The 57,450-nt window shown below is 66.3% G+C and carries 52 protein-coding genes and 2 tRNA genes (2 of these 54 only partly in view); 28 read left to right on the top strand and 26 right to left on the bottom strand.

All coding sequences use genetic code 11. The annotated features are described in order from the left end of the window. On the bottom strand, nt 1-550 hold the 5' end (the start) of the coding sequence (locus L8F97_RS06290; protein WP_242147637.1) for an amidase. It extends 1,025 nt beyond the left edge of the window; 550 of the gene's 1,575 nt are visible here — the first part of the coding sequence; its start codon is at nt 548-550; the stop codon falls past the left edge of the window. A gap of 176 nt (nt 551-726) precedes the next feature. Between L8F97_RS06290 and L8F97_RS06285 the strand changes: the two genes are divergently transcribed. Continuing rightward, nucleotides 727-1,440, top strand: coding sequence for a ferritin-like domain-containing protein (locus L8F97_RS06285; protein WP_242147636.1), 714 nt, complete (start codon nt 727-729; stop codon nt 1,438-1,440). 28 nt (nt 1,441-1,468) lie between these two features. Here L8F97_RS06285 and L8F97_RS06280 read toward each other — a convergent pair whose 3' ends face one another. The 4 genes from L8F97_RS06280 to L8F97_RS06265 form a co-directional block, all read right to left on the bottom strand. Continuing rightward, nucleotides 1,469-2,791, bottom strand: a complete 1,323-nt coding sequence (locus tag L8F97_RS06280; protein ID WP_242147634.1) for a glycosyltransferase — start codon at nt 2,789-2,791, stop codon at nt 1,469-1,471. A 520-nt stretch (nt 2,792-3,311) separates the two neighbouring features. Then, entirely contained in the window at nt 3,312-4,334 is a 1,023-nt protein-coding gene (locus tag L8F97_RS06275; RefSeq protein WP_242147632.1) for a hypothetical protein, read from the bottom strand. 125 nt (nt 4,335-4,459) lie between these two features. After that, nucleotides 4,460-5,158: a hypothetical protein gene (locus L8F97_RS06270; RefSeq protein WP_242147630.1), complete on the bottom strand. Its 699-nt coding sequence runs from the start codon at nt 5,156-5,158 to the stop codon at nt 4,460-4,462. A gap of 1 nt (nt 5,159) precedes the next feature. Further along, nucleotides 5,160-6,359, bottom strand: a complete 1,200-nt coding sequence (locus tag L8F97_RS06265) for a toxic anion resistance protein (RefSeq protein ID WP_242147628.1) — start codon at nt 6,357-6,359, stop codon at nt 5,160-5,162. Between the two features lie 178 nt (nt 6,360-6,537). Between L8F97_RS06265 and L8F97_RS06260 the strand changes: the two genes are divergently transcribed. The 3 genes from L8F97_RS06260 (at nt 6,538) to L8F97_RS06250 (ending at nt 9,053) form a co-directional block, all read left to right on the top strand. Beyond that, nucleotides 6,538-7,644: a sensor histidine kinase gene (locus tag L8F97_RS06260; protein WP_242147626.1), complete on the top strand. Its 1,107-nt coding sequence runs from the start codon at nt 6,538-6,540 to the stop codon at nt 7,642-7,644. Next, nucleotides 7,641-8,441, top strand: coding sequence for a LytR/AlgR family response regulator transcription factor (locus L8F97_RS06255; protein WP_242147625.1), 801 nt, complete (start codon nt 7,641-7,643; stop codon nt 8,439-8,441). Before L8F97_RS06260 ends, L8F97_RS06255 begins: the two co-directional genes overlap by 4 nt. A 147-nt stretch (nt 8,442-8,588) precedes the next feature. Next, a complete protein-coding gene (locus L8F97_RS06250) occupies nt 8,589-9,053 on the top strand; it encodes a hypothetical protein (protein WP_242147623.1) in 465 nt (154 codons plus the stop codon). Nucleotides 9,054-9,065: 12 nt separating this feature from the next. Here the strand turns inward: L8F97_RS06250 and L8F97_RS06245 are convergent, their stop codons facing one another. Together L8F97_RS06245 and L8F97_RS06240 are read right to left on the bottom strand one after the other, a co-directional pair. Further along, nucleotides 9,066-9,338: a DUF3297 family protein gene (locus L8F97_RS06245; RefSeq protein ID WP_242147621.1), complete on the bottom strand. Its 273-nt coding sequence runs from the start codon at nt 9,336-9,338 to the stop codon at nt 9,066-9,068. Nucleotides 9,339-9,434: 96 nt separating this feature from the next. Then, on the bottom strand, nt 9,435-9,812 hold the full coding sequence (locus tag L8F97_RS06240; RefSeq protein ID WP_242147619.1) for a hypothetical protein: 378 nt from the start codon (nt 9,810-9,812) through the stop codon (nt 9,435-9,437). 393 nt (nt 9,813-10,205) lie between these two features. Between L8F97_RS06240 and L8F97_RS06235 the strand changes: the two genes are divergently transcribed. After that, a complete protein-coding gene (locus tag L8F97_RS06235) occupies nt 10,206-11,147 on the top strand; it encodes a phosphatase PAP2 family protein (protein ID WP_242147617.1) in 942 nt (313 codons plus the stop codon). 70 nt (nt 11,148-11,217) lie between these two features. Then, nucleotides 11,218-11,496, top strand: a complete 279-nt coding sequence (locus L8F97_RS06230) for a hypothetical protein (protein ID WP_242147615.1) — start codon at nt 11,218-11,220, stop codon at nt 11,494-11,496. 155 nt (nt 11,497-11,651) lie between these two features. Here L8F97_RS06230 and L8F97_RS06225 read toward each other — a convergent pair whose 3' ends face one another. Both L8F97_RS06225 and L8F97_RS06220 read right to left on the bottom strand, forming a co-directional pair. Next, nucleotides 11,652-13,139, bottom strand: coding sequence for a S41 family peptidase (locus L8F97_RS06225; RefSeq protein ID WP_242147613.1), 1,488 nt, complete (start codon nt 13,137-13,139; stop codon nt 11,652-11,654). Nucleotides 13,140-13,210: 71 nt separating this feature from the next. Further along, nucleotides 13,211-13,651, bottom strand: a complete 441-nt coding sequence (locus L8F97_RS06220) for a winged helix-turn-helix transcriptional regulator (RefSeq protein WP_242147611.1) — start codon at nt 13,649-13,651, stop codon at nt 13,211-13,213. Nucleotides 13,652-13,721: 70 nt separating this feature from the next. On the opposite strand from L8F97_RS06220, the gene L8F97_RS06215 reads away from it, so the two are divergent. Further along, entirely contained in the window at nt 13,722-14,549 is an 828-nt protein-coding gene (locus L8F97_RS06215) for an SDR family NAD(P)-dependent oxidoreductase (RefSeq protein WP_242147609.1), read from the top strand. Between the two features lie 197 nt (nt 14,550-14,746). Here the strand turns inward: L8F97_RS06215 and typA are convergent, their stop codons facing one another. The 5 genes from typA to L8F97_RS06190 form a co-directional block, all read right to left on the bottom strand. Further along, the gene (gene typA / locus L8F97_RS06210; protein ID WP_242147607.1) at nt 14,747-16,582 is read right to left on the bottom strand and encodes a translational GTPase TypA; all 1,836 of its coding nucleotides are present in this window, start codon (nt 16,580-16,582) and stop codon (nt 14,747-14,749) included. A 155-nt stretch (nt 16,583-16,737) separates the two neighbouring features. Then, nucleotides 16,738-19,323 carry a TonB-dependent receptor gene (locus tag L8F97_RS06205; protein ID WP_242147605.1) on the bottom strand — a complete coding sequence of 862 codons (2,586 nt, stop codon included), beginning with the start codon at nt 19,321-19,323 and terminating at the stop codon, nt 16,738-16,740. 194 nt (nt 19,324-19,517) lie between these two features. Next, nucleotides 19,518-21,647 (bottom strand): NAD-dependent DNA ligase LigA, encoded by a 2,130-nt coding sequence (gene ligA / locus L8F97_RS06200; RefSeq protein WP_242147603.1) that lies wholly within the window; start codon nt 21,645-21,647, stop codon nt 19,518-19,520. Between the two features lie 144 nt (nt 21,648-21,791). Further along, nucleotides 21,792-21,998: a hypothetical protein gene (locus L8F97_RS06195; protein ID WP_242147601.1), complete on the bottom strand. Its 207-nt coding sequence runs from the start codon at nt 21,996-21,998 to the stop codon at nt 21,792-21,794. A gap of 61 nt (nt 21,999-22,059) precedes the next feature. Then, nucleotides 22,060-22,266: a cold-shock protein gene (locus tag L8F97_RS06190; RefSeq protein WP_242147599.1), complete on the bottom strand. Its 207-nt coding sequence runs from the start codon at nt 22,264-22,266 to the stop codon at nt 22,060-22,062. Between the two features lie 351 nt (nt 22,267-22,617). Between L8F97_RS06190 and L8F97_RS06185 the strand changes: the two genes are divergently transcribed. Then, complete coding sequence (locus L8F97_RS06185; RefSeq protein WP_242147597.1) at nt 22,618-22,932, top strand: hypothetical protein; 315 nt, start codon at nt 22,618-22,620, stop codon at nt 22,930-22,932. Between the two features lie 16 nt (nt 22,933-22,948). Here L8F97_RS06185 and recN read toward each other — a convergent pair whose 3' ends face one another. Both recN and L8F97_RS06175 read right to left on the bottom strand, forming a co-directional pair. Continuing rightward, nucleotides 22,949-24,613: a DNA repair protein RecN gene (gene recN, locus L8F97_RS06180; protein WP_242147595.1), complete on the bottom strand. Its 1,665-nt coding sequence runs from the start codon at nt 24,611-24,613 to the stop codon at nt 22,949-22,951. A 22-nt stretch (nt 24,614-24,635) separates the two neighbouring features. After that, the gene (locus L8F97_RS06175; protein WP_242147593.1) at nt 24,636-25,436 is read right to left on the bottom strand and encodes an outer membrane protein assembly factor BamD; all 801 of its coding nucleotides are present in this window, start codon (nt 25,434-25,436) and stop codon (nt 24,636-24,638) included. A 144-nt stretch (nt 25,437-25,580) separates the two neighbouring features. Between L8F97_RS06175 and L8F97_RS06170 the strand changes: the two genes are divergently transcribed. The 11 genes from L8F97_RS06170 to L8F97_RS06120 all read left to right on the top strand — a co-directional run bounded on the left by L8F97_RS06170 (nt 25,581) and on the right by L8F97_RS06120 (nt 39,108). Next, nucleotides 25,581-26,417, top strand: coding sequence for a class I mannose-6-phosphate isomerase (locus L8F97_RS06170; RefSeq protein WP_242147591.1), 837 nt, complete (start codon nt 25,581-25,583; stop codon nt 26,415-26,417). Nucleotides 26,418-26,472: 55 nt separating this feature from the next. Beyond that, entirely contained in the window at nt 26,473-27,639 is a 1,167-nt protein-coding gene (locus L8F97_RS06165) for a glycosyltransferase (protein ID WP_242147589.1), read from the top strand. Between the two features lie 68 nt (nt 27,640-27,707). Next, a complete protein-coding gene (locus tag L8F97_RS06160) occupies nt 27,708-28,577 on the top strand; it encodes a Ku protein (RefSeq protein ID WP_242147587.1) in 870 nt (289 codons plus the stop codon). Between the two features lie 11 nt (nt 28,578-28,588). Beyond that, entirely contained in the window at nt 28,589-31,096 is a 2,508-nt protein-coding gene (ligD, locus tag L8F97_RS06155) for a DNA ligase D (protein ID WP_242147586.1), read from the top strand. A 94-nt stretch (nt 31,097-31,190) separates the two neighbouring features. Beyond that, nucleotides 31,191-33,671: a circularly permuted type 2 ATP-grasp protein gene (locus L8F97_RS06150; protein ID WP_242147584.1), complete on the top strand. Its 2,481-nt coding sequence runs from the start codon at nt 31,191-31,193 to the stop codon at nt 33,669-33,671. A 1-nt stretch (nt 33,672) separates the two neighbouring features. Continuing rightward, entirely contained in the window at nt 33,673-34,563 is an 891-nt protein-coding gene (locus L8F97_RS06145) for a transglutaminase family protein (RefSeq protein WP_242148261.1), read from the top strand. A gap of 66 nt (nt 34,564-34,629) precedes the next feature. Next, the gene (locus L8F97_RS06140) at nt 34,630-35,571 is read left to right on the top strand and encodes a DnaJ C-terminal domain-containing protein (RefSeq protein ID WP_242147582.1); all 942 of its coding nucleotides are present in this window, start codon (nt 34,630-34,632) and stop codon (nt 35,569-35,571) included. 6 nt (nt 35,572-35,577) lie between these two features. Next, nucleotides 35,578-36,549, top strand: coding sequence for a YihY/virulence factor BrkB family protein (locus L8F97_RS06135; RefSeq protein WP_242147579.1), 972 nt, complete (start codon nt 35,578-35,580; stop codon nt 36,547-36,549). 2 nt (nt 36,550-36,551) lie between these two features. Next, nucleotides 36,552-37,355, top strand: a complete 804-nt coding sequence (gene fabI / locus L8F97_RS06130; RefSeq protein WP_313931910.1) for an enoyl-ACP reductase FabI — start codon at nt 36,552-36,554, stop codon at nt 37,353-37,355. Nucleotides 37,356-37,447: 92 nt separating this feature from the next. After that, nucleotides 37,448-38,515: a chorismate synthase gene (aroC, locus tag L8F97_RS06125; RefSeq protein WP_242147577.1), complete on the top strand. Its 1,068-nt coding sequence runs from the start codon at nt 37,448-37,450 to the stop codon at nt 38,513-38,515. 287 nt (nt 38,516-38,802) lie between these two features. Continuing rightward, on the top strand, nt 38,803-39,108 hold the full coding sequence (locus tag L8F97_RS06120) for a hypothetical protein (RefSeq protein ID WP_242147574.1): 306 nt from the start codon (nt 38,803-38,805) through the stop codon (nt 39,106-39,108). Nucleotides 39,109-39,150: 42 nt separating this feature from the next. Here L8F97_RS06120 and L8F97_RS06115 read toward each other — a convergent pair whose 3' ends face one another. From L8F97_RS06115 to yajC, 5 genes are all read right to left on the bottom strand, one after another. Beyond that, nucleotides 39,151-40,440: an adenylosuccinate synthase gene (locus tag L8F97_RS06115; RefSeq protein WP_242147573.1), complete on the bottom strand. Its 1,290-nt coding sequence runs from the start codon at nt 40,438-40,440 to the stop codon at nt 39,151-39,153. A gap of 77 nt (nt 40,441-40,517) precedes the next feature. After that, entirely contained in the window at nt 40,518-40,892 is a 375-nt protein-coding gene (locus tag L8F97_RS06110; protein WP_242147571.1) for an Mth938-like domain-containing protein, read from the bottom strand. Continuing rightward, on the bottom strand, nt 40,892-41,863 hold the full coding sequence (gene secF / locus L8F97_RS06105; RefSeq protein WP_242147569.1) for a protein translocase subunit SecF: 972 nt from the start codon (nt 41,861-41,863) through the stop codon (nt 40,892-40,894). Before secF ends, L8F97_RS06110 begins: the two co-directional genes overlap by 1 nt. Before the next feature lie 72 nt (nt 41,864-41,935). Continuing rightward, nucleotides 41,936-43,534, bottom strand: coding sequence for a protein translocase subunit SecD (gene secD, locus L8F97_RS06100; RefSeq protein ID WP_242147567.1), 1,599 nt, complete (start codon nt 43,532-43,534; stop codon nt 41,936-41,938). 4 nt (nt 43,535-43,538) lie between these two features. Beyond that, a complete protein-coding gene (gene yajC / locus L8F97_RS06095; protein ID WP_242147565.1) occupies nt 43,539-43,883 on the bottom strand; it encodes a preprotein translocase subunit YajC in 345 nt (114 codons plus the stop codon). A gap of 183 nt (nt 43,884-44,066) precedes the next feature. On the opposite strand from yajC, the gene L8F97_RS06090 reads away from it, so the two are divergent. After that, nucleotides 44,067-44,143 (top strand) — tRNA-Pro (locus tag L8F97_RS06090). 152 nt (nt 44,144-44,295) lie between these two features. On the opposite strand, the gene L8F97_RS06085 is transcribed toward L8F97_RS06090, so the two are convergent. Next, nucleotides 44,296-44,371, bottom strand: a tRNA-Val gene (locus L8F97_RS06085). Between the two features lie 60 nt (nt 44,372-44,431). Continuing rightward, nucleotides 44,432-45,517 carry an acyltransferase family protein gene (locus tag L8F97_RS06080; RefSeq protein ID WP_242147563.1) on the bottom strand — a complete coding sequence of 362 codons (1,086 nt, stop codon included), beginning with the start codon at nt 45,515-45,517 and terminating at the stop codon, nt 44,432-44,434. A gap of 162 nt (nt 45,518-45,679) precedes the next feature. Here L8F97_RS06080 and L8F97_RS06075 point away from each other — a divergent pair, with 162 nt between their 5' ends. The 5 genes from L8F97_RS06075 (at nt 45,680) to L8F97_RS06055 (ending at nt 50,793) form a co-directional block, all read left to right on the top strand. Further along, nucleotides 45,680-46,171, top strand: coding sequence for a MarR family winged helix-turn-helix transcriptional regulator (locus tag L8F97_RS06075; RefSeq protein ID WP_242147561.1), 492 nt, complete (start codon nt 45,680-45,682; stop codon nt 46,169-46,171). Further along, complete coding sequence (locus L8F97_RS06070; RefSeq protein ID WP_242147559.1) at nt 46,168-47,604, top strand: efflux transporter outer membrane subunit; 1,437 nt, start codon at nt 46,168-46,170, stop codon at nt 47,602-47,604. Before L8F97_RS06075 ends, L8F97_RS06070 begins: the two co-directional genes overlap by 4 nt. After that, nucleotides 47,601-48,854: an efflux RND transporter periplasmic adaptor subunit gene (locus tag L8F97_RS06065; RefSeq protein WP_409929010.1), complete on the top strand. Its 1,254-nt coding sequence runs from the start codon at nt 47,601-47,603 to the stop codon at nt 48,852-48,854. Before L8F97_RS06070 ends, L8F97_RS06065 begins: the two co-directional genes overlap by 4 nt. Next, on the top strand, nt 48,851-50,398 hold the full coding sequence (locus L8F97_RS06060; protein ID WP_313931909.1) for a DHA2 family efflux MFS transporter permease subunit: 1,548 nt from the start codon (nt 48,851-48,853) through the stop codon (nt 50,396-50,398). Before L8F97_RS06065 ends, L8F97_RS06060 begins: the two co-directional genes overlap by 4 nt. 83 nt (nt 50,399-50,481) lie before the next feature. After that, nucleotides 50,482-50,793 (top strand): hypothetical protein, encoded by a 312-nt coding sequence (locus tag L8F97_RS06055; RefSeq protein ID WP_242147557.1) that lies wholly within the window; start codon nt 50,482-50,484, stop codon nt 50,791-50,793. Here L8F97_RS06055 and L8F97_RS06050 read toward each other — a convergent pair. Continuing rightward, nucleotides 50,790-52,001, bottom strand: a complete 1,212-nt coding sequence (locus L8F97_RS06050; RefSeq protein ID WP_242147554.1) for a RimK family alpha-L-glutamate ligase — start codon at nt 51,999-52,001, stop codon at nt 50,790-50,792. The genes L8F97_RS06055 and L8F97_RS06050 overlap by 4 nt on opposite strands. Nucleotides 52,002-52,010: 9 nt before the next feature. Beyond that, nucleotides 52,011-53,492 carry a pyridoxal phosphate-dependent decarboxylase family protein gene (locus L8F97_RS06045; protein WP_242147552.1) on the bottom strand — a complete coding sequence of 494 codons (1,482 nt, stop codon included), beginning with the start codon at nt 53,490-53,492 and terminating at the stop codon, nt 52,011-52,013. Between the two features lie 225 nt (nt 53,493-53,717). On the opposite strand from L8F97_RS06045, the gene L8F97_RS06040 reads away from it, so the two are divergent. Genes L8F97_RS06040 through L8F97_RS06030 form a run of 3 tightly spaced genes read left to right on the top strand, consistent with a single transcriptional unit; the run spans nt 53,718 to nt 56,231 of the window. Further along, nucleotides 53,718-54,275, top strand: a complete 558-nt coding sequence (locus L8F97_RS06040) for a hypothetical protein (protein WP_242147550.1) — start codon at nt 53,718-53,720, stop codon at nt 54,273-54,275. Beyond that, nucleotides 54,275-55,993, top strand: coding sequence for a hypothetical protein (locus tag L8F97_RS06035; protein ID WP_242147549.1), 1,719 nt, complete (start codon nt 54,275-54,277; stop codon nt 55,991-55,993). Before L8F97_RS06040 ends, L8F97_RS06035 begins: the two co-directional genes overlap by 1 nt. A gap of 16 nt (nt 55,994-56,009) precedes the next feature. Continuing rightward, a complete protein-coding gene (locus L8F97_RS06030; RefSeq protein WP_242147547.1) occupies nt 56,010-56,231 on the top strand; it encodes a hypothetical protein in 222 nt (73 codons plus the stop codon). Nucleotides 56,232-56,261: 30 nt separating this feature from the next. On the opposite strand, the gene L8F97_RS06025 is transcribed toward L8F97_RS06030, so the two are convergent. Next, nucleotides 56,262-57,450, bottom strand: the 3' portion of a protein-coding gene (locus L8F97_RS06025) for a carbohydrate porin (RefSeq protein WP_242147545.1). 365 nt of this gene lie beyond the right edge of the window; the window shows 1,189 of its 1,554 coding nt (coding positions 366-1,554); its start codon lies off the right edge, out of view — the gene reads right to left on this strand; its stop codon occupies nt 56,262-56,264.

Genomic DNA, 57,450 nt, shown 5'->3' with positions numbered 1-57,450 from the left:
TCGACGACCCGCATGCGGTCCGGTCGAGCGCATAGGGGTTGCGCACCAGCCCGCCGACACCGCTCCATCCGCTCATTGAATGGTCGGAGCGGATGTTCGCCCATTCCGACAGGTTGGTCTTGCCGAGGATCACCGCGCCGGCCGCGCGCAGCCGCGCCACCAGCGGTGCATCGCGGTGGGTGACGTTGTCCTTCAGCGCGAGGCTGCCGGCGGTCGTTGCGATCGGGTCACGCGTTTCGATATTGTCCTTCACCAGCACCGGTATGCCATCAAGCGGGCCGATCGCCTTGCCCGCCTTGCGTCGCGCGTCGCTTGCCCGCGCCGCCGCCAGCGCATCGGGGTTGAGCGCGATGATCGCGCGCAGCGTCGGCCCGGTGCGATCCATCGCTGCGATCCGCGCGAGGTAAGCGCGGGTGATCCCCTCGCTCGTCGCTCCGCCGTTCGCCAGCATCGCGTCGAGCCGCTCGACCGGGACTTCCTCGACCGCCACGGTTTGCGCCGTCGCCGGCGCGGCGCCGGCCAGTGCCGCCAGCAGAAGGATGTTCCGCATAGTTCCCCCGTACTCCTGTTCGTGTGCGATGATGCGCAAGGCCGCACGCGCCCGCAAGTGCCCGCGCAATATCATTAGGCAATCCCGCGCGCGGTGCTACCATGAGGAAAGCCCGAAACAGGGCAGACCGGAGAGGCGGGCCGCATGCGGCCCAAATGGGGGTTAATAACCGGACGATGTTCGACGCCTTCAGACGCCGGTATCTCGATGTGCTCGGCTCCATCTACATCTACAACGAACATCGCGGGTATACGAGCATCGACCGTGTGCTGGAGGCGGTGCTGGCGCACTGCCCGGATGACGCTGGCTTTATCGCGGCGATCCGCAAGCACCGCGCTGACGAGCGCAAGCATTACGTGATGTTCCGCCGCTGGTTCGAATTGCGCGGACACATGCCGCTCTCGGTCGATCGGGCGTGCGGGCATATCGATCGTTTCGTCGAAATCGCGTTCGGCTCGACCATCGACGATCTCGACACTCAGGCGGTGATCGCCAGCGAAGCGCTGTTCGAGCGGTTGTGCCGTGTCATCATGCTGACCGAGATGCGCGGCATGAAGCAGGTCGACACGTTGCTGAAATCAGCGCTGGTGCGGTCCGATCCGGTGCTGGTGAAGATCTTCCGCATCGTCGAGCGCGACGAGCCAAGCCACTGGCAACCCTATCGCGACTGGCTGGTCCGCACCGGCCGCCCGCAGGCGAAACGGCGCGAGCGGTTGATCGACTTCTGGATTCATCGCGAGCTGCTATTCCTGAAACTGCCGCTGCTGTTCCTCAACCCCTGGCTGCCGCGTGCCACCGGATGGGCGGATGCGAAGGAGGGGGAGGCAAGCCGCCCAGTGATTGCCGCTCCCCCGGCTGGTGGCGATATGCTTCTGGAGCGCGTGCGCTAACAGATCGTCGCGCGCCGCCCGGGGAGGCTCAGGCTATCACGCTCGGCAATACCGGTGCGGCATTGCTCTGCACGGGCCCGAGCGCGTGCGCGATCGCGGCCGCCGCAGCGTCGGCGCCGTGTTCACGTGAGACCTGCCGGCCGATGCGTTCGGCCGTGGCAACGTAACTGGTGTCGTCGAGCAATCGCCCGATCAACCCGGCTGCGCGCGTCGCGGTAAAGCGGTGCGCCTTCATCGACAGACCGACACCAAGTTGCTCGATCCGCTGGCCGTGATCATATTGGTCGCCCATGTGCGGCACGACCAACTGCGGTTTTCCCGCGCGCAGCGCCTGCCCGGTCGTCCCGACACCGCCGTGATGCACCACCGCCGCCGCCGCCGGAAACAGCAGTGAGTGGGGCGCATAGGCGCAGCGGAACACGTCGTCCTCGTCACACGGTGCATCGCGCCCGCCGGTCAGCAGCACCGCGCGCCGGCCGATCGCGCGCGCAGCAGTGGCAGCCGCCGCGTAGAAGTTGCCGGGGCAGTGTACTGCGAAACTGCCCAAGGTGAACACGATAGGCGCATCGCCCCGCGCAAGAAAGGCGGACAGCGCGGGGTCGAGTATCTCCTCCGCACCGCTCTGACTGTCGAAGATGGGAAAGCCGACTAGTCGCGTGTTTCCGGCGACGTCGTGCGGCAGCGGCATGAAGTGGCGCGAGTAAATGCCCAGCGTCAGCATCGATCGGTCGCTCGCCTCCAGCAGCCGGCGTGCGCTCTTGCGGGGCAGATGGTGGCGTGCACGAGCGCGGGCGAGCGCCGGGCCGCATTTGATCTGCACCGCCCGCCGCATCGTTGCGTACACGATGCGGTTCCACGCGCGCCCGATCGCGCCGTTGGGCGCGTGGCGCATCATCCAGAAATCGGGCGTGCGCGGCGGATCGTAGGCGGACAGCATCGCCATCGGCTGCAACACAACCGAGACCAGCGGGACGCCGGTCTTCTCGGCGACGATCGGCGCTGCGAACACGAAGATCGACGCGACGATCGCCTCTGCGTCATGTGCCACCGCCTCGAGCTTTTCGATGCATTCCGGCAGGGCGGGGAGCAGCACCTGTTCGAGCATCTCGATCTGGTTGCTCATGATGCGCTTGACAGCGGCGTTCTCGCTCAACCCCATGCGGCGCTGCACCGTGTCGAAGCCTGGCAGCACCGCCACGGCCTGGATCCCCGCCGCGCGGCATTTATCGAGCTGGTCCTCCGCGACCGCCAGCACCGGCGTGAAGCCGTGGCGATCCAGCGCCTGGGCGATGGCGATAAAGGGATGAAGATCACCAAGCGTACCAATGGTGGAGAGGACGATCTTGCGCATGCCCTCGCCCCCCTGTGAAATCGCGCAGGCGGCGTCAATCACAGGATCATCGCGGCCGGGAAAATGCGACCGGTGGCAGGGAAACAGCCGATTTCTGTGCTGCGGCTCTTGCTAGATGAAGCAGAGATTGCGCGGCGATGACGACCCCCTCGCCGTCGGATATGAAAAGAGGCTGCCGGGGCCTTTCGGCACCCGGCAACCTCCTGACATGGTCAGCGGCCGGAAGCTCCAGCTTGGGAGACCATGCGGACCGCGAAGCTTTGATGGGCGGCGACGTTGTCTGGGGGAGGATACCCCCCGTCACGCCCGGCAAGCTTTAGCGGTGCGTCCCCCGAACGAACTGAACCGACCCCATTGCTGAACCATGAGACATCGGATCACCTCCTTTCGCTTAGTTAACACGGCGTACCCAGGCCTGGGCACGCCACATGTTTGCGCAACATTTTCGCGCGAAACAAGCCTTGTATTGTGCCGGAGATTGGACGATTCTCTTCGCCCCGAGCGGGAAGGCTCGCCGGTCTCAATCGACCGCGCCGAACTCCTCGTCCGCCATGTTACGGGCCTGGCCTCTGGCCACGCCGCTGGCGATCAACGTTGCGTAATAGCGCTGCCATTTCGAACGCGTTTCAGCATCCACGCCCGGCGTCTGCATCGCGCCCGTTGGGGCGAATGCGACCGGCCTTGCCACGGCGCGCAGCGTCGTCGCGGCAGGCGGCGCGACGATCGCCGGGCGCATCGCCATCGCCGGCGGCGCGACCGTAGTGGCCAGCACCACCGGCGCGGCGGCAAGCCGGTAGCTCGGCAGCGGCGCGCCGGCGGGCGCAAAGCGGAACGCCACCGTCAGCGTTTCATCGCCGACCTGCACGCTCAGCCGGACCTGATCGTTCGGCGCATGTTTGAAACGCGACAGGAAGATGCGGCCGCCATACGACTGACCGGGGAACACCGTCGTCAGCTGCAACATCTGTTCGCCGAGTTGCCGGCGCGTCTCGTCGAGCCGGTATTGGATCTGGTCGAGCGTGGAGCCGGTCTGCGCTATCGTCTCGCTCGCGGCGATCTGACAACCGCCGCAGGCGGTGCTGGCGTTTACCGCGGCGAAGCTGCGCGGCGTGGCGGCGACGGCAGTATAGTGATTGCGTTGGGTTGCCTGCGCCGCTGCCGCCAGCCCGCCGCCGACGATCATCAGCGCCTTCGCCCAGCCGGCGCGGTTCGCCGCCATGTGTTCCATCTGCGCGCGGGTGAGCACGCTGACCGGTTCGGCGATGCCATCGACGCGGATGTTGCCGACATCGATGTTGATCGCTTCCGCGCCAGTGTTCATCACCGCCACCACGAACGAGAGGTGGCCGTGGTCGCTCGGCATCGCCCGAATCTGCACTGCCGCACGGCGGCCGGGATGATCGACGATGTAATCACCGCGATCGAACCGCACGCTTTCCACGCCGGCCTGAACCGGCTGCAGCACGTCCGCAGGTGCGGCCTGTGCGGCGATCGGCATGGCAAGGGCGACGATCGCGACCGCGCCGCGCAAGTTCCTGTACATCCTATACTCCCCCAAGCAGTAGACGCCGGCTTAGGGAGATACGTTAAACAGCGAATTGAGCAGAATGGTTACCGAATACCGACCGCACGGTGACCAAGCCGTTACGACGCAGTATTTTGCAAATCTTACGTCGCTTTATCGTCGCGATATTTGATCTCCAGAAAGCGACCGCGCGTGGCGAAACTGTCGAGATCGCCCTGCGCCAGTTGCGCGCTCATCTCGCGGATCTCGTCGTCGATCAGCTTCAGGTTGTCGGTCAGTTGCGCATCGGGCGATCGGCCGTTGCGCGCTTGGGCACGCAGCGGCTCCGGCACGCGCGCATAGCCACGGATCAACTCGGGCAACTGTTCGCCGAGCAGCTTGCGCACCTCGGCAGCGGCGGGCTGTTGTTCGTCGAGCGTCGCCAACTGCGGGCTGAGCATGTCGAGCCGCGTGCCGATCCCGTCGAGCAGCATCTGCGCGGGCGCGGGCAAGGCGGGGCGCTGTGTTTCCAGCCATTGTTCGGTCTTGGCGGGCAGCGCCTTCAGCGGCACCTGCGCAAGCCGTTCGGGTGCGACCGGCGTCGACAGCCGTGCGAACGCGAGGATCAGCGTCACCGCCACCAGCAACGCGCCGGCGAGCAGCGCACCGCCCATCCCGATCGGCACGATCCAGCCGACCACAATCGTCGCTACGATAATGGCGAGATCGGCGCCGGCGATCAGTCCGGCGCGTTTGGCGAGGCTGGTGCCGCCGCGCGCCCGACGCCGCTGCGCCAGCGTCCGCTCGCGCGTGCGGTCGAGCAGGTCGGTGGTGCGCGCGATCTGGCGGTCGACGTCGGTCATGTCACACCGCCTCCAGCTTGAACGTGTCGGCCGGCCCGGACAGCGTGTTCTGCGTCGCCCCTTCGGCCCGCGCGATATAGCCCTTCGATTTCTCGACTTCGTTCGACAGCGTGGTGACGGTCGACTTCATCGAATCGAGCGCCTTCAGCTTGAACGTGTCGATCGCGTCCATTGTGTCGTAGATGTTCTGGAACGCGCGTTGCAGCGTCTCGACCGGGATGGTCGATGCGGCAGCCTGTTCGTGGATGCGCGCGGTCTGGCTCTTGAGCAGCTTGCCCGTCGAATCGATGATGTTGGCGGTGGTGGTGTTGAGCGCGGTGATCTGGTCGAGCACCAGTTTCTGGTTGGCCAGCGCCTGCGCAACGGTGACGGCGGTGCGGAGCGCCGAGACGGTGGTGGTGGAGGCGCGATCAACGCCTTTCACCAGCTCGACATTGTTCTTCTTGACGAGATCAAGCGCGAGATAACCCTGCACCGTCACCGCCATTTGGGTCAGAAGGTCTTGGGTGCGCTGGCGGACATAGAACAATGCCGTCTCGCGGATCGCCTTCGCCTTGGCGGGGTCGCTGTGATCGAGCTCGTTCGCCTTGTCCTCGAGGCTCGAATCCATTTCCTTGGACAGTACGATCATCTGTTCGAGCCGGCCCATCGCCGCCCACAGATTGGAACGTTCCGTATCGATCGCGGCATTGTCCATCAGCAGCTCGTCCTTGCCGCTGGCCAGCGCCTTGAGGATCGCGTTGATGTGCGTCTGCGAAGACCGGTATTTATCGAAATAGCTGGTGACGCCACCGCCAAAGATCTTGCCGAGCAATCCGCCCTTGCCCGAGATCAGGCTGCTGTTGGCGGCGGGATCGAGCTTTTCGATCGTGCGGCGCAGCGCGGTGAGATCTGCGCCGACGCCGCTTTCACCATCCATCGCCTTGACCGGGCGGTCGAGGAAGCGGTTGGACTGACCCGCCGCCTCGCGGATTTCCTTCTGCCCCATCGCCGCGATCTGATCGACGCGCTTGCCGAACTCCGGCGAGTTGACATCCTGCGCGACGAGATCGCTCACGAACCCCGCCACCCGCGTCTGCAACTGCGTGCGGACCGTGTCGTCGACCGGCACCAGCCCCGCCGCCTTCTCCGGCGCGAGGACGGGCACCGGGTCGGGCGGGGTCAGCACCAGGCTCTGCTCGGTGGTCTGCGTATCGGCCATGCTCTCATCCTTTGCGGGATCGCCCGCGGTCTGACTGTGGTATGTAGATAACACGCTGGGTTTTGCAATCACTGGCTGCGTGCACTCTAGCCGGCTTCGCGGTCGGGTTGAAGCGCCAGCGGGTGCGCGATGGGCATGACTTTGCTCTCGCGGTACGACCGGGCTAGGGTGTGGCACTATGGCGCTGTTTTCCCTTCCCGCGATTTTCTCGCGGCCGTTCTTCGAGGATAAGGCACGCGCCTTCTGGCGGCTGCAATCCGCCGGGTGGTCGGGCTATCTGATCCTGCGCAGTGTCTCCAGCCTGTCCAACGGGCAGGATATTTCGGGCGTGGTGCCGGTGATCGTCGAGTCGATCGTCGGCTATTGCATCACATTGCTGCTCGCCACGCTGTACCATTATTATCGCAGGCGGCGCCGGCTCACCTCAGCGATCCTGTCGATCATCACGCTGGCGGTCGCGACGGTGCTGTACTCGGTGCTCGACGCGTTCTCGTTCTCGTTCATCAAGCTGGCCGATCCGGGGCTAAACCTCAGCCTGGTGCTCGGCACGATCTTCCTCAACTTTACCGTGCTGGCGGGCTGGTCCGCGCTGTATTTTGGGATCAACTTCTACCTGATCGTCGAGCAGCAGATGGACCAGATGGCCGCGCTGGAAAACACCGCCAGTTCCGCGCAACTGGCAATGCTGCGTTATCAGCTCAACCCGCATTTTCTGTTCAACACGCTTAATTCGATCTCGACGTTGGTGCTGCTCAAGCAGACCGAGCGGGCCAACGCGATGCTCAGCCGGCTGTCGTCGTTCCTGCGCTACACGCTCGCCAACGAGCCGACCGCGCACGTCACGATTCAGCAGGAGGTCGAGACGCTCAAGCTGTACCTCGAAATCGAGAAGATGCGCTTCGAGGATCGGTTGCGGCCGAGCTTCGATGTCGATCCGCGAGTCTCGCAGGCGCGGCTGCCGTCGTTGCTGCTTCAGCCGTTGGTCGAAAACGCGATCAAATATGCGGTGACGCCCAAGGAGGACGGGGCCGAAATCAACGTCGTCGCGCGGTTGAGCGGGGATCGGGTGCAGATCGGCGTATCGGACACCGGGCCGGGCTTGCATGAAATGAAAGCGCGGGCAAGCGCTTCAACTGGCGTGGGGCTCGCCAATATAAAGGAGCGGCTGGCGCAGGCTTACGGGCCTGACCACCGCTTCGAGACGCGTTCGATCCCGGGGGGCGGATACGGGATCGAGATTGAAATACCGTTCCAGTTAGAGGAACCGAAGAGAGAGGCCGCATGACGATCCGTACCATTTTGGTCGACGACGAAACCCTTGCTATTCAAGGGCTTGAGTTGAGACTGCAAGCGCATGACGATGTCGAAATCATCGAGAAGTGCGCCAACGGCCGTGAGGCGATTCGCGCAATCAAGACGCACAAGCCCGATCTCGTCTTCCTCGATATCCAGATGCCCGGCTTCGACGGCTTCTCGGTGGTGCAGGGGCTGATGGAGGTCGAGCCGCCGCTGTTCGTGTTCGTGACCGCCTATTCCGACCACGCGCTGAAGGCATTCGAGGCGCAGGCGACCGATTACCTGATGAAGCCGGTCGACGAATCACGCCTCGCCGATACGCTCGACCGCGTCCGCCAGCGCCTTGCCGAGAAGCGCGGCGTCGAGGAGGTCGACCGGTTGCGCGAGGTGCTTGCCGAAGTCGCGCCCGATTCGGTCGAGGATATCACCGACGGCGGCGATCAGGTGTCCGCCAACCGGTTCGAGAAGCTCATCAACATCAAGGATCGCGGCCAGATCTTCCGCGTCGATGTCGACACGATCGAGCGGATCGACGCGGCCGGCGATTACATGTGCATCTACACCGGCGACAACACGCTGATCCTGCGCGAGACGATGAAGGATCTGGAAAAGCGGCTCGATCCGCGCCGGTTCCAGCGCGTCCACCGTTCGACCATCGTCAACCTCGATCTGGTGAAAGAGGTGAAGCCGCACACCAACGGCGAGTGCTTCCTGGTGCTGGGATCAGGCGCGCAGGTGAAGGTGAGCCGCAGCTACCGCGACGTGGTCGCGCGGTTCGTGCACTGAGGCACGACTCCACACCCAGCGTTCGTCGCGAGTGACGTCGAGGGACCACTCGACGTGCCGGTGTCTCGACACGAACGCTGGAAGCATTGCCGGAGACCTAGGATCAAACCGACCGCTGCAGTCCTGATCGCACCCGCGCTCCTTTTGGTGTCACCCGCCGCGCAGGCGCCTGCCGCGCCGGTTCGGTCACAGGTGGTGGGTCTCTGCACCGTCGACGAGCGTCCGATCTTCTCGTGCAGCACTGGTCGTCAGACCGTGTCGGTATGCGCAGGTGCGGGTGGCGTACAGTATCGCGCCGGTAGGCCGGGTGCGGTAGCGCTCGCCTCGCCGGCGAACTCGGCAGACCTGTCCTATGCTAACACTGCCTATTCAGGCGGCGGCGAAAGTCAGGTGCGGTTCGTGCGCGGCGACTATGCCTACACCGTCTGGAGCGGTGTGTACCGGACCGGCTTCAAAACCACCAACAATCCCGAATTCCGGTCGGGTGTGATCGTCAGCAAAAACGGAAAGCCGTTCTCGACGCGCACATGCGTGGCACCAAGCGACGCGGTTCTAGACCTCGGCCTGGCCGAGCAGACCTTGCCGGCGGGCAGCTTCGTCGATCACGACTGAGGGTAGGTGGGCTTACGCCTCGTCGGCAGGTACCGCTTCATCGTCAGCCGGGCGCTCGAACCACGCCTCGACCTCGCCCGACAGCTTCAGCGTCAGCGGCTGGCCCTTGCGATCGACCTTCTTGCCGAGCGCGACGCGGATCCACCCTTCCGAGCGGCAATATTCCTCGACGTCGGTGCGCTGCTTGCCGTTGAAGCGGATGCCGATCCCGCGTGACAGCTTGGCCTCGTCGAAGAACGGGCTGCGCGGGTTGGACGAAAGGCGATCGGGGGGCGTGTCGGTCATGATGGCGGGCCTCTTGGCGCAAAACGGTGCCGAACGCCAGATACGAAAACGGCGCGGGGAGTACCCGCGCCGTCTCGTCGTCCAGATCGCGTCGGATCAGTTGCAGACGCGAACCGGGATGTTCTCGCCGTAATACGGGTCCCAGCGATACGACGTCCAGCAACGCGGGCCACGGTAATAGCCGTCGTAGTAGGCGACCGGCGGTCCCGCGTAATAGCCGCGATATCCACGGTCGTAATAGCCGTCGCGGTAATAGCCGCGATTGTTGCTCGCGATCGCCGCGCCGACGCCAAGCCCGATCACACCGCCGAGAAGCGCCGCGCCGGCTGCGTTGCCGCCACGATAGCCGTGGTAGCCGCCATGATAGCCACCGCGATACCCGCCACGCCACTGCGCCTCGGCAGGAACGGCCGCAGTCAATGCGGTCGCGGCGAGGGCAACACCTAGACCGGCCTTCTTCAACAACGAGTTCATGTTCGTTCTCCTTGCATCCCAAAGCCCTTCCGCCTGCGGCAACTATAACGCCTCGGTGGACCAGCTTGTTGCAACCACCTGAACGAGTCGCGCTGAACGGGCCCGGAATGCGATGTTAAGCCGGCGTTTATTTACCGATCTCGCAGCCGAGGCTCCCAGGGTGTTGCCGCTGGGATTGCGCTCCGTCAGGCGCGGCCGGCCTGACACGCCGGCTGATCCGCGACGCAAAGAGGGCGTACCGTCCGACAGCATGACGAGAATGTCACACGCGGGTCAGCAACGCGACGCGGGGGATCGTCCATAGCTGTCATTTCCCTGTAACGCGCGGTAGCAAGCGCGACCGTCCGGCATCGCTCCCGTGCCGCCCGGTAAAACTGGAGCGTCAGTCAGCCTGTGTTCGCCACCCTGTCCCTCCCCGCCAAATGGATCGCCGCGGGTCTAGCGCTGTCACTTGTCATGCTTGTGCTGCTGATGCGTAGCGCCGGCCTGTCGATCGATCCGTGGAGCCCGAGCAACCTGCCCTTTGCCGCAGCCGCGGGTATTGCGCTCGCGCTGCGCGTTGCGGCGCTGCGTCACCCGGTGCCGTGGCTGGTGCTCGTCGCGCGAATCGCGGGCTATTACGCGGTGCTCACCGCGATCGTGCTGATCGGCGCGGTATCGACCTATCCGCTGGCGGCGCTGTCGCACGGCTTCAGTGATGCGGCGCTTCAGCGGGCCGACCGGATGCTCGGGTTCAACTGGGTCGGGCTCTACGAGACGGTGGCGGCACACCGCAGCCTGCAGCTGCTCGGCACCGCCGCGTATCGCAGCATCTACCTTACCCCGGCGGTGATCCTGGCGTGGTTCGCCTGGGAGGGTCGCAGTGACGAGGTGTACCGGTTCCTGGCGACGTTTTGGCTGGCGGCCTTCCTGACGCTGGCGCTCTACCCGCTGATGCCCGCGATCGGCCCGCTGTCCTACCTCTGGCATGGCGCGCTGCCCTATCTTCCCGAAAGTGAGATCTGGCAGCAGGGGCTGATCCCCGCGCTTCGTTCGGGCAGCGACCGCGTCGTCGACCTGGGGCAGTTGCGCGGGATTGTCTCCGCGCCGAGCTTCCACACCGCCTCTGCCTTCGTCTACATCGCGGCGGGATGGCAGATCGTGCGGTTGCGCTGGGCGGTGGTGGCGATCGACGTCGCGATGTTGTTGTCGACGCCAATCGAGGGCACGCATTACCTTTCCGACATGATCCTCGGCATGCTGGTCGCGCTGGTCGCCATCGCGGTGGTCGGCTTCATCGCCGCCGAACGCCGCCGCCCTGCCGCCCCGCATGGGCTGCGACCGAGCCGGGTCTGACGCTTCGCTCTGGAGCGCGTTCGATTCACCTCTTCGCTTCGGGCGAAAAGCGGAAGGGAGCGGCACGAATGTGGCGGCGCCGCGTTTGGCACGTTCAGCCTTGGGAGTTAGAACGATGCATCACAACCCGCCGATGCCAAAGGAGTCCATCTCTCCGTTTCCGCTGAAGGCAGCGCAATCGGCGGAGCTTCAGGACACGCGGCACGATCTGGCAAAACAGGCTGCGGCCAACCTGAAAGCGGCAAAGCCGGTGACGCAACCCGAAGGTAGCAGCCGCTTGATCATGAGCCTTGCCGCCGGCGCGGCGGCGGTCGCTGCCGCGATGCTGTACTTCAACCGTTCGCGCTAAAGCGGGGTAACCGCCCGAAAGCATCAGCGCTACGCCCGCTCGGGTCGAGCACATGGCCAGAAACCGGACGTTCGATCGCATTGCGATGTCCTCCCCCGCGAGCCCGAACTGCCTACGGCGCGGGTTCGCGGGGGTAAACATGGCGCGTGGTCCGCTTAGAACAGCCCCGGCACGGCGCGTTGTGCCGGGCTGGGCCGGTTGGGTGCAACCAGCGTTTGCACCGGCGCATCCGCCGTGGTGAAGCGGATCGCAGTGTCGTGGACAGACGCGCTCGCGGTGCTTGCGGTGGTGCCGATCGCGGTGCAGCTCTTGCCCTCGATGTAGTCGAGCGACTGGCGGATCGAAGCCTCCTGCGGGTCGCCGAGCTTGTGGGTGAGGTCGTCGCCCGCCTGACAGGTCTTCTCCATCGTCGCGGCGAGGCCGTTAAAGTAGTTCGCATTGTGCGCCGCGTTCTGGAGCGCGAACGAGATTACGCGCAGCCGGTCGTCGCACGCCGCCTTGTCGAGCGCGATCTGGCCGACCGGCTTGCCATAGGTGTTGGTGCCGATCAGAGCGGCATTGGCGTGCAGGTACGGCGGGAAGGCGTTGATGACGAGTTCGCTCGCCGATGCCGTGCCGCCCATGCCGATAAAGGCGATCTTCGTGGGCGAGATCGACTGGGCTTGCGGGGCGAACAGGTCGGTCTCGTTCTCCGACGCCTTTTCCGGCCGGAACGTCTGATAGGCGAAGACGTCCGAGGTCGAGCGGTTGCCGCCAAGCAGATTGCCGAGCACCTGCGCGGTCGAGAGCAAACCACCGCCGTTGTAGCGCAGATCGACGATCACCTCGGTGATCCCGGCCGCGCGGAACGTGGCGAAGGCGTCCCGCATCGCGCCTTCCGCCGGCGTGATGAACGTGCGCAGGTTGATGTAGCCGACCTTGTGCCCGGCATCGTTGATCACGCTCGCGCCGTAGCGGGTCGATACCGGCGCGACATCGTAGGTGGTCTTGGTGAGCGTCACCGTGCGGGTGCCGGCGGCATCGCCAACGCTCAGCACGCGCGTCGTGCCATTGGTGTCGGGGCCGAGCGCATCGACCAGCCCCTGCGTCCCGCTCGCAGCCATGATGCTCGACACGCTCTGGAGGTTCGCGGCGCTCGTGCCGATCGCGAGGATCTCGGTGCCCCGGTCGATCCCGGCGGCGAGCGCGGGCGCACCCTCGAACGCTTCGGCGATGAACAGCCGGCGCGCATTGGTGTCGGCGGTCAGCCGTACGCCCAGACCGGCGCTCGATCCGGATGCGTAATAGGCATTCTCCGCCGAGATCGACGTGACATAGGTGAAATAGCGGTCGCGTCCCTGTGCGCGCGCGGTGGCGGTAAGACCGTCAACATAGTCGGACAGCGTCGAATACGGCGTCGGGTCTAGGCTGGCGGGCAGCGTCTCGGGGAACAGATACCACTCGTTGAGCTGCGCTGCCGCCCAGCTCTGCCGCTCCCGCAAGCTGCAGCCGGCGGCGGCGGTGGGGGTAGGGGTCGCGGTCGGGCTGGGCGTAGGGGTCGGCGTGCTGGCACTTGGCCCGGAGCCGCTACCGCCATCGCCGCCGCTGCACGACGACAGCATTGCGAGAACCAGCAAAGACGAAACGATGCGCCCACCAACCATGACATACTCCCCCTGTTGCGAGCAGCTTAGCCGATCATGTTGCGAAGGGAAGATGGCACGCACGCGCCGGATCAGCGCGTCGGCATTTCCAGCCCAATATCCATGTCGGTGAGCGGCATGCCGGTTTCCGCATCTACCACCACCGGGTGAATCGTGCGGCCGGTTGCTCGGTCGATCGGTCGGCTCGTCCCTTCGTCGCCAAAATGCGTCCGCGCCCAGCCGCCGAGCATCAGCAGGATCGACACATAGTCGCGCCCCGCTGCCGTCAGCACATATTCATCGCGCGGCGGCCGCTCGCTATAGCGCCGCCGTTCGAACAGCCCGGCCTTGACCAGCGCCGAGAGCCGGCGGGTGAGGATATTGGGAGCGATGCCCAGGCTCTTCTGGAACCCATCGAAGCGTGTCTGGCCGAGCCCGGCATCGCGCAGCACCAGCATGCTCCAAGCGTCGCCGACCCGCGCGATGCTGCGTCCGATCGCACACTGCCCACCGGAAAGTTTCTCTACGTCCATTGCAAAGAGATAGTCAGTACCTATTAAAACGCAAGTCACCTGGCGTCGTGCTGGGTGTCGAGGAGATTCCATGGCCAACGTTCTCAACGAAACCGCACTCGTCACCGGCGCATCCGCAGGCATCGGCGCGGTCTATGCCGACCGGCTTGCCGCCCGCGGTTACGATCTTATCCTCGTCGCGCGTGATACCGCCCGGTTGGAGGCGCTCGCCCGGCGGCTGCGTGACGAGACCGGCCGGACCGTTACCGTGCTGCGCGCCGACCTTACCGACTCTGCCGATGTCGCCACCGTCGCCGCGCGGCTTGCCGATGATGCGGGGATCACGCTGCTCGTCAACAATGCCGGCATGGCGCTCGACGGCGATCTTTTCACCGCGTCGGCCGCCGATGTCGCGCGGATCATCGCGCTCAACATCACCGCGCCGACCCTGCTCGCGCGTGCGGCCGGCAAGGCGTTCGTGGCGCGCGCGGCCGCCGGTCAGGCAGGCGGCGCCATCGTCAACATCGCGTCGGTGCTGGCACTGATGGCGGAGACGTTCGATGGCGTCTATTCGGGCAGCAAGGCCTATCTGCTCAACCTCAGCCAGAGCCTGGCCGCGCACTATGGCGACAAGGGGCCGTACGTGCAGGCGGTACTGCCCGGCGCGACGCGCACCGAAATATGGGAACGGTCGGGCAAGGATGTCGAAGCAATGCCGGCGGAGATGGTGATGGCGGTCGGCGATCTCGTCGACGCGGCGCTTGCCGGTTTCGATGCGCGTGAAACCGTGACGATCCCGCCGCTCGCCGATGCGGAGCTGCCGCGCTGGCAGGCGCTTGATACCGAGCGCCAGAACCTCGCCACGGTGCTGAGCCGCCGTGAGCCGGCCGCGCGCTACCGCAGTCCGGCGCAAGCCTAAATATGTTGAGGCCCGCCGCACTGTGGTGCCGCGGGCCTCGTCATCATTATGTTCGTTTTAGCTACATGCCGGTCATGACCAACATCGCACGGATGGTGTCGGGCCGCCGCGGCAAAGCCGCGTCGTCGGACGCCGCTTGAGCGACGCCGGCCGGGCCGCCTGAGCGGCCCGCGCCGTAGCTTGCGCTACGGCGACGGTCAGGCGGCCTTCGAGCGGCTCTGGCGCTTGCGCTCGTTCGGATCGAGATAGCGCTTGCGCAGGCGGATGTTCTTCGGCGTCACTTCGACCATCTCGTCGTCGTCGATATAGGCGATCGCCTGTTCCAGCGTCATCTTCTTCGGCGGGGTGAGGCGGATCGCATCGTCCTTGCCGCCGGAAGCGCGGAAGTTGGTGAGCTGCTTCGCCTTCATCGGGTTGACTTCGAGATCGCCGGTCTTGGCGTTCTCACCGATGATCATGCCCTCGTACAGCGCCTCGCCGTGGCCGACGAACAACACGCCGCGCTCTTCGAGCGGACCCAGCGCATAACCCTGTGCTTCGCCAAGGCCATTCGAGATCAGCACGCCGTTCTTGCGGCCCTCGATGGTGCCCTTGTGCGGGCCGTACTTCTCGAACAGCCGGTTCATGATGCCGGTGCCGCGCGTGTCCGACAGGAACTCGCCGTGATAGCCGATCATGCCGCGCGACGGCGCGGAGAAGGTAATGCGGGTCTTGCCACCACCGCTCGGGCGCATGTCGGTCATCTCGGCCTTGCGCAGGTTCATCTTCTCGACGACCGTGCCCGAATATTCCTCGTCCACGTCGATGATGACGACTTCGTAGGGCTCGGTCTTCTTGCCGGCCTCATCCTCGCCGAACAGCACGCGCGGGCGGCTGATGCCGAGCTCGAAACCTTCGCGGCGCATCGTCTCGATCAGCACGCCGAGCTGAAGCTCGCCGCGACCGGCGACTTCGAAGCTGTCCTTGTCCTCGCTCTCGGTCACCTTGATGGCAACGTTCGACTCGGCTTCGCGAGCGAGGCGGTCGCGGATCATGCGGCTCGTCACCTTGCTGCCCTCGCGGCCCGCCATCGGCGAATCGTTGACCGCAAAGCGCATCGACAGCGTCGGCGGATCGATCGGCTGGGCGTGGAGCGGCTCGCTCACGGCGGGGTCGCAGATCGTGTTCGAGACGGTCGCGGTGGTCAGGCCCGCGATCGAGATGATGTCGCCCGCGTTCGCCTCGTCGGTCGGCACGCGATCAAGGCCGCGGAAGGTCAGGATCTTGGAGGCGCGGCCGGTCTCGACCACGTTGCCGTCGTTGTCGAGCGCATGGATCGGCATGTTGGTCTTGACCGAACCCGAATAGACCATGCCGGTAAGGATACGGCCGAGGAAGTTGTCACGGTCGAGCAGCGTCACGAGGAACTTGAACGGGCCATCCGGATCGGCCGAGGGCGGCGGCACGTGATCGACGATCTTCTGGAACAGCGGGGTCAGCGTGCCTTCGCGGCGCGCGGGGTCCTCGCTCGCATAGCCGTTGCGGCCCGAAGCATAGAGCACCGGGAAGTCGAGCTGCTCGTCGGTCGCGTCGAGCGAGACGAACAGGTCGAACACTTCGTCAAGCACCTCCTGGATACGTTCGTCGGGGCGATCGACCTTGTTGACGACCACGATCGGCTTGAGGCCGAGCGCGAGCGCCTTGCCGGTCACGAACTTGGTCTGCGGCATCGCGCCTTCCGACGAATCGACCAGCAGGACGACGCCGTCGACCATCGACAGGATCCGCTCGACCTCGCCGCCGAAGTCGGCGTGGCCGGGGGTGTCGACGATGTTGATGCGGGTCAGCGTGCCGCTGCCGTCATCCCATTCGATCGAGGTCGGCTTGGCGAGAATGGTGATGCCACGCTCTTTTTCGAGGTCGTTCGAATCCATCGCGCGCTCTTCGATGCGCTGGTTTTCGCGGAACGTGCCGGACTGGCGGAACAACTGGTCGACGAGGGTGGTCTTGCCGTGATCGACGTGCGCGATGATCGCAATATTGCGAAGGCTCATGAAAATGCCCGATGCTTTGAGAGAGAAGAGATTGCGGGCGCCGATAGCTTAATTGGCGCCGGACGGGAAGGGGGCTGTCATAAAGCCTCCAAAACGAAACCGCCGCTCCCTTTCGGGAACGGCGGCCGGATCGCGTGTCCTGATGCGTCGGGCGATCAGAATTCGACGTTAAGCGAACCACTGATCGTGCGCGGCGAGCCGAGGTAGGTGAACGGCACGCTCGTGTAAGAGGAGTTCGAGTTCCCCAGGTTGCCGACGTAATATTCGTTGAACAGGTTGGTGACGTTCAACTGGAAGTAGGTGCGATCGTTAAGACCGGCCCAGCCCAGCGAGACGCGCGCGTCTAGATCAACGACCGTATACGCAGGCGCCTTGCTGCCGTAATACTGTGTCGTCGTCGGGTTGCGGATGTCGACGTTGCTGTACACCGGCAGATTCTGGTCGTTGATGTAGCGTGGTCCGGTACGCTTCGCTTGAATGCCGACGCTGAACGGTGCGACATCCACTTCGGCGCGACCACCGAACGTGTAGGTCGGCGCACCGGCTTCGCGCTTGCCCTTCGTGGCAAGGTAATAGTCCGCGCCGAGCGTGGTGCAGCCGAACGTGCCGTAGGTCACGTTTGTAGCGCCGCAGGTGCCGCCCAAGACGTTATCCTGAATTTCCGACTTCAGGTACGACCCGAACGCGTAGAGCGAGAGCGCCTTTACCGGCTGATACGAAATGCTGCCGTCGACGCCGTACTTCTTGACCTTGCCGAGGTTGCGGTAGGTCGTCTGGTCGAGCAGCGGATCGTACGACGAGGCAAGACGGTTGGTGAAAAGCGAGTACCACGGGCCGACCTGCGCCTGGATCTTGCTGGTGGTGTAGCGGATACCGGCATCGAAGTTGTCGGTCACTTCCGGCACCGGCGACTGGACGCCGACCGGGTAATAGAACGACTGGTACAGGTTATCCGTACCCGGAACCTGCAGGCCCTTCGAGTAGCTGCCGTACACCTGGAAGGCGCCCGCGAACTTGTACTGGATGCCCGCGCTCGGCAACGCCTTGTTGTAGGTGAACTGGCGGAACTGAGGGGGGGCAAAGCCGGTCGGAACCGCATTGCCGGCAGCGTTCTGGGTGAAGTTGTACGGGCCGGTCGCGCCGTAGGCCGCTACCGTAGCAGCATCGCCGGCGATACATGAGACGTTGCCGCTAACCGAGGTGGTGTAGCAATAGTTCTTCAGGTTGCGCTTGAACCACGGCACGCGCACGCCGGCAGTCAGCGACAGCGCGTCGTCGAAGAACTTGCCGCGATATTCGGCCGAAGCTTGATCGAGCACCGCGTAGGAGATGCGATTACGCTTTTGGACGGCGATGCCGTTCGAGGCGAGCAGAGGGCTGTTGAGCGGGAAGACGTCCTGCGGTTGGCCGTTCAGCAGCAGGTTGATGCCTTCGCCGCTCTGCCGGTGACGGCCGTAATCGTGCGAATAGGCGACGCGAACCGTCTGCGTGTCGGTGATGTCATAGCGCAGCGAGGCATTTATCGTCCAACGGTGCGTCACGGTCTGGCTAGTCTGATCGAGTTCGACCTTGTCTAGACGATCACCATCACCGTTCAGATCGCGACCGTAATAATAGTTGCCCGCGACGTAGCCGAGGTATCCGCCCGGGCCAGCCGTCTCGTTCGCGCTGACGCCATACGATCCGCCGTTTGCCTTGGTGTACTGGAAGTTCGGATCAACCGTGAGAACGAGGCCCTGCGCCAGAGTGAAGCGCGAGTTGATACGTACTGATCCCGTGTTCGATGGGTTTACGTTCTGTTCGTACAGCGTGCCGCAGGTGTTCGGGACATCGGCAACGCCGGCCTGCGGAACGTCGGTGGTGCAACGCGGGCTGTTGAATGCGAACGCTTCGGCGAGGCTGGACGGAATGCGGCCGCTCGACGTGCCGTTGACCGGCAGTGCCGGATTGTTGACGAGCCGGAAATCGGGCGTGTTGTTATTGCGATTGACGTTGTAACTGCCGGCTATCGAGATGAAGTCTCCGTTGGAGCCGATCGGCTGATAGATCTTGGCGTCGTATTCGTCCTTCTTGATCTTGCCGAAGTTCGAGAAGATCACGTCGTTGATGGCATTGTTGGCAGAGAACCAAGCCTTGGTGCCCCACGGGGTAAACACGCCGGTGTTGACCAGGCCGAAGATCCGATGAAAGTTGAAGTCGCCAATCGAACCCATCAGGCGTGCATGGAAGTCGTCGGTCGGCGTGATCGTGCGATAGGCGACGGTGGAACCCGAGGCCGAGGCGGTCGGGCTATCGATGTCGGTCGAACCCAGCGTGACGTTGACCTGGTCGATCAGTTCGGGCGCGATCTGCTGGTTTGAATACAGCGCGTAGTTGCCGGTGTCGTTGGTCGGAATGCCGTCGATCGTCTGCGAGATACGATCCGGACCGAAACCGCGGATGGTCAGGCGGCCCCCCGACGAGCCATATGGATCGTTGTTCTGGAAACTGACGCCCGGCATCTGGTTGATGATCTCGTCGATCGACTGGCCGGGAACCTGCTTTTTAATGAATTCCTGCGTCAGCACCTGACGCGTCTTGGGTGTGTCGGGAATCTGGATGCCCGCAACGGAAGTGTTGCGCGAACCCTTCACGACTATATCCTGATTATCGATGTCGGCGGCGCCGGTCGTCTGGGCGAGTGCCGCGCCCGGGACAAGCAGCGCAGCCGTCGCCACGCTAAAAAGCAGTGTATTACGCATTGGGTACCCCTGTTATCTTATCGCTTTGGCGGACACGCGATCATCTGGACGCGGCGTCTACGCCGTCACCCGGCCCCCTGACGTCCGAATGTTTAAGTAAAATGACAATGGGCTCATGCGCCAGCCCCGGATGCCGGTTAGTTCCGCTGCGTTGCAAAAAAACATCACACCGGCCGGGTCGGCCGCATGCCGTATCAGGTGCTGGCCGCCACGATCGCGGCCCAAGCCGCCTCGTCGATCACCTCGATACCGAGGTCGCCGGCCTTCTTCAGTTTGGAGCCGGCGCCCGGACCTGCGACCACCAGATCGGTCTTCGCCGAAACGGAGCCGGACACGCGCGCGCCCAGCGCCTCGGCTTGCGCCTTGGCCTCGTCGCGGCTCATCGTTTCAAGTGTGCCGGTGAACACGATAGTCTTGCCGGTGACCGGGGATTCGCGCGTTTCATGCACCAGTTCGGCCGGTGTGACCTGACCGAGCAGATCGGCGACCGCCTGCGTGTTGTGCTCTTCCGCGAAGAAATCGGCGAGCGCCAGCGCGACCTCGGGACCGATGCCCGGCGTTTCCACGATCGCCGCCAGCTCCCTGGCGGTGCGCGCCAGGAACTTCTCGTCGCTCTCGCCCAGTGCCGGCTTCAGGTCCACGCGCCGCGCCGCCATGCGCGCGATCATGTCTTGGAACGCGGCCCAGGTCCGGTATCGCCGCGCCAGGTCGCGCGCGGTGATCTCACCGACATGCCGGATGCCTAGCGCGAACAGGAACCGATCGAGCGGGGGCGCGCGCTTGGCGTCGATCGCGTCGATCAGGTTCTGCGCGGAGATCTCGGCCCAGCGCTCGCGCGCCAGCAACGCTTCCTTGGTGAGCCGGTAGATGTCGGCGGGGGTATGGATCAGCCCATCGCGGACGAAGCTCTCGACATTGGTGATGCCGAGCCCCTCGATATCGAGCGCATGGCGCGACGCGAAGTGCCGCAATCGCTCGACGCGCTGCGCCGGACAGATCAGCCCGCCCGAGCAGCGGAAATCGACCTCGCCCGGCTCGCGCTCGGCGGCACTGTGGCATTCGGGACACTGCGCGGGGAAGGGCCATGCCCCCCGCGATTCGTCCCGTGACAGATTGTCGACGATCTGCGGGATGACGTCGCCGGCGCGTTGCAGAACGACGCGGTCGCCGGGCCAGACGTTGAGCCGCGCGATCTCATCGGCGTTGTGCAGCGTCGCGTTGGTGACGACGACGCCGCCGACGGTGACGGGAGTAAGACGCGCGACCGGGGTGAGCTTGCCGGTGCGCCCGACCTGGATGTCGATCCGCTCCAGCGTGGTTTGCGCCTGTTGCGCGGGAAATTTGTGCGCGATCGCCCAACGCGGCGCCCGACCGACGAAGCCCAACCGCTGCTGCCAGTCGAGCCGATCGACCTTGTACACCACGCCGTCGATATCAAACCGCAGGTCCGCACGCTCGGCCTCGATCCGGGCATAGGTGGCAAGCGCGTCTTCCAGTGTCCCGCCCGGCCGGAACGCCTCGGCGACGGGGAAGCCCCAGGCGCGGATCGCCGCGATTACCGCGCTTTGCGTATCACCGGGCAAATCGGACGTCTCGCCCCAGCCCCAGGCGAAGAACCGCAGCGGCCGCTCGCGCGTGACGGCAGCATCCTTCTGGCGCAGCGACCCGGCGGCGGCGTTGCGCGGGTTGGCGAACTGGCGCGCCTCCCGCGATGTGCCTTCCGCCTCCGCCAGCAGACGCGCGTTCAATGCGGCGAAATCGTCCTTCGCCATATAGACCTCGCCGCGCACCTCGAACACGTCGGGCGCATCGTCGGGCAGCGTGGGCGGAATGTCGGCGATGGTGCGGACGTTGGCGGTAACGTCTTCGCCGATCTGGCCATCGCCACGGGTGAGCGCTCGAACGAGGCGGCGGTTCTCGTAGCGGATCGAACAGGACAGGCCGTCGATTTTGGGCTCGGCGGTGAGCGCCACCGCGTCATCGTCGGCAAGCTTGAGGTAGCGGCGCACGCGGCCGAGGAAATCGGCGACCTCTTCGGCGTTGAACGCATTGTCGAGGCTGAACATCGGCCGGGCGTGTGCGACCTTGGCGAGATGTCCGGCGGGCGCGGCTCCAACTTGGACGCTTGGCGAATCGGCGCGGATCAACTGCGGGAAGGCCGCCTCGATCGCGGCGTTGCGGCGCACCAAAGCGTCATAGTCGGCATCCGAAATCTCGGGGGCGTCGTCGGTATGGTACAGCTGGTTGTGGTGCGCGATCGCGGCGGCGAGCGCGGCAAGCTCAGCGGTGGCGGCGTCTTCGGTTTCGGGCAGCGGCGTCGGCATCGCGCCGGGCTAGCGGAGAGCGGGGCGGTGGATCAAGCGGCGATCCTGTCTCGGCCGCAATCCCTGTGCGTTCGCGTGGATATGGTCAGTCAGGCGCGCTCGGGGTGTTGCAGATGCCCGATCCCGACCACGCCCGGAGGCAGATCAATCGTCCGCCGTCATCTCAGCCGAGAGTTTTGCATCTTCGTTTACGCTGCGACGCTCGGCGGTTTTTTCGGCGCGGTTCGCCATCTCGTCCCAGGCTTTCGCGGCGCGCAGCCAACGATCACGGACGTTGTCCAGCTTGGCGGATGCGGCGTCGGCATGCGCCTGACGGGCACGGTCCTGGTAGAACATTACGGTGGTGTTCATCGCGCGTCTCCTTGAAAGGGGAAGGTCGAGCGGCGCCGCTTATCGACGCCGCTCGGTCCGTTTACGCTGCGCTCAGATTGACGGCGGACACCTTGCCGCGACGATCCTGCTCCAGTTCGTAATTCACGCGCTGCTCGCGGTCGAGCGTGCGCATGCCAGCGGCTTCAACCGCGCTGATGTGGACGAAGGCGTCGTTGCCGCCGTCTTCCGGCGCGATGAAACCATAGCCCTTGTCGGCGTTGAAGAATTTTACGGTGCCAATCGGCATGAGTGTACTTCCTTGAGAATCGACAGCGCTTGAAAAGCGTCGCCGCAGGGCCGGGATCAAAGGCGGGCGCGCCGTCCGGCCCTGGCCGGCGTGCCCGATGACGTGGCGCTCAGCCGATCGGCGAGCACGCGCGTACGATCGCCAAGTGGCGGTCGCACGAAACCTGAAAGGAGCAGTGGAGAAACAAGAACCGCATCCGTCGCTGTAACAAGCGGGAGCGCGGGAGGTCTCTCAGTCCCGGCGATGCTTGTGGGCGAATTCGCGGGATGCCGGTGTTGTAGCACGCCCGGTGTGCGCTGTCGCCCTCTAATGCTGTTGGGCGGGTGTGCGTCTCATGGTAGGGTGTCCGCAATGCTGTTGCTGCTCGCCCTGTTGGCTCAGGCCGTGCCCATCGGTGCGTCGCCGATCGGCGAGGCCGGTCCGAAGGTCGCGCCGCCACGCTGTCGCGGCGGGACCGATGCGAACGGCGAGATCATCGTGTGCGGGCGAACCGATCCCGAGCAGTTCCGGCTGCGGCCGGTGCCGGACGCGTACCATCGCAACAACGGGCCCGGGCTGGGCTTCCGCGTCGGCAGCGTCGACGGTAACGCCTATGTCGCGCAGGAAACGACGCCGGACGGCAAGCCCGACAAGCGCATCATGGTGACGTTGAAGAAGGCGTTCTGATCGCTCGAACGCGGGCTCAGGCCGTCTCCAGCAGCCGTTCGGCCTGCGCGCGCGCCTCCGGCGTGATGGTCGCGCCGGACAGCATGCGCGCAATCTCCTCGCGGCGTTCGGCATCGTCGAGCGCGCGCACGCCAGTGCGGGTGACGGTGCCGTCGTGACTCTTGGCGATCAGCAGGTGCTGGTGCCCGCGCGCCGCCACCTGTGGGCTGTGCGTCACCACCAGCAACTGCGTGCGGCGGGCGAGCCGTGCCAGCCGTTCACCGATCGCACTCGCCACCGCACCGCCGACGCCGCGATCGATCTCGTCGAACACCATCGTCGCGGCGGCACCTTCCTCGGCCAGCGCGACCTTCAGCGCGAGGATGAAGCGCGACAGTTCGCCGCCCGAGGCGATCTTGACCAGCGGCGCGAACGGCGCGCCCGGATTGGTCGAGATCTCGAACTCGACACGGTCCTTGCCGCTCGGGCTCCACTGCGCGGGCGACAGCGGCGCGACGACGGTGCGGAAGCGCGCCGCGTCGAGCTTCAGCGGTGCGAGTTCCCCCTTTACCGCCGCGTCAAGCCGCGCGGCGGCAAGCGTACGCGCGGCTGTCAGCGTGGCGGCGGCATCGTCATAGGCGGCGGCGGTCTCGGCCACTGCGCGCTCCAGCGCCGCGATCCCCGCCCCGCCGCTTTCCAGCAGGTCAAGCCGCGCGCCGAGCTGCTCGGTCAGTTCCGTCAGTGCATCGGGCTGGACGCGGTGTTTCCGCGCCAGCGCGCGCATGTCGAACAGGCGCGATTCGTCCGCCTCCAATTGCGCGGGATCGAACGCCATATCACGTGCGGCGGTATCGATGCCGTCCTGCGCGGCGCTCGCCTCGTTGATCGCGCGGTCGATCGCCTCCAGCGCCTCGGCCAGCGCCTCGTGATCCTCCGACAGCCGTTCGAGGATGCGTGCCGCCTGCCGCAGCCGCGCGAGCCCGCCGTCGGATCCGTCGAGCAGATCCGCCACCGCCTGAAGGTCACCGGCGATCTTCTCGCCGCGCTGCATGCCGGCGCGGCGGGTGGCGAGTTCCTCCTCCTCGCCAGGCTCGGCGGCGAAGCCGCGCAACTCGGCGACGGCATGTTCGAGCCATTCGCGATCGCGCTCCTGCGTGTCGAGATCGGCGCGTGCCGCCAGCAGCGCGTCTTCCGCTTCGCGGAACGCGCGGTGCGTGCGGGCAGCGGTGCCGATGTCGATTCGCGCGAAACTGTCGAGCAACGCGCGGTGGCCAGTGGCGGCGAGCAGCCCGCGATCGTCATGCTGGCCGTGGATCTCGACCAGGTGCGTGCCGAGTTCGCGCAGCAAGGCGGCGGGTGCGGGGGAGCCGTTGACGAACGCCCGGCTGCCGCCATCGGCCTTCACCACGCGGCGCACGATCAGTGGCTCGCCCGGCTCGACGTCGAGGCCATTGTCCGCGAGCAACGCAGCGATCGGGCCGGCGCCGTGTGGCGTATCGAAGACGGCGGTCACCACCGCCTGTGCGGCACCCTGGCGCACCAGGCCCGAATCGCCCCGCGCGCCCAGCGCCAGCCCAAGCGAATCGAGCAGGATCGACTTGCCCGCGCCGGTTTCGCCGGTGAGGACGCCGAGCCCTTCGTGGAAATCGAGGTCGAGTGCCTCGATCAGCACCACGTCGCGAATGGATAGCGAGGTCAGCATGTCAGCCCCTACGGCCTGACGATCAGGCCTTCTTCGCAGCCGGCTTGACCGGATGTTCCTGCATCAGCTTGTACGCACGTTGATACCACGGCGTTCCCGGATAGTTCGCGCCGAGCACCGCCGCCGCCTTCTCCGCCTCTTCGCGCGTACCGAGCGCGAGATAGCATTCGGTCAGCCGCATCAGCGCCTCGGGCGTATGCGTGGTGGTCTGGTACTCGTCGATCACGGTACGGAAGCGCATCGACGCCGCCAGCCACTGGCCGCGCCGTTCGTAGAAGCGCCCGATCTCCATCTCCTTGCCGCCAAGGTGATCGCGCACCAAATCGACCTTCAGCCGCGCGTCGAGCGCGTATTTGCTGTTGGGATAGCGCCGCATCAGTTCGCCCAGCGCATCGAGCGCCTGTTGCGTGATCTTCTGGTCGCGCGTCACGTCGCTGATCTGTTCGTAATAGCCGAGCGAGATCAGGTAATAGGCATAGGGCGCATCGCGGTTGCCGGGGTGGACCGACAGGAAGCGCTGCGCCGCCTGGATCGAATTGGTGTAATCATGCGCGAGATAATAGCTGAACGCGCTCATCAACTGCGCGCGGCGCGCCCAGATCGAATAGGGGTGCTGGCGCTCGACCTCGTCGAACAGCGCGGCGGCTATCTTGTACTGGCCCATATCGAGCCGCTTGCGCGCCGCCGTATACAGCGTGCCAACGTCGCGCGCGACATAGGGAATATCCGCGTTCGCCTTGCCGCGACCGGCACAGCCGGCGACAGGAAGCGCCGAGGCGGCAATGAGCGCAAGCGCGATCGAGCGAGACAGTGGGATACGCATCGCGTGCACCCTTAGCCGAACGCCGGACGCGCTAACAATCCCCCTCAAAAAAAGCCGTATCCGCGCCGCGTTTCGGCCACGGATCGGATGGCGGGAGCCGTGCGTTGCCGCTAGGACAACCGCGAAACGAATATGGGACATCCGATGACGGCGACTCTTCTGGCAACCAAGCGCGTCGAAAAGCCCTGGGGCAGGCACGACCTGTGGCCCGGCTTTCCCGATCCGGCACCGGATTCACCGCCAATCGGTGAGGTCTGGTTCCAGACGCCCCATGCCGGTGAGCCCGAACTGCTCATCAAATATCTGTTCACCAGCGACCGGCTGTCGGTGCAGGTCCATCCCGATGATGCCGAGGCACGCGCCGCCGGCTATCCACGCGGCAAGGACGAGGCGTGGCTGATCCTCGCGGCCGAGCCGGATGCGACGATCGCGCTCGGCACGCTAGAACCGATGACCAAGGACGAGCTGCGCGCGGCGTCGCTCGACGGGTCGATCGAGCACAAGCTCGACTGGAAACCGGTGAAAGCGGGCGAGTTCTATTATTCGCAGGCCGGAACCGTCCACGCGATCGGCAAGGGGCTGACGGTGATAGAGCTTCAGCAGAACGTTGATCTCACCTATCGCCTGTACGATTACGGCAGCGACCGCGAACTGCACCTCGATGCCGGCGTCGCCGCGTCGAACCCGGTCCCGTTTGTCCCGCTACCCACGCCTGCGCCCGATTCGGTGTCCGCGGGCAAGGACCGCACGATCCTCGCCGAAGGGCCGAAGTTTGTGATCGAACGGTTCGGCGGCGGCGCGCGCGACATCACGCTGCCGGACGGGGTGATGGCGTGGCTGGTGCCTGTCACCGGTTCGGGCGTGGCGGACGGCGTGGCATGGAAAGCCGGCGAATGCGTCACGCTGACCGGTGCGTGTCATGTCGTCGCGGAAGCCGGTGCCGACGTGTTGCTGACCTATCCCGGCGACAAGCGGATCTGAGCTAGGGTGCGCTCCGGCAGCGCACCCTTAACCTTCGGGCGCTAGGGCGGGCGGCATGCTCCGCGTCCTGACCCTCGCCACGCTGTTTCCGCACGCCGCCGCGCCGAACCTCGGCGTGTTCGTCGAACGGCAGACACTTGGGCTTGCCGCGCACCCCGCCGTTGATCTGCGGGTGGTTGCGCCGGTCGGGCTCCCGCCCTGGCCGCTGTCTCGACACGGCCACTACGCGCCGCTCGCCGCGCTGCGGGCGCGGGAGACGTGGAAAGGGCTGGACGTGCGCCGCCCGCGCTTCACCACCGTGCCGGGCACGCGCGGTCGCTTCCACGCCGCGGCGTTGACGCGTGCGCTGGTGCCGGTGCTGACCGACCTCCGCCGCGATTTCGCGTTCGACGTGATCGACGCGGAGTTCTTCTTCCCCGACGGTCCGGCGGCGGTTGCGCTCGGTAGGCATTTCGGTGTGCCGGTGTCGATCAAGGCGCGTGGCGCGGACATTCACCATTGGGGCACCGCGCCCGCCACCGCCCGGCAGGTGATCGCGGCGGGACAGGCGGCGGACGGGCTGCTCGCGGTATCGCAGGCGATGCGGGGCGACATGGCGGCGATCGGCATCCCCGAATCGAAAATTCGCGTTCATCACACCGGCGTTGATCTCGATTGCTTCGCGCCGCGCGAGCGGACATCGGCGAAGGCCGCCCATGGCGTGACCGGGCCGCTGGTCGTCTCCGTCGGCGCGCTGATCCCGCGTAAAGGGCATGACGTGGTGATCGACGCGGTCGCTGCGCTGCCCGGCGTCGCGCTGCTGATCGCCGGGTCGGATGGAGCGCGGGGCATGCTGGAGGCGCAAATCGCCGCGCTTGGGGTCGGCGACCGGGTGCGGTTGCTCGGGCCGATTCCGCATGGTGATCTCCCGGCGCTGGTCGCGGCCGGGGACGTGATGGCGCTCGCCTCCTCGTCCGAAGGGCTCGCCAATGCCTGGGTCGAGGCGCTCGCCTGCGGAACCCCGGTCGTCATCACCGATGCCGGCGGCGCGGGCGAGGTGGTGACCGAACCCGGCTACGGGCGGGTTGTCGGGCGTGACGCGTCGGCGTTCGCACGCGCGATCGCCGACGTGCTCGCCGCCAAGGTCCCACCCGCCGCGGTGCGCAAGGGCGCGGAGCGTTTCACCTGGGGCGCCAACACCGAGGCGCTGTACGCGCACCTGCACGCGATCGCCCGCCACTAAACAGGCGACCGCTGGAACGACTCCGCGCGCCGCGAATTGAATCGGTTTCGTAATGAAGGAACCGGCACATGGCGGCACGCGCATATTGGCAGGGGCAGATCCGCCTCGCGCTCGTCTCGATTCCCGTGGAGATCTACAGCGCCACCAAATCGGGCGCGCAGATCAGTTTCAAGCAAATCCACGAACCGACCGGCAAGCCGATCCATTATGAGAAGGTGGTCACCGGCGTCGGCCCGGTCGACACCGACGAGATTATGAAGGGTTTCGAGTTCGAGAAGGGCAATTACGTCCTGCTCGAACAGGACGAGATCGACGCGGTGAAGCTCGAATCGAAGAAGACGCTGGAGCTGACCCAGTTCGTCGATGCCGACGAGATCGACGTGCTCTACTACGAAAAGCCGTATTTCGTGGTCCCCGCCGACGATCTTGCCGAGGAAGCGTTCATCGTGCTGCGCGAGGCGCTCAGGCGCGCGAAGAAGGTCGGTTTGGGGCAACTCGCCATGCGCGGCCGCGAATATGTCGTCAGCCTCAAACCCTGCGGGCGCGGCATGGTGCTGGAGACGTTGCGTTATGCCGACGAAGTCCACAAGGCGCAGGGGTATTTCCGCGACATTCCGGAAAGCAAGCCGGACGACGATCTGCTCGATCTCGCCGAGACGCTGATCTCGAAGAAGTCGGGGCCGTTCCACCCGCAGGAGTTCCACGATCGTTACGTCGATGCGCTGAAGCAACTGGTCGAGCGCAAACGCAAGGCCAAGGGCGGCAAGGTGGTCGAGGAGGCCGAGGGCGACGCGCCGAAGAAGGGTGGATCAAACGTGGTCGACCTGATGGCGGCACTGAAGAAATCGGTCGAGAGCCGTAGCGGCGCGGCTGCGGACGAGAAAGCGCCCGCCAAAAAGGCGCCAGCGCGCAAACCGGCGGCGAAAAAGCGCGCTTGAGGCGAAGTGGCATGGCGACCCCCGATCCGCTCGAACGCTACAACGCCAAGCGCGACTTCGCGAAGACCGCCGAGCCCGCCGGTACGCTCGCCCCCGGCCACGGCAATCGCTTCATGGTGCAGAAGCACGACGCCTCGCGCTTGCACTGGGATTTCCGGATCGAGGTCGACGGCGTGCTGAAAAGCTGGGCGGTCACGCGCGGCCCAAGCCTCGATCCCAATGAGAAGCGGCTGGCGGTGCGGACCGAGGACCACCCGCTGTCCTACGCCGATTTCGAGGGGACGATCCCCAAGGGCGAATATGGCGGCGGCACGGTCATGCTGTGGGATGACGGCACCTGGGCGCCGGTCGCGGGCAAATCCGCGAAGGATATCGAGCACGGCCATCTCCATTTCGTCCTGAATGGCGAGCGCATGAAGGGCGAGTGGCTGCTGATCCGCCTCAAGCCGCGCGGGAAGGAAAAGGCCGAGAACTGGCTGCTCCGCAAGATCGACGATGCGGCGGCGGGCGCGACCGATGCGTTGGTCGAAACCGCGCTGACCAGCGTGAAGACCGGCCGCACGATGGCGGAGATCGCCGAGGGCGCCAAACCGCACCGTCCAGCCGCAAGTCCGTCGAAGCGCGCCAAACCCTCGCGCACCAAAGCCGTGCGCGGGGCGGCCAAGGCCTCGCGCACCGGCAAGGCGCCCGATTTCCGCGCGCCGCAGCTCTGCACGCTGATCGATGCGGTCCCGACGGGGTCGGGCTGGCTGCATGAGGTGAAATACGACGGCTACCGCGCACTCGTCGCCATCGCCAACGGCAAGGCGAAGGTGTTCACCCGCAGCGGCCTCGACTGGACCGACAAATTCCCCGGCATCGCCGAGGCGGCGGCGACGCTCGACGTGGCCGACGCTCTGATCGACGGCGAGATCGTCGCGTTCAAGGACGGTCGCCCGGATTTCTCCACCCTGAAGGATGCGATCTCGGCTGGCGGCGAGATGACGTTCTTCGCCTTCGACCTGCTTGAGATAGATGGCGAGGATATTTCGGGTCTTAGCAATATCGATCGCAAGGAACGGCTGCGCCCGCTGCTCGCAGGTGCCGACGCGCGGCTGCAATATTCTGAACACATCATCGGCAGCGGTGAGCAATTGTTTGAGACGATGTGCCGCGAAGGCTATGAAGGCGTCGTCTCCAAGCGCGCGGATGCGCCCTATCGCGGCAAGCGCACCACCGACTGGCTCAAGATCAAATGCATCCGCCGGCAGGAGTTCGTCATCGTCGGCTGGTTGCCATCCGACAAGGGGCGCGGATTTCGCTCGCTGCTGCTCGGGCTGCATGGCCCGGACGGGCTGATCTATGCGGGCAAGGTCGGCACCGGCTTCAACGCCGCGTTGATCGACGATCTGTCGGGCAAACTGGCGAAGCTGGAGCGCAAGACCGCCACCGTCACCGCGCCGCGTGCGATGGTGCGCGGCGCGCGTTGGGTGACGCCCAAACTCGTCGCCGAGGTGGCATTCGCCGAGACGACGCCCGATGGGGTGCTGCGTCATTCGAGCTTCATCGGCCTGCGCGAAGACAAGGCGGCGGCCGAAGTCGTGGCCGAGGTACCCGTCCATGCCGATCCGCCCTCCGCGAAGGGCAGGAAGGCAAAGGTGGCGGCTGTCACCCCCGCAATTCACGTCACCGTCAGCAGCCGGGAGCGGCTGATCTTCCCGGAATCGGACGTCACCAAGGGCGATCTCGCCGATTATTACGCGCAGGTCTCGGGCGTCATGCTGCCGTGGGCGGGCAACCGCCCGATCAGCCTGGTGCGCTGCCCGCAGGGGCGCGGCAAGGCGTGTTTCTTCCAGAAGCATGATGCGGGCAGCTTCGGCGATCAGGTTCATCAGGTGCCGATCCTCGAAAAGGATGGTTCGACCGAGAACTACCTCTATGTCGTCGATGCCGATGGCCTCGTCGCTTGCGTACAGATGGGCACGATCGAGTTCCACGGCTGGGGATCGTCGGTCGCCACGCTGGAGCAGCCCGACCGCATGGTGTTCGATCTCGATCCCGACGAGGATCTCGGCTTCGAGATCGTGCGCAAGGCGGCGGAGGATCTGAAAGAGCATCTCGCCGAAATCGGCCTCGTCAGCTTCGCGATGCTGTCGGGTGGCAAGGGCGTGCATGTCGTCGTGCCGCTTACCCCGCAGGCGGAGTGGCCGGCGGTGAAGGACTTCGCCGATCGCTTCTCGCGTGCGCTTGCCGCCAACGAGCCGGAGCGGTTCGTCGCCACCATGTCCAAGGCGAAGCGCAAGGGCCGCATTTTCATCGACTGGCTGCGCAACCAGCGCGGGGCGACGGCGGTGCTGCCCTATGTGGCGCGTGCCCGCGCCGGTGCGCCGGTGGCGGCACCGGTGAGCTGGGCGGAATTGCGCGACCTTACCCATGCGAACCAGTGGGGCGTGCGCGACGCGGCTGCGCTGATCGAGCGCGCCGGCAGCCGCGCGCTCGCCGGCTGGGGCGTGGCGGATCAGGTGCTGCCCGATCTGTGAACAGCGGTTGCACGCGCGGCGGCTTTGTGGGACGCGACGAGCGGGCTATGATGCGTTGGTGACACCTGCGCACTGCAAAAGGGGCTGACCTGACGTGCCGACGCTGACCGCGACGAGCCTGCTCGATCCGTCCGTTCACGCGCGGCGCTGGATCGCCGACTATTGCACCAAGGGTCGCGCCGGCGACGTGCTGTGCGACGCGTCCGACAGCGCGGCGTGGGCGGCGATGCTGGAGGAGATCGTCACCGTCGGCGGCGACGATCTGGAGGGTGCGCGCGAACGCGTGCAGCACCATGCCGAGGATATCGGCACCGGCTTCCGCATCGCTGGTGAATCCGAGGAACGGCCGTGGCCGCTGTCGCCGGTGCCGTTGCTGATCAAGGGCGACGAGTGGGCGCAGATCGCCGCCGGCATCGTCCAGCGCGCGGACCTGCTCGAACATGTCGTCGCCGATCTCTACGGTGAGGCAAAGCTGGTTGAAAAGGGGTTGATCCCGGCCGCGCTCGTCACCGGCAGCCCGCATTTCCTGCGGCCGATGGTCGGGCTGGAACCGACCGGCGATCACCACCTGTATTTCGTCGCGTTCGATCTCGGGCGTGGGCCGACTGGCGAGTGGCGCGTGCTGGCCGATCATCTGCGCGCACCCGCCGGTGCCGGCTATGCGCTGGAGAACCGGCTGGCGATCAGCCGTGCGGTCGGCGGGTTGCAGACGCGGCTGAACATCGAGCGCCACGCGCCGTTCTTCGCCGCGTTCCGCGACGGCCTCGCCGCCGCCTGCCGCCGGACCGAGCCGCGCATCGGCCTGCTTACGCCCGGCCGCTACAGCATCTCCTACGCGGAACAGGCGCATCTCGCGCGCTATCTCGGCTTCCTGTTCGTCGAGGGTGCCGATCTCGCCGCGCTGGAGGACAAGCTGTACGTCCGCACGATCGGCGGACTGAAGCGCATCGATGCTTTGTGGCACCGCATCGACCCGCGCCTGCTCGATCCGCTCGCGTTCGATGCGCATTCGCAGATCGGCGTGCCGGGCCTGATCGACGTGATGGCCGCGGGCAATACGCTGGTCGCCAACGCGCCGGGCGTCGGCGTGCCTGAATCCGCGGCGTTCGCGGCGTTCCTGCCGCGCATCTGCGCGCGTGAGACCGGTCGCGACCTCCTCCTCCCCAACATCGCGACGTGGTGGTGCGGGCAGGACCGCGCGCGCGCCACCGTGATCGAGGATTTCGGCAACCTGCTGATCGGCCCCGCGTTCGGCGTGCAGCCGCAGGGGATGGACGGGCTGCGGCCGTTGCCGGGCGCCGAGATCACCGGGCAGGCTCGCGCGCGCCTGCTTGCCGATATGGCGCTGCGCCCGCAGGATTATGTCGGGCAGGAGATCGTGCGGCTGTCGACCATGCCAGTCGTTACGGAGGCCGGGCTCGTCCCGCGCCCGTTCACGCTGCGCGTGTTCGCGGCGCGCGGGGCGGACGGCCAGTGGACGGTGATGCCCGGAGGCTTCGCGCGGATCGGTGCGGAGCCGGACGTGCGCGCGACGGTAATGGGCGAGGGCACCTGGTCCGCCGATGTCGCGATCCACGGATCGGACCCGGTCGATGCGGTGTCGCTGCTGCCGCCCGCCGACACCGTGCACATCCGCCGCAACCCCGGTACGCTGCCGAGCCGGGTGGCGGACAATTTCTTCTGGCTCGGTCGCTATCTCGAACGCGGCGAGGCGTTGCTCAACATCATCCGCGTGATGCTCGGCAATTCGATCGACGCGGATGCCGGCGGTGCCTTGGGCGTGGAGACGATCCGGCGACTGGTCGCGCTGGTGGTGAACGGCGGTGCCGCTAGCAAACCCGCCAGCCTTAAGCGCGCCGACCTCATCCAGTTCGCCCGCACCGCGCTGGAAAGCGAGGACACGCACAGCGTCCGCGCCATCAACCGCTCGGCGCGCGGCATCGGCAAGGGCTCGCGTGACCGGCTCGCGGCGGATTTCGTGCGGCTGCTCGATGCGCCGTATCCGACGCGCGGCGGCATGCTCGACCGTACCGGCTCGCTGCAACGCCGCTACGCCGCGCTCGCCGGGTTGTCGGCGGAGCATATGGGGCGGACGGCGGCGTGGCGGTTCCACGATCTCGGCCGCCGGATCGAACGCGCGCTGACGATGGCGCGCGCGGTGCCCGCGTTCGGCATGACCGGCACCGGCGTCGACGATCTCTCGACCCTGCTCGACCTCGCCGACAGCCAGATCAGCTATCGCCAGCGATACCTGACCGGCATCGCCCGCGTGCCGGTGGTCGATCTCGTCGCGCTCGATCCCGGCAATCCGCGCAGCCTCGCCTACCAGATCGAGCGCATCGTCGAGCATCTCGGCGCGCTGCCGGTGCTCGGCGACGACGGCATGGCGGAGGACCAGCAGGCGCAAGCCAACGCGCTGCTCGCCGCCGTGCTGACCGCCAGCGCCGCGCAGTTGAGCGAGCCGGCGCTGAAGAAGATCGAGCAGCAACTCTATGCGCTGTCCGACGCGATCGCGCGCCGCTATTTCCTGCAAGGCGCCGAGCCGCTCCGCGCCGCCGGCATGACGCTTGCCTGATATGATCTACGACATCCGCCACATCACCCGCTTCGACTATCAGGGTCAGGCCAAGTTCGCGCGCTGCAACCTGCGGCTGAAGCCGGTGGCGTGGCCGGGGCAGGACCTGCTCGAGTATCGCTTGGTGATCTCGCCCTCGGGCCGCACCTATCCGACCCGCGCCGAGGGCGGGCTTGCCAACGTCATGCGGCTGGTGGTCGAGGAACCGGTCAAGTTCCTGTCGATCGACAGCATCTCGCGCGTCGCGGTCGATCGGCCCGCTCCGATACCCGCCGCCGACGATCCCACGCTGGCCGAAGTCGCGCAGGCCGCACGCGCCAGCCGCGATCCCTCCGCGGTGGGGCCGGCGGGCTATCTGTTCCCATCCCCACGCATCCCGCTCGACCGCGATATCGGCGACTATTGCGCGCTCGATCTCCAGCCGGATCGCGGCGCGCTGGAGGCGGGCATGGCGCTGTGCCAGCGTATCCGCCGCGAGTTCAAATTTGATTCCGATGCGACGCTGATCGACACGTCGCCGCACGAGGCGTTCGTCCAGCGCGCCGGCGTGTGTCAGGATCTCGCGCAGATCATGATTACCGGCCTGCGCACCGCCGGTCTGCCCGCCGCCTATGCTTCGGGCTATATCCGCACCATCCCGCCGCCCGGCAAGAAACGGCTGGTCGGTGCCGATGCCACGCACGCCTGGGTGCTGCTATGGTGTGGTGCGCGGATCGGCTGGGTCGGGCTTGATCCCACCAACGGCATCTGGATGGCGAACGACCATATCATCATGGCGGTCGGCCGGGATTACGGCGACATCGCGCCGATCGACGGTATCGTGCTGGGCGCGGGCGCGCAAAAGCTCGACGTCAGCGTCGACGTCGCGCCGGAGATGGAAGCGGCGGCGTAACGCGACAATTGCGTTCGGCGCGCCGACGCACCAAATGGACGCAAAGTTTTCACATCGGGGAATATCGTGGCCGATCCATACAAGACGCTCGGCGTGGCGCGAGACGCCGGCGAGGCCGACATCAAAAAGGCCTATCGCAAACTCGCGAAGGAACTCCATCCCGACCGCAACAAGGACAATCCCAAGGCATCCGAGCGGTTCAGCCAGGTGACGCAGGCGTACGACCTGCTCAACGACAAGGACAAGCGCGCGCGCTTCGATCGCGGCGAGATCGACGGTGACGGTAACCCGTCCGCGCCGTTCGGTTTCGGCGGCGGCGGCGGCGGCGTGCATCCCGGCGGCGGCTTCCGCCCGTCCGAGGGCGGGTTCGAGTTCGGCGGCGATCCGAGCGACCTTTTCGAAGGGCTGTTCGGCGGGCGTGGCGGCGGCGGCGGTGGCTTCGCCAGCGGTTTCGGCGGGTTCGGGCGCCGACCGCAGCCGAAGGGGCCGAACGTCGTCTACGAACTGAAGGTGCCGTTTGTGGACGCAGCGACGCTCACGCCGCAGCGCGTGACGCTTGGCGACGGCAAGACGATCGACCTCAAACTGCCCGCCAATCTTGAGGACGGCACGCAGATGCGCCTCGCCGGCAAGGGGCAGGTCGGCCCGGGCGGGGCAGGCGACGGCATCGTCAAAATCGAGATCCAGCCGCACCGCTTCTTTACGCGCGACGGGGACAATGTGCGGCTCGACCTGCCGGTCAGCCTGTCCGAGGCGGTGCTGGGCGCGGCCGTGCGCGTGCCGACGGTGGAGGGCGAGGTGATGCTGACGGTGCCGAAGGGATCGACCTCCGGCAAGACGTTGCGGCTGCGCGGGCGCGGCTTCCACAAGGCGGACGGCAGCGGGCGCGGCGACCAGCTCGTCACGCTGATGGTCGACCTGCCGGTCGGTGACGACGCCCTCGTCGCCTTCGTCGAGGGTTGGAAAGACCAGGACAAGAGGAACCCGCGCGCCAATCTGGGCGTCTAAGGAAATATGGCCGACATCTCACCCTTCTCGCCCGAAGAACGCGGACTGCACGGCGAGGAGGGCATCGGTCTCAAGCCCGAAGATGTGCCGGTCGGTTTCAAGCGGCTCACCTACGCCTGGTTGATCGTGAAACGCGTGGTGCTGGGCGTTTTGTCGGACGGGTTCATCCATGCCGGCAACCTGGCCTATCTGGCGTTGTTGACGGTGTTCCCGTTCTTCATCCTGGCCGCAGTCATCGCCTCGCTGTTCGGCCAGAGCGCGGAGACGCAGCGCGCGGTCGCCTCGTTTCTGCACGTGCTGCCCGGATCGGTGGCGGATCTGCTGCGCGACCCCATCGCGCATGTTCTGCAGGCACGCAGCGGCAGTTCGCTCGCTTGGCTGGGCGGCCTCGTCGCCCTGTGGAGCGTCGGCAGCTTTGTCGAGACGATCCGAGACATCTTCCGCCGTGCGTATGGCGTCAAATCGAGCAAGCCGTTCTGGCATTACCGGCTGAGCTCGATGGCGGTGATCCTCGTGTCTGTGATCCTCGCAGTGTTCTCGTTTCTGGTGCAGGGTCTGCTCGTCGCTGTGGAGCAGTTCATCTACACGCTGCTGCCGTTCGCGCAGAACATCGCGGGATGGATCGGCCTGTCGCGCCTAATCCCCGGCTTCGTCATGTTCCTGGCGCTGTTCATGCTGTTCGTCGCGGTTACGCCCTCCAAATACCGCTTCGGCGGTAAATCGCCGGAATGGCCGGGCGCGCTGTTCACCACCGCCTGGTGGCTGTCGATCACCGCGCTGCTGCCGATCGTCCTGTCGCGACTCGCCGATTACGATCTCACCTACGGCAGCCTTGCAGGTGTCATCATCACGCTGTTGTTCTTCTTTCTGGTGGGCCTGGGCATCGTCTTCGGCGCGCATCTCAACGCGGCACTGGCGGAACCGCTGCAACCGGGAGTAGAGACACCGCATACGGATGCGACAACAGGGACGTTATAGGCGTGAACGAATTGATGAAGGGCAAGCGCGGGCTTATCATGGGCCTCGCCAATGATCGCTCGCTTGCGTGGGGGATCGCCAAGAAGTTGAGCGAGGCCGGCGCGGAACTCGCGTTCAGCTACCAGGGTGAGGCGATGGAGAAGCGGGTCCGCCCGCTTGCCGAGCAACTCGGCACCGCACGGCTGTTCGATTGCGACGTAAGCGACATGGCCGCGCTCGACAGAACCTTCGCCGCGCTCGCCGTCGACTGGCCGACGATCGACTTCGTCGTCCACGCGATCGGCTTCTCCGACAAGAACGAACTGCGTGGCCGCTTCATGGACACCAGCCTCGACAACTTCCTGCTGACGATGAACGTGTCTGTCTACTCGTTCGTCGCCGTCGCGCAGCGTGCCGCAGCCATGATGCCGAATGGCGGTAGCCTCCTGACCTTGAGCTACTACGGCGCCGAAAAGGTCATTCCACACTACAATGTGATGGGTGTCGCCAAGGCCGCGCTGGAGACGAGCGTGCAGTATCTCGCGGTCGACCTCGGTCGTGACAACATCCGCGTCAACGCGATCTCGGCCGGCCCGATCAAGACGCTCGCGGCTTCGGGAATCGGTGACTTCCGCCTGATCCTGAAGTGGAACGAGCTCAATTCGCCGCTGAAGCGCAACGTCACGATCGAGGATGTCGGCGGGGCCGGCCTCTATCTGCTCAGCGATCTGGCGAGCGGCGTGACCGGCGAAACGCATCATGTCGACGCTGGCTACCACGTGATCGGCATGAAGGCCGAGGATGCGCCGGATATCGCGCTGGCCTGACGGCGCGCCTCTCGACCTACGGAGGGGGCGGGGCTGACGGGGCGGCTCCGGCGCACCACCCGCTGTGAACCCTCCCCGGGGGCGCATTTGCCATGAGTTTTAACACGTTCGGACGCGTTTTCCGGTTCACCACCTGGGGCGAATCGCACGGCCCCGCCATCGGCGCGGTGGTCGACGGGTGCCCGCCCGGCATTGCGCTGTCCGAAGCCGAGATACAGCCGTTCCTCGACAAGCGCCGTCCCGGCACCTCGCGCTTCACCACGCAGCGGCAGGAGCCGGATCAGGTTCGCATCCTGTCGGGTGTGTTCGAGGGGCGAACCACCGGCACCCCGATCAGCCTGATGATCGACAATGTCGACCAACGCTCCAAAGACTATTCCGAGGTCGCGCTCGCCTATCGGCCGGGCCACGCCGATTACGCCTATGACGCGAAATATGGCTTCCGCGATTATCGCGGCGGCGGCCGCTCGTCGGCACGCGAAACCGCGTCTCGGGTCGCCGCCGGCGCGGTGGCGCGCGCGGTGATCCCCGAGGTGCGGATCCTCGCCTGGGTCGAGGCGATCGGCGGCGACGCTATCGATCACGCCAATTTCGACGCGGCCGAGATTGGCAACAATCCGTTCTTCTGCCCCGACCCGCAAGCCGCTGCGCGCTGGGAGACGCTGGTCGATGACGCGCGCAAGGCAGGGTCGTCGCTGGGGGCGGTAGTCGCCTGTCGGGCCGAAGGCGTGCCGGCGGGTTGGGGTGCCCCGCTCTATGCCAAGCTCGATTCCGAACTGGCCGCCGCCTGCATGAGCATCAACGCGGTAAAGGGCGTCGAGATCGGCGACGGTTTCGCCGCCGCCGCCCTGTCGGGTGAGCAGAACGCCGACGCAATGCGCCCCGGACCTGCCGGGCCGATCTTCGCGGCCAACCACGCTGGCGGCATCGCCGGCGGCATTGCAACCGGGCAGCCGGTCACCTTGCGCATTGCCTTCAAGCCGACCAGCTCGATCCTCACGCCAATGCAGACCATCACCCGCGACGGTGACGCTGCCGAGCTGCGCACCAAAGGTCGCCACGACCCCTGCGTCGGCATACGCGGCGTGCCGGTTGTTGAGGCGATGGTGGCGCTGGTGCTGGCCGACCAGAAGCTCCTCCACCGCGCACAATGCGGGTGACTGCCGAAGCACACGATCAAGCAATCGATCATCGCCGCTGAACCACATCATTGATCAAGGTCAGTGGTTGCACTTCGCAACTTTACAGCATCGCGGTATCGGCAACAGACGCGGGAGCTTGCGTGTCAGAACAACGCATCTGACACGTCTTACTCTCCCGGTGCTTGGTAAACGCCAGGCCGTTTTAAATTAGCGGTCTGCTGAGATTCTATTGTCGGGTACGTGCGTTCTAACCCCCGAGCCTGAACACCATCAGGTGATACTGGAGAGATACAATGCGAAAGAGCATGATGTTCGCCGTTGCGGCACTTGGTCTGTCGACAGCAGCAATTGCACAGACCGGCACGACCGCGGGCGGCGCCGGCACCACCGGTGGCCAGACGATGCCAGGCGGAACCGCAGGAACCAGCGGGACCTCGGACATGGGCACCACGACCGGCACGCCGGATTCGACGATGTCCACCACGCCGCCGGCATCGACCGACACGATGTCGACGACCGGTACGGCCGGAGATTCGGCATCGACTGCCGGAACCACGTCTACCGACACGTCGACCAAGATGACGACGAAGTCGAAAAAGCGTCGTCATTGATATCAGGAACGCCCGGCGGCTCACGCTGCCGGGCGTCACCTATTAATCCGCGAAGGGGTCGCGCACCAGAATCGTGTCCTCCCGTTCCGGACTGGTAGACACCAGCGCTACCGGGCAGCGGATCAGTTCTTCGATACGGCGAATGTATTTGATGGCCTGTGCAGGGAGCTCCGCCCAGCTACGGGCCCCAGCCGTCGATTCCTGCCAACCCGGCATCGTCTCGTATACGGGCACGACACGCGCCTGATCGGCAGCGTGTGCAGGAAAATAATCAAGCGTCTCGTCGCCGAGTTTGTAGCCGGTGCAGATCTTCACCTCGTCGAAGCCGTCGAGCACGTCGATCTTGGTAAGCGCAATGCCGGTGATGCCGCCGACCGCCGCCGACTGGCGCAGCAACACCGCATCGAACCAGCCGCAGCGTCGCTTGCGGCCCGTGACCGTACCGAATTCGTGTCCACGCTGTCCAAGCCGCTCGCCGGTCTCGTCTTCGAGTTCGGTCGGAAAGGGGCCGGAGCCAACCCGCGTCGTATAGGCTTTGGCAATGCCCAGCACGAAGCCGACCGCCGCCGGTCCGAGGCCGGAGCCACCCGCCGCCGTGCCCGCGATGGTGTTCGACGACGTGACGAACGGGTACGTGCCATGATCGACGTCGAGCAGCACGCCCTGTGCGCCCTCGAACAGGATGCGGCGACCACGCTCACGCGCCGCGTTCAGGTCACGCCATGCAGGCCGTGCGAAGGGTAGCACGAAACTCGCAATCTCGCGCAGCTCGGCCAGCAACGCCGCACGGTCGATCGGTGCTTCCCCAAAGCCTGCACGCAGCGCGTCGTGATGCGCGGTGAGGCGATCGAGCTGCGGCCCGAGATCGTCGAGATGGGCGAGATCGCACACCCGGATCGCGCGCCGGCCGACCTTGTCCTCGTACGCCGGGCCGATGCCGCGCCGTGTCGTACCGATCTTGCCGGCACCGCTCGCGTCTTCACGCAGGCCGTCGAGGTCGCGGTGCAGCGGCAGGATCAGCGCGCAGGTATCGGCGACCATCAGCGTATCGGTGGTGATCGTCACGCCCTGGCCGCGCAGCTTCTCGACCTCGGCCTTGAGCGCCCAAGGATCGAGCACCACGCCATTGCCGATCACCGAAGGCGTACCGCGCACAATACCCGAGGGGAGGAGCGACAGTTTGTAGACCGCTTCGCCGACGACGAGCGTGTGGCCGGCATTATGCCCGCCCTGGAAGCGCACGACCACATCGGCGCGCTCCGCCAGCCAGTCGACGATCTTGCCCTTGCCCTCATCGCCCCACTGGGCGCCGATTACCGCTACGTTCGCCAAAACATCCGTTCCATCTTGTCGCCGGGAAGCGCGATCCCTAATCGGCCAGCCGCGCGCGGTCCACGCCTAATCAGCCCTCAGGCGAGCGGGAACAGCGCCGCCGCGATCCAGCGGCCCTCTCCGCGCAACACCGCCCAGGCGCGGGCGGCAGCGCGGCTGTCCATCGCCTCGATGCCGAAGCCCATCGCCTCGACCGCGCGTGTAAAGGTGACCGGTGGCCGCACCAGCGTCGCGCCGGTGCCGAGCAGGAGAAACTCCGGCTTCGGATCGAGCGCCAACAGCGGCGCGATCGCCTCCGGCGTGAGCGCGTCGAGCGCCGGTGGTTCCCAGCCGTCCGCACGCTCGGGCGTGAGCAGCAACGCGCGGTACACGCCCTCGTCGACCTTGAAGCCGCCGAGCGAGAACGCCGAGACGATCGGCCCGTCGCTCCCCTGGCTCTTGTCCATCCGCATCAGCGTTTCTTCGTCGGCATGCCCTCGCTCGGCACCGTCTTGCCGGTCGGCACGTCACCCTTGGTCGGATCGGGCCGCAGCCCGAGCGAGATCAGCAGCGACGACGACACATAGATCGACGAATACGTACCGACGACGATGCCGAGGATCATCGCGGCGGTGAAGCCGCGCAACACATGTCCACCGAAGATCAGCAGCGCGAGCAGCGCGAGCAGGATCGTCAGCGAGGTCATCACGGTACGCGGCAGCGTCTCGTTGACCGAGAGATCGACGATCTGCGGCATGTCCATCTTGCGATAGCGGCGCATGTTCTCGCGGATGCGGTCGTCGATCACGATCTTGTCGTTGATCGAATACCCGATGATGGTCAGCACTGCGGCGACGATGTTGAGGTCGAACTCCAGCTGCGTCAGCGCGAAGAAGCCGAGCGTCATCAGCACGTCGTGGACGATGGCGACGACGGTGGAGACGCCGAACTGCCACTCGAAGCGGAAGATCGCGAACAGGCCGATGCCGAGCACCGCCAGCACGACCGCGAGCGCACCCTTCCAGATCAGTTCGTTCGAGACCTTGCCCGAGACGGCGTCCTGCTTGGAGAAGCGCGCGTCGGGGAACTTGGCACTGATCGCGGCCTGCACCTGTTTGACGACCGCGTCGGTGGCGCCCTTGTCGGCGCTCTTGGGCGGCGGCAGCTTGATCGAGACAGTCTTGTCGTCACCCACATTCTGAAGCCGCACCTCACCGAGGTTGAGCCGATCGACAGTGGTGCGCAGTGTGTCGAGATTGGGGGGCGTTGCGAACTTCTCCTCGATCATCAGGCCGCCGACGAAGTCGACGCCGAGATTGAGGCCGCGTGTGACCGTCAGCGCAACCGCCGCGATCGACAACAGCATCGTCAGCGCGAAAGCCCACGTCCGCAAGCTGACGAAGGGCAGGTTGGTGTTATCGGGAACGAGTTTCAGCAGGCGCATTTTACACCGTCACCCCGGCAGGAGCCGGGGTCTTGTTGGGGAGGACGCAGCGGGCGCCACAGGGAGACGGGTTCATATCGTGATATCCGTCGGGCGCGTGCGGCGAATCCAGGTGACCACCAGCATGCGGGTGAAGACCACGGCGGTGAACACCGAGGTGACGATGCCGATCAGCAGCACGATCGCGAAGCCGCGGATCGGGCCTGACCCCATCAGCAGCATGATGACCGCCGAGATGGCGTGCGTCACGTTCGCCTCGAAGATCGTACGGCTCGCTTCCTTGTAGCCTAGCTCGACCGATTGCAGCACGCTGCGGCCGCGCCGACGCTCCTCGCGGATGCGTTCGTTGATGAGCACGTTGGCATCGACCGCAGTGCCGACCGTCAGCACGAAACCGGCGATGCCCGGCAGCGTCAGCGTGGAGTTCAGCAACGCCAGCACGCCGACGATCACCACCACGTTGATGACGACGGCAAGGTTCGCGTAGGCGCCGAAACGGCCGTAGGTCAGGAACATGAAGATGATGACCGCGAGCACCGCGATCGTGCAGGCGAGAATACCGGCATGGATCGAATCGGCGCCGAGGTCGGGACCGACAGTGCGTTCCTCGACCACCTTCAACGGGATCGTCAGCTTGCCTGACCGCAGCGCGATGGCGAGCTGGTTGGCGCTGGCGACGGTGAAGCGGCCTTCGATATAGCCGCTGCCGCCGAGGATTTCGGTGTTGATCGACGGTGCGGTGATGACCCGGTCGTCGACGATTACCGCGAAGCGCTTGCCGATGTTGGTCTGCGTGATCCGCGCGAACTTCTTGCCGCCTTCGCTGTTGAAGGTGAAGTTGACGATCGGCGAATTGTCCTCCGGCTTGAAGCCCTGCGACGCGGTGACGAGCTGGTCGCCGGTCAGGATCGCCTGCCGCTTGACCATGATGGTGGTGCCGGGCGTACCGTCGTCATACGGCAGGATCTGATCGCCGAGCGGAAGGATGCCCTTCGCGGCCTGCGCCGGATCGACCGGCGTTTCGTCGACCATCTTGAATTCGAGCTTAGCGGTCTTGCCGAGCAGATCCTTGAGCGCCTGCGGGTTCTGGAGGCCCGGCACCTGTACGACGATCCGATCGGTGCCCTGGCGGACGATCGTCGGCTCCTTGGTGCCGAGTTCGTCGATACGCTTGCGCACCACTTCGGTGGCATCACCCATCGCCTGGTTGAGCGCCTGGTCGAAGCCGGCCTGCGTCGGCGTCATGACGATCCGCGACGAATCGACCACGCTGAGATCCCAGTCGCGCTGTCCGGTAAGGCCCGCACCGGCGGTCAGCTTGTTAAGCCGTTCGCGGGCGGCATCGACCTTGCTGACGTCGCGCAGCATGAAGCTGATCTTGCCGGTGTCGCTGGCGATGTCGCCGATGTCGATCGCGGGGGCGCGCGCCATCTCGCTCTGCACCTGATCGCGCATCGCATTCAGGCGCGTCTTGGCGAGATCGGACGTATCCGCCTCCAGCAGCAGGTAACTGCCGCCGGCAAGATCTAGGCCGAGATTGACGTGCGGGTGCGGGATCCAGCCCCACGTATCGGTCTGTTTCTCAGGAAAGAAACTCGGGATCGCCAGCGCCATCAGGCAGGCGAGCAGCCCCAGGATCGAGGCGATCTTCCAGCGCGGGAAATCGAGCATGATATCAGTCGTTCGCGGGCTTGGTGTTGAGGCCGGTCACCTCGGTCAGCGTCGCCTTGACGACGCGGATGCGGACATTGGGGGCAACTTCCAGTTCGACATACTGATCCTCGACCTTGGTCACCTTGCCGAGCACGCCGCCAGCGGTGATCGCCGAATCGCCCTTCTTCACCGCGGCGATCTTGGCCTGCTGCGCCTTCAGTCGCTGCTGCTGCGGGCGCAGCAGCAGGAAATAGCCGACCACCGCGATCGCGATATACGGAAAGAACACCAGGAACATCGAGGCGATGCCGCCCGACCCGGCGGCGGACGAACTGGCGGAAGCGGCAAAGGCTGGGCTGGCGAACATAACGTCCCGAACTAAAGATTCGCCGGCAAGCGCCGGGCGTGCGGGAGCGGCAACCGCCCCGCTTACAAGCGGCGCGCGCTATCATGGTCGCGCAGGGCGCGCAACAATCGCCTGTGTGGAAGCGCGCAATGCCGTTCGCGCTTGCATCGTGGCGCGGTGCCGCTTATTGGCGCGTCCCTCGGTCGGGGCGTAGCGCAGCCTGGTAGCGCATCACACTGGGGGTGTGGGGGTCGCAGGTTCGAATCCTGTCGCCCCGACCAAGATTTTCCACACACCTCTGGTTCTCAAGCATCGCTGTCGTCGGTCGTGCGCCGTCAGTCGCGGCAAAGCCGCGCCTTGTGGCGCGCTTTGTTTGCGCTGGCCGAGCTTGGCGGTGTGCGGATTAGCTTGCTAATCCGCCTCACGCCGGCGCTGGTGGGCGATGACGGGCTCGAACCGCCGACATTCTCGGTGTAAACGAGACGCTCTACCAACTGAGCTAATCGCCCCCGCGTGCGGAGAAAGCGCGTCTTAGCGGATTCTTCGGGGGCTGCAAGGCCGCTCGAACATCACGGCTGCTGTGGCGCAGGTATAGCGTCGTCGAACAGCGACGCGGCCTCGGGTGGCCGCAGTACCGCGCGGCGCAGCGCTTGGGTCAGCGGCTTCTCCACGAGGCTGAAGATCAGATAGCCTGCGGCGGTGACGCTGGCGAAAACCATCACCATGAAGGCCAGATACTGGGGCCAGCCATGCAGCGGCAGGTGCGGCATGACGCGGCCGATCAGCATCAGCACCATGACATGGAACAGATATATCGAGTAACTCGCATCGCCGATCATCGTCGCGAGCCGTGCCTTCAACCGGGTACCGTGCGCCTCCAGCGCCAGTGCGCCGACCACCACGCCGATGCCGCCCAGCGCCCGGGTGAGGGCGTCGTCCAGCGGTAGCAGGTCGGACGTGAGGATCAGCAGCGCCCCCGCCGGCAACGCGGCACCCATCCACCGCGCCAGCCGACCGTTCTCATAGGCCCAGGCGATGCCGAGCCCGACCACGAACTCGAGCATGATCGCGCGCGTGTAGGTGAACGGCACCGCGTCTTCCGGGTGGGTGATAATCCCGATCGTCACCGCCACGACGATCGCGATCGTGCTGAACCACGCCGGACGGCGCAGCAGCAGGCCGACCGCGAACAACAGATAGAAGAACATTTCGATGTTGAGCGACCAGCCCGGCACCAGCACGGGATAGACGTGCCAACTCGACAGATCGTAGCGGTAAGGAACGAACAACAGCGATTTCACGATCGTCGTCGCGGTGACATCGGGTTCGCCGAAATGGCTGAACCGCATCAGCACGAGGGCTGCGGTTGCGATCCAGTAGAGCGGCACCACCCGGATCATGCGCTTCACCAGGAACGCACCGGCACGCTCGCGCCGCGCCGCGACGTACATGATGAAACCGCTGATGACGAAGAAGATGTCGACACCGGCGATGCCGAACTTGAGATGCGAGAAGGGCGCGAACAGCCAGTCGGTGGCAGCGTTTGCATGCTGAAACACGACGAGCATCGCGGCGAGCCCGCGTAACTGCTGGATCGAGACAACGTCGAATGTGCCGCCAGCCGGTCGTGACAAGCCCATTCCCCCCAGCGTCATCGCAGCCCCGACGGACCCCTTAGCGATAAAGCCGGTGACGACCAAGGCGAGCTGCCGCTTGGTGGCGTGGTAAACCGCCTTCCCGTAACGGCCGCCAAAAATCAGCTTGCATCCACGTGCATGCGCACTATCTGCACGTGCAGATATTTCGGAGGCAGCATCTTGGCACGACTCAGCATCGAGGATTGCGCGACGCAGCGTTCGCCAGGGCGGATGCTGCGGCGGCTCGAACAAGACGTGAAGACGCTGCTCGAACGGCGGTTCGCGGCGGAGGACGTGACGGTGACGCAGTGGATCGCGCTGAAGGTGGTGCGGGATGCTGCGGTGTCGAACCCGGGCGAACTGGCGCGGGAGCTGAACATCACGTCGGGTGCCACCACCCGCCTGATCGACACGCTGGAGGAGCGCGGGTTGATGGCGCGCGATCGCAGCGCCGGGGACCGGCGCCTCGTCGGCCTGAAAGTCACCGATGGTGGTGACGCGTTGGTCCAGACGCTCGCGCCGATCGTGGTGGCGGGCTGGAACGAACTGGTCGCCGATTTCAGCGATACGGAGGTCGAGCAGTTCTCGGCGATGCTGGCGCGGCTGCTGGTGGTGGCGGAGCGGATGCTCGGCAAGGAAAGCGCGGTCTTCGCAGGGGAAGCGATATCATGATGAAGCCGATGATGAGGCGGGGGATCGTTGCCGCCACGGCGCTGTTGCTTGCCGGCTGCGCGAGCGTGCCGCACGATGCGCCGCAGGTCACGCAGCTGAAACCTGCCGCGCTTGGCCTCGCCGGAACGGCGGTGGTGTCGGATCGCTGGTGGGATGCATTCGGCGATGCGCAACTCGGCCGACTGGTCGATCTCGCGCTGACCGACAATCCCGACCTCGCCGGCGCGATCGCGCGCGTGCGCGCGGCGCAGGCCTCGGTCGAGGTGCAACATGCCGGCCAGTTGCCGCAGCTCAGTGCGGACACGGGGTTGCAGGTCGAGCGGTTCAGCGAACATTACATCATCCCGCCGCCTTATGGCGGGCACGTCTATTCGGTGCCGTCGCTCCAGGCCAATCTCGCCTGGGATCTCGACCTGTTCGGCCGCCAACGCACGCTGGTCGCGCAGGCGCGATCGAGCGAGCGTGCCGCCGAACTCGATGCCGCCGCCGCACGGCTGATGATATCGACCGCGGTCGCGCAGAGCTATGCCGGCCTCGTTCAGGCCGATCGCCAGATCGAGATTGCGGATCGGTTCGTGACGACGCGCCAGCAGGCGGTCGGCTACGTCCAGTCGCGCATCCGGCACCAGCTTGCCACGCAGTTCGAGGCGCGCACCGCCGAGACGTTGCTGGCCGAAGCGCAGCAGGCCAAGGTGCGCAGCAGCCAGCAGCGTGAGCTGGCGATCCATGCGCTCGCCGCGCTGGTCGGGCGTGGCGCGGACTTCTATCCGCAGATCGCCACGCCGACGCTGTCGCTCGATCACCCGCCGCAAGTGCCGGCGGTGCTGCCGGCCGACCTGCTCGGCCGGCGACCCGATCTGCTTGCGGGTCAGGCGCGCATCGACGCGGCGGTTGCCGGACAGCACGTCGCCGCCACGGATTTCCTGCCCAACGTCAACATTTCCGCGCTGGCGGGACTCGCCTCGCTCGGGCTCGGCTCGTTCTTCGCGAGCGGGTCGGGGCAGGTCGCGGGCGGCGCGGCGCTGCACCTGCCGATCTTCGAGGGTGGGCGGCTGCGCGCGCAATATCGCGGCGCGACCGCCGATCTCGACCGCGCGGTGGCGAGCTACAATTCCAGCGTCGTCGTGGCGGTGCGCGATACCGCCGATGCGATCACCAACGTGCGCGCGGCCGATGCCGCGCTGGTGCAGCAGGACAGGGTCGTCGGGGGCCTGCGCGAGACCGTGCGGCTCGATGCGGTGCGAACCTCGACGGGGCTCGGTTCACGGCTCGATGCAGTCGATTCCGGGTTCCGCCTGCTCGAAGCCGAGCAGCAGCGTATCGACGCGCAGGCCAATGCGATCGGCCAACGAATCAAACTCATCGCCGCGCTCGGCGGGGGCTTCGACGCCCGCACGACGATGGCAGCAAACACCAGGGACGCGGGACTATGACCGAAGACTCCATCCGCATCGACCGTGACCGTGATCTGCGCGCGGAGGCGTATGACGACGCGCCCGTCGCAGCCGCCGCCGCGCCCGCGCCGCCGCCGTCTCCGCCAGCACCACCGCCCGGCAAACCGCGCGCGCGGCGCATCGCCTTCATGATCCTCGGCGTGATCCTGCTGATCGCCGCGATCGTCTATGCGATCCACGTGTTCACCGCGCCGCCGACCGAGGAGACCGACGATGCCTATGTCGGCGGCAACGTGGTGAGCGTGACCGCGCGCGACGGCGGCACTGTCCTGGCGATCCACGCCGACAATACGCAAGCGGTGAAGCGCGGCCAGCCGCTGATCGATCTCGATCCGGCCACCACGGACGTGTCGTTGCAAGCGGCGGAGGCGGCGCTTGGCCAGGCGGTGCGGGCGGTGCGCTCCGACACGGCATCCGTCGACGAGGCGGGTGCGGAGATCGCGCAGGCGCGCGCCGATCTTGCCAAGGCGCGCAGCGATCTGTCGCGCCGCCGGGGCGCGGCGGCCGATGGTGCCGTCTCGGGCGAGGAGGTGAGCCACGCCGCCGACGCGGTGACGACCGCCAACGCCGCGCTCAACCTCGCGCTCGCCAAGCGCGCGCAGGCGGCGAGTGCCGTCGCCGGCACCAGCATCTACACCAACCCGCGCGTGCTGTCGGCGATCGCCAACGTGAAACAGGCGGCGATCAACTCCAGCCACATGCACATCGTCGCGCCGATGAATGGCGTGGTGGCGCAGCGCACCGTCCAGCTCGGCCAGCGTATCGCGCCGGGTACGCCGCTGATGGCGGTGGTGCCGCTCGACAGCTTGTGGGTGGACGCGAACTTCCGCGAGACGCAGCTCGAGCAGATTCGCGTCGGCCAGCCGGCGAAGATCACCGCTGACGTCTATGGCGGCAAGCTCGTGTTCCACGGAAAGGTGCTGGGTCTTGGCGCGGGCAGCGGTAGCGCGTTCTCGCTGCTGCCGGCGCAGAACGCGTCGGGCAACTGGATCAAGATCGTGCAGCGCGTGCCCGTCCGCATCGCGCTCGACCCGGCCGAGCTGCGCCAGCACCCCTTACGCGTCGGACTGTCGGCGAGCGTGACGGTCGACACCGCCGATCAGTCCAAGCCGCTCGTCGCCGCTGCCGCGCCGCCCGCCGGTGGCACGCAAATGAGCCTCGACGGTGGTCCGGCGATCGATGCGCGCATCCGCCAGATCATCAACCAGAACCTGGGCCGCACCCGGTGAGCAGCCAGCCGCAGGCAGCCGCCGGGCCGCCGCCCCTCGCGGGGATCGCGCTTGCGGTGACGGCGGTCGCGTTGGCGCTCGGCACCTTTATGCAGGTGCTCGACGGCACGATCGCCAACGTCTCGCTGCCGACGATCGCGGGCAGTCTGGGCGTCAGTTCGGACAACGGCACCTGGGTCATCACCTCGTTCGCGGTCGCGAACGGGGTGACGGTGCCGCTGACCGGCTGGTTCATGCAGCGCTTCGGCGTGGTGAAGACCTTCACCGTATCAGTCTTCGCCTTCACGGTCGCATCGTTGCTGTGCGGGCTCGCGTGGGATCTGCCCTCGCTGATCTTCTTCCGCATCCTCCAGGGGGGTGTATCCGGGCCGATGATCCCCGGCAGCCAGGCTTTGCTGATCGCGATCTTCCCGCCCCACAAACGCGGCACCGCGCTCAGCATCTGGTCGATGACGACGCTGGCCGCGCCGGTGTTCGGCCCGGTGCTCGGCGGCTACATCTCCGACAATTATCACTGGAGCTGGATCTTCCTCATCAACGTGCCGATCGGTCTGGCGGCGGGGTTCATCTCCTGGCAGTCGCTCAAGTCGCGCGAGACGCCGACCCGCAAGGTGCGGATCGATACGGTCGGTCTGATGCTGCTCGCCTTCTGGGTGTTCAGCCTCCAGACCATGCTCGATCTCGGCAAGGATCGCGACTGGTTCAACAACCCGATCATCGTCGTGCTGACGGTGTGCGCGGTGGTCGGCTTCGTCGCCTGGGTGATCTGGGAGATGACCGACGGCCAGCCCGCCGTCGACCTGTCCTTGTTCAAGCGGCGCAATTTCGCGCTGGGCACGCTGGCGATCTGCCTCGGCTATGCGGTGCTGTTCGCCAATAATCTGCTGCTGCCGCTGTGGCTTCAGGAGCAGATGGGGTATACCGCGACATGGGCGGGGCTGGTCGCCGCGCCGGCCGGGATCATGGCGGTGGTGATGACGCCGATCATCCAGCGGCTCAGGATCGACGTGCGCTGGATCGCGTCCTTCTCGTTCGTCTGCTACGCGGCTTCGTTCTTCATGCGCTCCTGGTATACGCCGGACGCGAGCTTCCTCGTGCTCGCGACGCCGCTTTTCCTGCAAGGCGTGGCGATGGCGGCGTTCTTCGTGCCGCTCATCACCATCCTGCTCGACGGGATCCCGGCGGAGAAGGTGCCCTCGGCCTCGGGCATCTCCAACTTCGCGCGCATCACCGCCGGCAGCTTCGCGGCCTCGCTCACCACCACCTTCTGGGATCGGCGCGAGGCGCTTCACCAGAGCCGGCTGGCCGAGGCTGGCAGCAACTGGTCGCCGGTCTACCGGCAGACGCTCGACCAGCTTCAGACGCTGGGCGCGAGCCCGGGGCAGGCGGTCGGCGCGGTGATGCGGCAGATCGTCGGGCAGGCGTATCTGCTCGCCTCGCTTGAAATCTTCTGGCTGTGCGGGTGGATCTCGATCGTGCTGATCGGGGTGGTTTGGCTGGCGCGGCGCCCGGCCCCGGCGGATCATGGTCCGGTTGCGGATTAAGGTGGTTTCGGCGGTATCAACCACGCGTGGATAGCGGCGATTAAGGGATGGTGGTGTTGACTGGCATGGGAGGGGTCGTGTCCATGTCAGCCATCACAGGGGTATCAGCACCGGAACTGAGCCTGCCGCGTATCCAGCGGCCCGCACCGGATACGGCAACGTCCACGTCGGCAGCGCTCGCATCGAGCCAGCCGGCCCGCTCGACACCGGCCCAACGCGCCGCCTTGCCGGATGCGATCCGTGACGACCGGTTCGAGGCTGCATCGAGCGGCACCAACACGCACGTCGTCCGGCAGGTCGTCCAGCAGATCACCGCCGCGCTGGCTTATGGCGCGCACGTCTCCGTGGTCAGCAATGGCACAGGGCTCCACGCGACGATCGACGTCTCCGGCTAGGCTGCGTCCGCCAGCGCCGGTAGGCGTGCCCGCCCCATCGCGACGAACGCGTCGAACAGCCGCTGCATTGTCGGTTTCTTGTAAGGGAAGGTCGCGACGTCATCGAGGTCGTGTACGATCATCGCAACGTCGACCTCGAACACCAGCAGTCGCCCGTCCGGCAGTTCCGCGCAGTCGATCCCGAAATAGTCGAGCCCGATGTGACGGTTGAGCGCCGCAAAGGCGTCGGCGTGGCGCGCTGCGAAGTCGGTGTCGAAATTGGCCATCCACGCTGCCTCGATCGCGCGTTTCGCCGGGTTCTCGGCCATGCCTGAACCGAAATAATGCACGATCCAGTGGTCGGACAAGGCGAGATGGCTGGGATACGGCTTGCCGCCGATCAGCACGATACGCTGCTTGCCGAACAGCCCGTCGGCGCCGCGATAGTCCACGAACGGCGCAAGGAAGAAGGCATCGTCCGGGTATGACGCCAGGTAGGTGGCAAGCTCGCCCGCGTCGTCCGCCCGGTCGAGACCGCCGCCGGCGTGCGTTCCGAGCGGACGGATGATGATCGGAAACGACAAGCCGGCAACTGTTGCTTCGAGCGTCACGGTGCCCGTCGCAACCGCGGCGAGTGCGGCGCGACCGACATGGTGCGTGCGCGGCACCAGCAGCGCGGTCTCGTCCGCGAACATCGCGCTCACGCCGTCGCGGGTGAGGCTGGCGATTGTGTGAGGGTCGGCATTGAGGACGGGACCAGGCAGCCCGGGCAGCAACGCCGCCATCCGCGCTAGGACCGGCCGGTGCGCGGTCGCCTCGCCGATTGCGAGCAGCGCGACGTCATGTTCGGGCAGATCGTCGAGGTCGGCGGTATCGGCATCGACATAGTGCAGCCACAGCACCGCATCCGATCCGTTCAGCAGGCAATCGACCGGCGTGTTCGCCATGAAATCGCCCGGCGTGACGAAGGCGAGCAGGCGGATGCCGCTGCCGTCGCCGTGGACGACGCGGTAGTCGCGACGGATTTTCAGCGCCTCCGCCATCATCGCCAGTGCCTCGTCGGTGCGGGCATGGGCTTGCAGGATCATCGACAGGTCCATCATCGCCGCCGCATCGCCGGCGTCCGCCGCGACACGAGCGGCGCGGTCGGCCCACAGCGCGGTCATGTCCTGCCGCTCGAACGCCATCGGCAGGATGCGGTGCAGGCCGAGAATGTCGGAGTCGGTCATAGATAGTCCTTAGGCGCGGTCGGCATGGCCGAAGGCGAGCACACCCTCGATCAGCGCATCGACATCGCGGGTCGTGGTGCGATGGTTGACGAACGCGGCGCGGATGGCGGGAACGCCGTCGAGCAGCGTGATCGAGGGCGCGACGCGCCCGGCGGCGTGGAGCCGCTCGACGATGCGGCGGTTGCGGTCGCCATCTTCCACCCCGCGCCGCGCGAAGCCGAAGCACACGATGTTGAGCGCGACCGGCGCGCGTAGCACGAGATCGGGATGGTCCTCGACTTGTGCCGCCAGCGTCCGCGCAAGCTGGCAATTCGCGTCGATCGCCGTGCCGAGTGCCTTCAGCCCATAGGTCTTCAGCGTGAACCACGTTTTCAGCGCCCGAAACCCGCGCGACAGATCGGGGCCAAGGTCGCACGGCCAGCGCGCGCCCGCGGCCAGGCCGGTTTCCGCGCGGGTGAGATAGCTTGCCTCCGCCGCGAACGTGTCGTGCTGCCACGCGCCGTCGCGCACCAGCAGGAAACCGGCGTCGTAGGGAACATGCCCCCATTTGTGAAAATCGAACGCGATGCTGTCGGCGCGTTCGATGCCGGCGAGCAGCGGCGCGATCGCATCCGACAGCATGCCGAGTGCGCCGAGCGCACCGTCGACGTGGAAGTGCACCGCCTCGCGCGCGGCGAGATCGGCGAGCGCATGAAGATCGTCGATCGCGCCGATATCGACGCTGCCGGCGGTGCCGACCAGCAGGAACGGCTGGAAACCGGCGGCGCGATCGGCGCGGATCTGGCGGGCGAGTGCGGCCACGTCGATCGCGCCGCGCGCGTCGGTCGCGATCCGCCGCAGCGCGTCACTGCCGAGCCCGGCCATCTCCAGCGCGCGCGGCACGCAGCCGTGTACCGCGGTTGAGGCATAAGCGAGCAGGCGCGGTGCCGCCGCCACGCCGCCGCTGCGGACCGCGCGGCAGGCGCGGGTGCGCGCGATCAGCAACGCGACGAAATTGGCTTGCGACGTGCCGGTCAGGAACAGGCCTTCGGCGCTCGCCGGGAAGCCGAACACCTCGCGCATCCAGGCGACGATCTGGCGTTCGACCGCGATCCCCATATGATCGCGCCCGCCGCAATTGGCATTGAGCCCGCCCGCCAGCATCTCGGCCAACATGCCCACCGGCGTGCCCGCGCCCTGCACCCAGCCCATGAAGCCGGAATGGAGGTTGCCACTGGCATACGGCAGGATCGTCTCGCGGAAGATCGCCTGCGTGTCGACGAGATCTGTCGGAGCGAGTGGCAACGGCCCGGCCATCGCCGCGTGGGCGGCGGGTGGCGGAGCTTGCCAGACCGGTTGTGCATCGAGTGTCTGAAGGTGATCGAGCATATCGTCGAGCATGCGGTGCGCCTGCGCGCGCAAGCTCGGCCAGTCGGCAGGATCGAGCGTCGTCGCGCCCGGCAGCGCGGGTGGTAAGGTCGCGGGGCGGGGGAGCGTGCGTTCAACGGCCATCAAGGTCTTTCCGATCGGCTCCACCAAGCGCGTGGATGAGGCGGTGCGTGGTCTCGCGTAGCGTCGCATGGTTAATCCGCTCCTAAACCACGCCCCTCCTTCTCATTATAGGACAGCGCACGTGCGCCTGGCCGAGCCGCATTTATAACCAAATCGGTAAAAACTCTGTCCTACAGCGTGTCTGTGCCGGTAGCGAGCGGCGCTCACAGCCAGAAGGACTTCGATATGATGAGATATCTCCTTGCCGTGTCCGGTGCGCTCGCGCTTCCGCTGTCCGGTGCGCCAGCTCATGCGCAGAAGGCGTCCTCGGTGCAGGCGCCTGGTGGCTTTGCGCCGATGCAGGCGCCGTGCGTCCGGCAGAGCGACGGCAGCTGCGTCCCCGTCAGCCCGGTCGCGCCGTGGCCGATCACGCAGGGGCCGCTCGCCGCCGCGATCTCGACGCCGCTGGCCGGCACCGTCACCAGCGGCGCCGTCACCCCAAGCTCGGGCGCGGCCGGCTTCGCCAACGGTTCGGCGGTGATCGGCCCGCTAACGCCGCAACTCGGCCGCGATGACGGTCTCAAGCTGTGGACGACCAACAATGCTGCCTATTCCTGCCAGCTGGTCGACAGCATCGACGGTGGCGCAACCAAGCTGCCGCTGACCATCTTCGACGCCGCGACCGGCGGGCCTTACACAGGCCCGGTCAACAGCATCATCACGAACGAGACGATCGCCAACACGCAGGTTTACCTGCTGTGCACCGTCGCATCGGGCACGCTCAATTATGTGGTGGCACAATAATGGCGGCCCGCTTCCCGCTCGTCGCGGCGATCGCTTCGCTGCTCGCCGCCATGCCCGCCCAGGCGCAACAGGACCGCGCCGCGCGCGCGCTCGCGCTGCAGGCGAAGGTCGCGGCCGCCACTCGTATGCCACGGCTTTCGGTCATCTCCGGTGCCGAACAATGGTACGGGATCGGTGTCACGCTGGCCGCCGCCGGGCCGTACAACACCGTGCGCGTGCTGCACCGTAACCTCGCGCGGTGCATGGCATCGGGGCTTCGCCTGCTGGCCGGCAATTATGGCTGGGCCACCACCAGCACGGGCGGCACGCCGTCCGCACCCAAGGAACGGCAAAATCCCGGCACGATCCTGGTGCACAGCGCGATCGAGTTCGCGGGCACCAAGACCGACCAGTCGGCACCGCGCATGCCGGTGCGCTGGGGCGGTCAGGCGGTCGCGACGATGAGCCCGTCGTCGGCGGCACTTGGCTTCCCCAACCTGCTGCTGTCCGATCCGGTGTCGGGCGCGATCGCGCCGGGGGCGACCTTCTACGAACGCTCCTCGGTTACGGTGGCGACCGCCGGGCAGTTGTTCTTCAGCGCGCTGTCGCTGCGTGGCGGCAGCAGCGGCTTCGGCACCGACAGCGGCGAAGGTTCGGCCGCGAACTCCACGGCGGAGCGCGCGTTCGACAATGCCGGTGGCGACGTCACCGTCGCCGCGCCGCAATTCGCCGCCGGCTGGTCCGCGCTGGCGGTGCTGGGCTATTGCTCGGACGGGTCGGTCGCGCCGTCCATCGCGATCGCCGGCGACAGCATCGTCACCAAGGGCGATGATGCGGGGTACGGGTATTTCACCGGCGGCTGGGCGCTGCGGGCGTTCGCCGCCTATCCGCATATGCTGCTGGCCCTGCCGGGCGAGCGCGAGATCGATGCGGTGCAGCCGTGGAACTTCGCGTCGCGGCTGGAAGCGTCGGGATATGCGACGCACGTGCTATGGGCCTATGGCCGCAACGATCTGAGCTACGACCTGGGGACGCTCGGCTACACGCCCGCGCAGGCCCTTGCCGCGATGAAGGCGGTGCGGTTGCAGGCGGCCAGACAGTTCATGATGCCGCGCGGTGCAGCACCCGGGCAGGTGTTCATCGCCGCCACCATCCTGCCGGCGCCGACGTCGAGCGACGGGTTCCTCACCCTGTCGGGTCAGAGCAAGGACGTGTACGAAGCGGGTCGCGTCCTCTTCAACGACTGGCTGCGTGATCCCGGCGCGGGCGGCTTCGTCGCGCAGGCCAATGCGCAGGTGGCGGGCGTCGCCAATGCCGGCACCGCGCGCGTTGCCGATCCATGCGCCGGGCTGGAGGTCAACGCGGCGGGCGTGCCGACGCTCGACGGCGGGTTCTCGCCACCCGCCACGCAGACCTACGCGAGCGGTACCTCCTCGGGCAGCAATCCCGGCAATGCGTTCAACGATACCGGCAAGGCGTGGACGCCCGGCCAGTATCGCGGTACCGAGCTTCAGATCGTGTCGGGTACCGGCGCCGGGCAATCTCGCGGCATCGGCGGCAACAGCGCGACGCAACTGCTGATCGCGGATGCGTGGACGACCGTGCCCGATGCGACCAGCACCTATCGCATCACCGATGCGCCGGGCTGGAACGGCGTGCATCCGGGCACGCGCGGTGCGATCCTGTCGGCGGGCGGCGTTAATGCGGCGACGCTGATGCAGCCGCTGCCGGTCCGTTGAGCGGGAAGGGGAGACGATGCGCCAGCGCGACCATCTTATCGCCTATCTCGCCACGCTTGCGACACTGACGCTGATCTTCACGATCGCAATCGTGGCGGGCGTCATCAGCGAGCATGTCATCGGCAAGATCGAGGCGTTCGGCCTCGGCACCATCACCGGCGGGTTGATCGGCGTACTGCGCCTGCCCACCAGCCAGTCCGCCGAAGCCAGCGGCGGCTCGGCACGCAGCAGCGACTGAACTGGCCCCCGCCGGCCGCGGGGGCTTTTCTTAAAGCGTGATCGCCGCCTTCAGGCCGAGTACGCCGACATCGCTCAACGTCTTCACGCCGCCGGGATGGTGGATCAGTTGCACGTTCGGTTGCAGCTCCAGCCACGGCACCGGCGTGATGCTATAATAGAGTTCGGCGGCATATTCGGCGTCGCGCACCGGCGTACCGGGCACCAGCGTGTCCGCCTGCGCCGCGCGCCCGTTGACGTTGGTGCGGCCGACCGCGACGCCCAGCACGTCGCCGGACACACCCGGCAGCAACCCCTTGTAGAACACGCCCAGCGCGACCTGGTTGTCGGTCACGCTGGTGGCGCGGTCGGCCTGTGTCACATTCGCGAACACGCCGAGTCCGGTCAGCGCCTTGCCATCCTTGGACATGCCGGTGATCTGCTGCTGCATGCTGGCGAACACGCCGTAGCGGCCGGAATGTCGCAGCGGTGCGAGGCCGGTGATGACGATCGGGCGGCGGTCGATGTCGAGCAGCACGTCGTCGCCCTTGGTCGTAGAGTACCAGCCGCCGATCTTGTACGCGCCGACATGGCCGCCATCCAACCCACGCGTCCAGCCTGCCTCGACCGGGATCAGCACGCCGTTCGCGCCGCGAAACCGCGCGATGAAGAAGCTGTTCTTCAGGTCGTTCGGGTTTTCGACATAACCGCCGATCTGCACATAGGCGCCATGCCCTACATCCGCATGGAGGATGCCGGCCCACTGCGCGATCGGCCAGTTCGTCCAGTAATCGCCGACCAGATTGCCCGGCTGCGCGCCGCAGAAGGTCAGGTTCATGAAGTGGCACGAGAACACCGCGAAGTCCGCACCCGGATTGGTGCGGCCGAGCTTCACCTCGACCTGATCGCCGAGCTTCTGCTGGTACCAGAGCTCCGTAACGCGCACGGTCTGGCCGCGACCATAGACCTCCTGCACCTGTTGCAGCGTGTTGAGCCCGGCATCGTCCGACAGGTTGCGCCCGCGCCGCCACGTTACCGTCGCCTGGAATGTGCCGCCATCGATTCCGGCGATCGTGTCGAGATCAAACTTGGCGCCGACGTCGAACTGCCCGGTCTCGGTCACCTTCTCACGTTCGCCGCCGGTGACGTTCCACGCGCTTTCCGAGGCATAGCGCGCCGACACCGCGATGCCGCGCTTGCCAAGGTACGTGCGCGTCTTGCGCCAGTCGCCGAACAGCCCC

Origin of the sequence: Sphingomonas sp. BAUL-RG-20F-R05-02, from assembly GCF_022662305.1 — a bacterium.
GTDB lineage: Bacteria > Pseudomonadota > Alphaproteobacteria > Sphingomonadales > Sphingomonadaceae > Sphingomonas.
Note: the sequence above shows the minus strand (reverse complement) of the source record. Positions and strands in the feature narration are given on the sequence as shown.

Coding starts and splice junctions, on each gene's coding strand:
- L8F97_RS06275 (WP_242147632.1), bottom strand. CDS start 4,334: ATGTACAGGAACTTGCGCGGCGCGGTCGCGATCGTCGCCCTTGCCATG.
- L8F97_RS06285 (WP_242147636.1), top strand. CDS start 727: ATGTTCGACGCCTTCAGACGCCGGTATCTCGATGTGCTCGGCTCCATC.
- L8F97_RS06270 (WP_242147630.1), bottom strand. CDS start 5,158: ATGACCGACGTCGACCGCCAGATCGCGCGCACCACCGACCTGCTCGAC.
- L8F97_RS06215 (WP_242147609.1), top strand. CDS start 13,722: ATGGCCAACGTTCTCAACGAAACCGCACTCGTCACCGGCGCATCCGCA.
- L8F97_RS06220 (WP_242147611.1), bottom strand. CDS start 13,651: ATGGACGTAGAGAAACTTTCCGGTGGGCAGTGTGCGATCGGACGCAGC.
- L8F97_RS06175 (WP_242147593.1), bottom strand. CDS start 25,436: ATGCGTATCCCACTGTCTCGCTCGATCGCGCTTGCGCTCATTGCCGCC.
- L8F97_RS06280 (WP_242147634.1), bottom strand. CDS start 2,791: ATGCGCAAGATCGTCCTCTCCACCATTGGTACGCTTGGTGATCTTCAT.
- L8F97_RS06065 (WP_409929010.1), top strand. CDS start 47,601: ATGACCGAAGACTCCATCCGCATCGACCGTGACCGTGATCTGCGCGCG.
- yajC (WP_242147565.1), bottom strand. CDS start 43,883: ATGTTCGCCAGCCCAGCCTTTGCCGCTTCCGCCAGTTCGTCCGCCGCC.
- L8F97_RS06165 (WP_242147589.1), top strand. CDS start 26,473: ATGCTCCGCGTCCTGACCCTCGCCACGCTGTTTCCGCACGCCGCCGCG.
- secD (WP_242147567.1), bottom strand. CDS start 43,534: ATGCTCGATTTCCCGCGCTGGAAGATCGCCTCGATCCTGGGGCTGCTC.
- L8F97_RS06050 (WP_242147554.1), bottom strand. CDS start 52,001: ATGACCGACTCCGACATTCTCGGCCTGCACCGCATCCTGCCGATGGCG.
- L8F97_RS06185 (WP_242147597.1), top strand. CDS start 22,618: ATGCTGTTGCTGCTCGCCCTGTTGGCTCAGGCCGTGCCCATCGGTGCG.
- L8F97_RS06030 (WP_242147547.1), top strand. CDS start 56,010: ATGCGCCAGCGCGACCATCTTATCGCCTATCTCGCCACGCTTGCGACA.
- secF (WP_242147569.1), bottom strand. CDS start 41,863: ATGCGCCTGCTGAAACTCGTTCCCGATAACACCAACCTGCCCTTCGTC.
- L8F97_RS06190 (WP_242147599.1), bottom strand. CDS start 22,266: ATGCCGATTGGCACCGTAAAATTCTTCAACGCCGACAAGGGCTATGGT.
- ligD (WP_242147586.1), top strand. CDS start 28,589: ATGGCGACCCCCGATCCGCTCGAACGCTACAACGCCAAGCGCGACTTC.
- L8F97_RS06120 (WP_242147574.1), top strand. CDS start 38,803: ATGATGTTCGCCGTTGCGGCACTTGGTCTGTCGACAGCAGCAATTGCA.
- L8F97_RS06170 (WP_242147591.1), top strand. CDS start 25,581: ATGACGGCGACTCTTCTGGCAACCAAGCGCGTCGAAAAGCCCTGGGGC.
- L8F97_RS06205 (WP_242147605.1), bottom strand. CDS start 19,323: ATGCGTAATACACTGCTTTTTAGCGTGGCGACGGCTGCGCTGCTTGTC.
- L8F97_RS06045 (WP_242147552.1), bottom strand. CDS start 53,492: ATGGCCGTTGAACGCACGCTCCCCCGCCCCGCGACCTTACCACCCGCG.
- L8F97_RS06070 (WP_242147559.1), top strand. CDS start 46,168: ATGATGAAGCCGATGATGAGGCGGGGGATCGTTGCCGCCACGGCGCTG.
- L8F97_RS06240 (WP_242147619.1), bottom strand. CDS start 9,812: ATGAACTCGTTGTTGAAGAAGGCCGGTCTAGGTGTTGCCCTCGCCGCG.
- L8F97_RS06145 (WP_242148261.1), top strand. CDS start 33,673: ATGATCTACGACATCCGCCACATCACCCGCTTCGACTATCAGGGTCAG.
- L8F97_RS06260 (WP_242147626.1), top strand. CDS start 6,538: ATGGCGCTGTTTTCCCTTCCCGCGATTTTCTCGCGGCCGTTCTTCGAG.
- L8F97_RS06225 (WP_242147613.1), bottom strand. CDS start 13,139: ATGGTTGGTGGGCGCATCGTTTCGTCTTTGCTGGTTCTCGCAATGCTG.
- L8F97_RS06245 (WP_242147621.1), bottom strand. CDS start 9,338: ATGACCGACACGCCCCCCGATCGCCTTTCGTCCAACCCGCGCAGCCCG.
- typA (WP_242147607.1), bottom strand. CDS start 16,582: ATGAGCCTTCGCAATATTGCGATCATCGCGCACGTCGATCACGGCAAG.
- ligA (WP_242147603.1), bottom strand. CDS start 21,647: ATGCCGACGCCGCTGCCCGAAACCGAAGACGCCGCCACCGCTGAGCTT.
- L8F97_RS06265 (WP_242147628.1), bottom strand. CDS start 6,359: ATGGCCGATACGCAGACCACCGAGCAGAGCCTGGTGCTGACCCCGCCC.
- L8F97_RS06035 (WP_242147549.1), top strand. CDS start 54,275: ATGGCGGCCCGCTTCCCGCTCGTCGCGGCGATCGCTTCGCTGCTCGCC.
- L8F97_RS06080 (WP_242147563.1), bottom strand. CDS start 45,517: ATGACGCTGGGGGGAATGGGCTTGTCACGACCGGCTGGCGGCACATTC.
- L8F97_RS06135 (WP_242147579.1), top strand. CDS start 35,578: ATGGCCGACATCTCACCCTTCTCGCCCGAAGAACGCGGACTGCACGGC.
- L8F97_RS06055 (WP_242147557.1), top strand. CDS start 50,482: ATGTCAGCCATCACAGGGGTATCAGCACCGGAACTGAGCCTGCCGCGT.
- L8F97_RS06195 (WP_242147601.1), bottom strand. CDS start 21,998: ATGAACACCACCGTAATGTTCTACCAGGACCGTGCCCGTCAGGCGCAT.
- L8F97_RS06110 (WP_242147571.1), bottom strand. CDS start 40,892: ATGCGGATGGACAAGAGCCAGGGGAGCGACGGGCCGATCGTCTCGGCG.
- L8F97_RS06255 (WP_242147625.1), top strand. CDS start 7,641: ATGACGATCCGTACCATTTTGGTCGACGACGAAACCCTTGCTATTCAA.
- L8F97_RS06160 (WP_242147587.1), top strand. CDS start 27,708: ATGGCGGCACGCGCATATTGGCAGGGGCAGATCCGCCTCGCGCTCGTC.
- aroC (WP_242147577.1), top strand. CDS start 37,448: ATGAGTTTTAACACGTTCGGACGCGTTTTCCGGTTCACCACCTGGGGC.
- L8F97_RS06040 (WP_242147550.1), top strand. CDS start 53,718: ATGATGAGATATCTCCTTGCCGTGTCCGGTGCGCTCGCGCTTCCGCTG.
- recN (WP_242147595.1), bottom strand. CDS start 24,613: ATGCTGACCTCGCTATCCATTCGCGACGTGGTGCTGATCGAGGCACTC.